The sequence below is a fragment of the Companilactobacillus futsaii JCM 17355 genome (genome assembly GCF_001435505.1).
Taxonomy (GTDB): Bacteria; Bacillota; Bacilli; order Lactobacillales; family Lactobacillaceae; genus Companilactobacillus; species Companilactobacillus futsaii.
The window spans coordinates 1-57,671 of sequence record NZ_AZDO01000003.1 but is presented as its reverse complement, the minus strand read 5'-3'; the positions used below and the strand labels follow the sequence as shown (position 1 = coordinate 57,671).

Here is a 57,671-nt window from a genome sequence, read left to right as displayed (position 1 = left end):
TTTTAGATACACCAGGTATTCACAAACCTCATAACGACTTGGATCAATACATGGATAAGGCTGCCATTTCGGCACTTAAAGAAGTCGATGCCGTGCTTTTCATGACCGAAGCTGGTGAACAAGCAGGCCCTGGGGATAAATTTATCATTGAAGAATTGAAAAAAGTTAAAGCACCGGTTTTCTTGATTTTAAATAAGATTGATTTGATCAATCCTGATGAAATGGCACCACAAATTGATGAATACAAAGATTTGATGGACTTCGCTGAAATCATTCCTATTTCAGCTACAAATGGTAACAATGTTGAAGATTTGATTGATTCTTTAACAAAAGCCTTGCCAGTAGGTCCTCAATATTATGCGGATGACCAAATTACTGACCATCCAGAGTATTTTATTGTTGGCGAATTGATTCGTGAAAAGATTTTGGAAGATACTCGCGATGAAATTCCTCACTCAATTGCGGTAGTAGTTGAATCAATGAATCAGCGTTCAGAAGCTGGTAAACTTCAAATCGAAGCTTATATCTACGTTGAGCGTGACAGTCAAAAACCAATCGTCATCGGTAAAGGTGGCTCAATGCTAAAGAATATCGGTATCGGTTCAAGAATCAAGATTGAACATTTATTAGGTGAAAAAGTCAATTTAAAACTTTGGGTTCGTGTTAAGAAAAATTGGCGTGATGATCCAGCCTTCTTAGCCAGTGCGGGCTATTCATTAAAGGACTTGAACAATTAATGGCTCAAGCTCCAACTAACTTCTTTGGTATCGTCGTTCGTAGGCAACGTTATAAGGAAAGAGATGCTTTAGTTACTATTTTGACTAAAGAATATGGCTTCAAGACTTTTTTAGTTCGAGGAACACAGACTGCTAAATCAAAAATTTCTGGAGCAGTAATTACATTTTCTTATGGGGATTATTTGGGAGTCATTAAAAATGATGGCTTGTCTTATTTGAATTCTGCTAGTAACATCAAACAATTCGATGAAATTGTTCAAGATATTGAGTTGAATGCCTATGCGACTTTTCTTTTTGATTTGTATCATGAGGCCTTTGTCGATGATCCAGTGCCAGATTCTTGGTATCGAATGCTATTTAAGGCTTTGTTGTATATTGAAAATGGCTATGATGCGCAAATTATTGTTAATATCATGCAAATGAAACTATTAAAAGCTTTTGGGGTAGCGCCAAATATGGATAGTTGTGTTGTTGGCGGTGAAACTGAAGGAATTTTTGATTTTTCGGTTTTATTAGGCGGTTTGATTTGTTCAAAACATTTTGACAACGATATTCATCGACTACACATTCCAAAACGAATTATTTATTTCTTACGACTTTTCAGTAAAATTGACCTTTCACAAGTCGGTCGAATTGAAATAAAAGAAAGTAATAAAGATCTGATTCAACATGCAATTGATGCAATTTATTTAGGAACAGTTGGTTATTATCCTAAGAGTAAAACTTTTATTGATAAAATGAAGCGAGTTCGTTTTTAGTCGATTGACAATTTTTACAAAAATGGTTATATTGATAAATGTTGAAACAGCGACGAAGAATAGTGAAAGCTTCGATTGAATTATGGCGTACGATTTAATTTGAATATAAAAGAGCAGGACTTAGTCCTGAATTAGGGTGGAACCGCGAATACTCGTCCCTTGCAGAAGTACCTTAGTGTACCTGCAAGGGATTTTTTTGTATCCATCCGAAGGGAGAAAACATGGTCAAAAAATTAAATATACAAGATATGATTCTTACACTCCAAAAGTTTTGGGGTAGTAAAGGCTGCATGTTGATGCAAGCTTATGATACGGAAAAAGGTGCCGGAACAATGAGCCCTTATACATTCCTTCGTGCAATCGGACCTGAACCTTGGAATGCTGCATACGTTGAACCTTCAAGACGTCCCGCTGATGGTCGTTATGGTGAAAATCCTAACCGTTTATACCAACACCACCAATTCCAAGTAGTTATGAAACCAGCCCCAGAAAACATCCAAGAATACTACTTAGATTCACTTCGTGCTTTGGGAATTGAACCTTTGGAACATGATATTCGTTTCGTTGAAGATAACTGGGAAAACCCATCAATGGGCTGTGCCGGTGTTGGTTGGGAAGTTTGGCTTGACGGTATGGAAGTTACTCAATTTACATACTTCCAACAAGTCGGTGGACTTCAATGTCACCCAACAACTAGTGAAATCACATATGGTGTAGAACGTTTGGCATCATACATCCAAGATGTTAACTCGGTTTATGATCTTGAATGGGGTGACGGCGTATTGTACGGTGATATTTTCAAAGAACCTGAATACGAACACTCAAAATACTCATTTGAAGAAAGCAATCAAGACATGCTTTTCAAGTTCTTCGATGAATATGAAAAAGAAGCAAACCGTTTGATGGACCTAGGTTTGGTTCACCCAGCCTATGATTACATTTTGAAATGTTCACATACATTTAACTTGCTAGATGCCAGAGGCGCTGTTTCTGTTACTGAACGTGCTGCCTTCTTGTCACGTATTAGAAAGATGGCTCACAAGGTTGCTAGGGCCTTTGTTGAAGAAAGAAAGAAACGTGGTTTCCCACTTTTAGCAAATAGTGAAGCAAAGGAGAAAGCAAATGACTAAAAATTACTTATTAGAAATTGGTTTGGAAGAAATGCCAGCTCACGTAGTAACTAAGAGTGTGAACCAATTTGCCCAAAGAGCTGAAAAATTCTTGAAAGAAAATCGTATTTCTTTTGATTCAATCGAAAAGTATTCAACTCCTAGACGTTTAACTATTTTGGTTAAAGGTATCGCTGAAAAACAAACTGATATTGACGTTAAAGCAAAGGGTCCTTCCAAAAAAATTGCTCAAGATGCTGACGGCAACTGGACTAAAGCTGCTCAAGGATTTGCTCGTGGACAAGGGATGACTGCCGACAATATTTTCTTTGAAGATCTCAAAGGTACTGAATATGCCTACATCCAAAAGCATGAAGATGGCCAAAAAGTTGAAGATGTTTTGAGCCACATGGATGAAGTTATCAAAGCTATCACATTCCCTACAAGAATGCGTTGGGGTTCATACGACTTTGAATATATCAGACCAATTCACTGGTTGGTATCACTATTGGATACAAAAGAAGTACCAGTAAAGATTTTGGATGTTGTTTCTGGTCGTATCAGTCGCGGTCACAGATTCTTAGGTCAAGATGTTGAAATCGACGACGCTAAAAACTACGTTGAGAAATTGAAATCACAATTTGTTATCGTTGATGCTAAAGCTCGTAAACAAGTTATTTCTGACCAAATCGAAAAGATTGCTCAAGACAATGACTGGGATATCGATGTAGACCAAGATTTACTTGAAGAAGTAAACAACTTAGTTGAATATCCAACTACTTTCTATGGTTCATTTGACGAGAAGTATCTTGAAATTCCTGACGAAGTTTTGATTACTTCAATGAAAGATAACCAAAGATACTTCTACGTTCGTGACCAAAAAGGCAACTTAGCTCCTTACTTTATTGGGGTTAGAAATGGTAACTCAGAACACATCGAAAACGTTATTCGTGGTAATGAAAAGGTTCTAGTAGCTCGTCTAGAAGATGCTGATTTCTTCTTTAAGGAAGATCAAAAGAGGACAATTGCTGATTATGTTGAAAAGCTCAAATCAGTTAACTTTCACGTTAAGATCGGTACAATGTATGAAAAAATGGCTCGTGTGCACCAAATTGCTGACCATTTAGCTGATATTTTCCAATTCTCGGACACAGAAAGAAAAGATTTACTTCGTGCTAGTGATATTTACAAGTTCGATCTTGTAACTAACATGGTTGATGAATTCTCTGAATTGCAGGGTGTCATGGGTGAGAAATACGCCGAAATCATGGGTGAAACAAAGGCTGTTGCTCAAGCAATTAGAGAACACTACATGCCAATTTCTTCAGAAGGCGATTTGCCAGAAACTAAAGTTGGTGCCGCCCTAGCCATTGCTGACAAGTTAGATTCAATCGAAACATTCTTTGCTGTTGATTTGATTCCTAGTGGTTCAAATGATCCTTATGCATTGCGTCGTCAAGCTTATGGTATCGTTAGAATCCTTGATCAATATCAATGGTCAATGAACTTAAATGACTTACAAGACTACTTGAAGGACAATGTAACCGTTCCTGAAAAACTAGACTTGAATGCTCATAAACAAGACGTGATTGACTTCATGATCGATCGTGTCCGTCAACTATTGAAGCAAAACAAGATTAGAACAGACATCATTGATGCTGTAGCTGGTGGTTCAAATATCGATGCTATTGAAATGATCAACGTTGCTCAAGTGCTACAAAACCACGTTAATGATGATGACTTCAAGGTAGTTATGGAAGCTCTTGGCAGAATCGTTAACTTGTCTAAGAAAGCTAAGTTCGGGTATTCTGATGATTTGGCTGTTGATGACTCTCTATTTGAAAATCCATCTGAATCACAATTGAACCAACAAGTTGCCGCTATTAAAAACGACAACGCTGAAGATTTATTCAAACAATTAGCCGCTTTACGTCCTGTGATTGACTCATACTTTGATGAAAATATGATTATGGCTAAAGATGAAAAAGTTAAGAATAATCGTTTGACTCAATTAGTTATCGCCAATCATTTGATTGCTAACTTGGGTGATTTATCTAAAATTGTTACTAAATAAGCATTTTAAAGAAGCTGCCTTTTGGGCAGTTTTTTATTTTCAAAAAAAATCGGCAAAAAGCAAGTCAATTACGTGACTTTTACATTGGAGCGTGTATAATGAGTAGTTGACAAGTGACTAGTGGTCCCAGTTTGCACTTTTTGTGGGAGCACTTTTTTATTTACTAGTCGCTGGTGGTTAAGGTCGTAAATGATTTTAACATCTATTAAGCAGGAGGTGACGGCCATGGCAACACGGATTCCTCAGGAATTCATTGATGAAGTTACCTCGAAGACTAATATCGTCGATGTTATTAGCAAGTATGTACAATTAAAAAAGTCAGGTAAGAATTTGTTTGGACTTTGCCCGTTTCATGAAGAACGAACTCCTTCGTTTTCAGTTGCAGAGGACAAGCAAATTTTTCACTGCTTTAGTTGTGGTCGCGGGGGTAATGTCTTCAAATTCATTATGGAAATGGAGAGCAAAACCTTTCCGGAGGCTGTAATTGAAGTCGCCCAAATGGGTAACATTCCCGTTCCTGACCAATACGAAGCTAAGAACAACCAATACCAAAATTCTAATAGCCAAACTCTTTTGAAGATGTATGCTGATGCAGCTAAGCTATACAGCCACATTTTATTGAAAACAGAGAATGGTTCCAATGCTTTGAAGTATTTAAGAAATCGTCAGTTAGATGATGACTTGATTCAAACCTTTGGTATCGGCTATGCACCAAATAATAACAAGCTTTTGTTGCAGTTTTTCAAGGACCGAGATATCAGTGAAGATATTTTGAGAAAATCGGGACTGTTTGCACAAAATCAAGAGGGAGAACTATTTGATCGTTTTCGTGATCGGGTCATGATTCCGATTACAGACGAATCAGGCAATATCATTGCTTTTTCGGGACGTATTTTAGATAAGGAAGCTTCAACAGCTAAATATCTCAATAGTCCAGAAACGGAGATCTTTAACAAAGGTAAGACATTGTTCAATTTGAACAATGCTAAAAAAGAGATTCGTGAAAAAGGCAATGTGATTCTGTTTGAAGGTTTTATGGATGTTATTAGTGCATATAAAGCTGGTGTCACTAATGGTGTGGCTTCGATGGGTACTAGTTTGACAGATCAACAGCTATACGTTTTAAGTCGTCTGACTAATCAAATCAATATTTGTTATGATGGCGATGATCCTGGAGTTGAAGCTACTTATCGGGCTTTGACCCAACTGACTGATGAACGTTTCACCTATGGAGTTATCAGCATTCCTGATAAAAAGGATCCTGATGAATTCATTAAGAGTGAAGGTTTTGAGAAGTTTCAAAATTTAGCTAATAGTGTCCAAACACCAATTTCCTTCATTTTGAATTACTTCAAACGTAACTACAATCTCAATAACGAACATGATCAGCTGGAATTTTTGAATCAGTCGTTAAAAGAGGTCGTAAAATTACAATCGCCGGTTGAAGTCGATATGTATGTTGGCAAAATTGCTGATGAAATGAACGTTTCAAAAGATGCTATCAATAAGGAATTAGATGCCTTGCGTCGTCAAATTTCTATTCAAAAGCCAGCCAATAATTATAAAGACGTTCAACAACATGCTTTGGAAAAAGTTACCTCGAGTGTTCGACCAAAATATGATCGCTTAGAGAAATCAGAACGATATTTATTGTATTGGGCAATCAATTTTCCTGAAATCAGAATTAATTTAAAAGGTGATGGTTTCAAGTTTGTTCATCAAAATTACCAACGAATCTTTGATTCATTATTGTCTTATGCTGAGCAAAATGATGCAGCAGAAGAAATCAATGTATCCGATTTTATGAATGTTTTGGATAACGATGATAAGAATTTATTGGCTGAACTTGAAATGATGAATATGCCAATTGAATACAATGATCAAGAGATTGATGATTACGTGAACAATATAAAAAATTCTGGGTTGGTTTCGCAATTAAACGATATCAATCAACAGCTCAAAAAGGCGGCGATGGTCGGTGACAATAAATTACAGTTGGAATTAACGCAGCAATTGATTAAAGTAAGAAGAATCCTTAGCAATTAAGCATACTGGAGGAATAATATATGGCAACTAAGAAACCAGCAGTATCAAAAGAATTAAAAGCAGCAACAAAAAAACTTATCAAAGATCTTAAGAAAACTGGTAAGATCACTGAAGATGACCTTCAAGAAAAAATCATCAAACCTTACAAATTAAAGGGTGATGCTTTAACTAATTTTGTTAGTGAACTTGAAGATGTTGGTATCGGTGTTGTTGATGACAAAGGTAATCCTAGTAAATTAGCTCTTCTAAAAGAAAAGAAAGAAGAGAAAAAATCTAAGAAAAACGATACTACCGCACCAACTGATATCAAAGTAAACGATCCTGTTCGTATGTACTTAAAGGAAATCGGTCGTGTTCCATTGCTTAATGCTCAACAAGAAGTTGATCTTGCTTTGAAGATTGAACAAGGCGATGAAGTTGCTAAACAAAAACTAGCTGAAGCTAATTTGCGTTTGGTTGTTTCTATCGCTAAGAGATACGTTGGTCGTGGGATGCAATTCCTCGATTTGATTCAAGAAGGTAACATGGGTCTAATGAAGGCCGTTGAGAAGTTCGATTATCGTCTAGGTTTCAAGTTCTCAACTTATGCAACTTGGTGGATCAGACAAGCTATTACGCGTGCTATCGCTGACCAAGCTAGAACTATCCGTATTCCGGTTCACATGGTTGAAACTATCAACAAATTGATCAGAATCCAACGTCAATTGCTTCAAGATTTAGGACGTGAACCACTTCCTGAAGAAATTGGTGCCGAAATGGACATGCCAACTGGTAAGGTTCGTGATATTCTGAAGATTGCTCAAGAACCAGTTTCATTGGAAACACCTATTGGTGAAGAGGATGATTCCCACCTTGGTGACTTCATTGAAGATTCAGATGCAACTAGTCCTGAAGATCACGCTTCATATGAATTGTTGAAGGAACAACTAGAAAATGTTTTGGATACTCTAACTGATCGTGAAGAAAATGTTTTACGTTTACGTTTCGGATTGGATGATGGACGTACAAGAACACTTGAAGAAGTAGGTAAGGTCTTCGGTGTTACTCGTGAAAGAATTCGTCAAATCGAAGCCAAAGCTTTGAGAAAATTACGCCACCCTTCAAGATCAAAACAATTGAAGGATTTCTTGGAATAAGTAAATTAGATCACTTGAGGGTGGTCTTTTTTGTTGTCATGATAGATAAAAAAAGACATTTTTATAATTATGTTTCTGAAAATCAAGACTTTCACTTTATATTTTTTCATAATTTGATTTACAATTATAGTATCTATTGTTTTGGAGGAAGTTATGTTAGATAAGAAGATTTACGATGAAATATTCGATCGTTCATTTACTATTCCCATTAAGGTTATTTTTTGGGACGGAAAAGAAAAGAATTATGGACCAGAAGGCAAGTCTGATATAACGATTAAGTTTAACGACAAGGTTCCAATTTCTGAAGTAGTTAAACACGCTACTTTGACACTTGGCGAAGCCTATATGGATAAAAAAATTGAAATTGAAGGTTCAATTCAAAAATTGATCACTTCAGCATATACTCAATCAGACAGTTTTATGTCTAGTTTGAAATTAAAGAAGTACATTCCTAAGTTCAATCATTCTGAAGAAGGAAATAAAAAAGAAATCCAAGAACATTACGATATTGGTAATGATTTTTACAAGTTGTGGTTGGATAAAACTATGACTTATTCTTGTGCTTATTTCAGAACACCTGAAGATACTTTGGAACAAGCTCAAATGAATAAAGTACATCACATTTTGAATAAGTTGAATACTAAACCTGGTGAAACTATTCTTGATATCGGTTGTGGTTGGGGAACAATGATGTTCACTGCTGCTAAAGAATATGGTTTGAAGGCTAAAGGTGTCACACTTAGTCAAGAACAATATGATTACGTAAACCAAAAGATCCAAGATGAAAATCTTTCTGATCAAATGGAAGTTATGTTAGAAGATTACCGTGAAGTTACAGAGAAATTCGACCACGTGGTTTCAGTTGGTATGTTCGAACATGTTGGTAAGGATAATTTGCCTGGTTATTTCGAAACTGTTAAGAAGAACTTAAAGCCAAATGGAAATGCGTTGATCCACGGTATCACAGGTCAACATTATGGTGTCGGTGTCGATGCTTGGTTAGTTAAGTATATTTTCCCAGGTGGCTACATTCCTGATGTTAAAGAAAACGTTGGTCACATCTTAGATGCTGGACTTCAAATTGATGATATGGAACCATTGCGTCGCCATTATCAAAAGACAGTTGAAATTTGGGATCGTAATTTTGATAAGGTCAAAGATCAAGTTAACGAAATGTATGGTGAAAGATTTGTCCGTATGTGGGACTTGTATCTTCAAGCCTGTGCCGCTTCCTTTGAAAGTGGTAATATTGATGTTATCCAATACTTGTTGACAAATGGTCCAAGTGGAACTGCTATGCCAATGACACGTGAATACATGACAGACTTAGATAAAAAGACTGCAGAATAGAGGTTAAAGTGACTTTACTTTCAAAGAGATTACAAGCCGTTTACCAAATGGTTGATAAAAATACTAGAGTGGCCGATATCGGCTCTGATCACGCATATTTACCAGTTGAACTGCTCGAGACTAATATTGCTAGTTTTGCGATTGCTGGTGAAGTTGCCAAAGGACCAATGTCTCGTTCCAAAGAAGACGTTGACAAATTTGGTTTGAGTGCAAAGATCGATGTTCGTTTGGGTGATGGTTTAGCTGTCATTAATGAAAATGACGAAATTGACACCGTAGTAATTGCCGGTATGGGTGGAATTTTGATCAAAGATATTTTAACCCGTGCTACAGAAGAACAATTATCCAATGTAAAAACCCTAATTTTACAACCTAATATTGGTGAACCACTCGTACGTCACTGGTTGGTTGAGAATAATTTTGAAATCATTGATGAGGATATCATTGCTGAAGAACATCACGTTTATGAAATTATTAAAGCCCAGAAAGTGAATAGATCAGTTAGTTTAACTGAAGCGCAGTATTTGATGGGGCCAGTATTAATGCAAAAGAAGACGCCAACTTTTATTGCTAAATGGGAACATAAATTGAACAGTTTTAAAAAAGCAGTAGCCAATATGCACAATGCCAAAGTTATTGATCAAGAAAAGATTGCGGCAATGAACCAAGATATTAAATATATTGAGGAGATACTATAATGGTTAAAGTTCAAGATGTTATCGAAAAAATTGAAGAAATAGCTCCATTATCAATTAAGATGGAAGGCGACCCTACTGGTTTTCAACTAGGCGATAGAAAGCAAGAGATTCACCGAGTTATGACAACCTTGGATGTTCGTCCTAATGTGGTTCAAGAAGCAATCGATAAAAAGATTGATTTGATTGTGGCTCACCATCCGGTAATGTTTCATGCTGCTCATAATTTAGATTTAGCTTCACCTCAAAATAAAATGTACAAGGACTTATTAGCTAATAATATTTCAGTCTATGCCAGCCATACTAATTTGGACAAAGCCCACAATGGGATGAACGATTGGTTGATGGAGGAATTAGATTTAGAAAATGTTCGTTTTTTGGATGAAGACGATGACTATTCGATTGGTCGTATGGGTGAATTAAAGGAGCCCATGTCTTTAATTGATTTTGCTAAAAAAGTTCGTGATGACTTTAATATTCAGAATTTACGTTATGTGAAATCAGAATTAGGACAACTAGTTCAAAAAGTTGCTGTTATTGGTGGCGATGCGGGAAAATTCTACCCTGAAGTTTTAAAAGCTGGTGCTGATACTTTTATCACTGGGGATGTCTATTACCATACAGCTCACGATATGATGGCTAACGGGTTGAATGTAATTGATCCGGGACATCATATTGAAGCAATCTTTATAAAAAAAATGGCTAATATTTTAAATGATTGGAAAAGGTCTAATAAAATCGATTTGGATATAGTACAATCAGATGTAGATACAGAACCATATAATTTTTTATAGGGAGCGTATAAAAATGGCAATAAAGTATGAAAAATTGATTCCTCGTTTTTTGGAATATGTGAAGCAAAATACTCGTTCTGACGAATATTCAGAAACTGTTCCTTCAACTGAAAGACAGACTGAATTTTTGAAGAGATTGGCTGAAGAGTTAATGGAAATTGGAATGAAAGATGTTAAAATTCGAAAAGTTGACTCATATTTGACAGCGGAATTGCCTTCAAATCTTGATAAAGATGTTCCAGTTTTGGGATTGATTTCTCACGTTGATACTGCTGATTTTAATTCAGAAAATATCAAACCAAAGATCGTCGAAAATTACGATGGCAAGAGTGTTATTAAGCTAGATGAGGCTGGTAAATACACACTTGATCCTGCAGTTTTCCCATCATTGAAGAAGTATGGTGGTCAAACATTGATCACTACTAGTGGTGATACTTTATTAGGATCAGATGATAAATCTGGTGTTGCCGAGATTATCACTACAATGGAATATTTGATCAATCATCCAGAAATCAAGCACGGTAAGATCAAGATTGGACTAGGACCAGATGAGGAAATCGGTACTGGTGCTAAGAAGTTCGATGTTAAAGACTTTGGGGCTGACTTTGCATACACAGTAGATGGTGGTCCAGTTGGACAACTTGAATTTGAAACATTCTCAGCTGCTAGTCTAAAAGTTCATATCACTGGTAAAGATGTTCACCCATCTGGTGCTAAAGGTATCATGGTCAATTCAATGTTGATTGCCAATGAATTCCAAAGTATGTTACCAGTTGATGAAGTTCCAGAAAAGACTGAAGGGCGTGAAGGATTCTACTTGCTTTGTGATGAACAAGGAACGATCGACCACACCGACATGTCTTACATCATTCGTGATTTTGAACGTGATGGTTTGGAAAATCGTAAGAGTAAAGTTACTGAAATCGTTAAGAAATTAAACGACAAATACGGTGCTGATACCATTAAAATTGATATGGTTGATCAGTACTACAACATGTATGAAGTTATGAAGGATCATATGGAAGTTGTTCATATCGCTGAACAAGCTATGAAAAACCTAGGTATCGAACCTGATGAAGCTCCGGTACGTGGTGGTACGGATGGTTCAACTATTTCCTTTATGGGCTTGCCAACACCTAATCTCTTTGCTGGTGGCGAGAATATGCACGGACGCTTTGAATATGTGGCTGAAGAGTCAATGGAAAAAGCTTGCGATGTAATTCTTGAAATCATTAAATTGAATAACGAAAAATAATGTTTTAATTAATACCTAGGGCTTTGGTCTTAGGTATTTTTTGTTATAATTAAGTATCAAAAGTTAAGGGAGAAATAACTATGCCATTAGTACATATCGATTTGATTGCTGGCCGTTCAGAAGAACAATTAAGAGGAATAGTCAAAGATGTTACAGAAGCCATTGTAAAGAATACAGGTGCTCCTGCTGAACACGTTCATGTTGTTTTAAATGAAATGGAAAAAGAACATTACGCTGTTGGTGGTGTTTTGAAGAGCGACGAAAAATAAATTTGATACTCTCAAGTGATTGGGGGTATTTTTTTTAATTAAAATAAGTTTTGTACAACTTGTTTTAATTTATCTTATGTAACCTTGACGCGCTTTTTTGACTAGTTCAAAATGGACAAGTCATTAATGGAAGGTGAATCATGTTAGAATCTGTTTTTCCCAATAAAGAATTAACTCAAGAACAACAATCTGTTTTCAATCAAATCATGGAATTCAGTCAAAATAACTTACAATGCGGCAAAAAAGGTGTATTTCAGTTAAATGGTGATGCTGGTACTGGTAAAAGCGTTATTTTAACGAAGTTATTTTTAGAAATTGAAAAGAAACATCAAACTAATAACTACTTCCTGGTAAATCATCCAGAACTGTTGAAGGTTTATCAAGCCAATGCTGGTCAATTTAAAGCCTTGCGCAAGAACCGTTTTGTGCGACCAACTAGTTTTATCAATACGATGCATAAAAAGCAGCAAACGGCCGATATAGTCGTTATTGACGAAGCACATTTGTTATTGAGTGAAAGTGACAACTACAATAATTTTCGTCAAAAAAATCAGCTAGAAGAAATCATTAAATTAAGTAAAATCGTAATTCTAGTTTACGATCAACGCCAAGTTTTGAAATTAAAGAGTTATTGGTCACAGTCGTTGTTAGATCGAATTGTATCTGAACAAAAGGTTCAATTTGGGCAGGCTACTTTGAAAGCACAAATGCGAATGCAAGCACCTGAAAAGGTGGTCAATTGGATCGATAATTTAACAATCAATAATAAGTTATTGCCTCTGGAAGATAATAATGATTATTTAATCATGAATACTGAATACGACTTTCGCGTTTATGATGATGCTCAAAAGATGTATCAAGAACTAAAAAAGAAAAATAATGAACTAGGGGAGTGTCGAATCGTTGCTACAGCTGACTATCCTTCGACCTTGGATGGCAAGAAACATTTTGTCAATGAAGGAGAATTTCATTTACCTTGGGATCAATATAATTACGATCAAACAACGTGGGCTCAAAAACCAGAAACAATCAATGAAATAGGATCGATGTATACCGTACAAGGCTTTGATTTACAGTATGTGGCAGTTATTATTGGACCGACAGTTACTTATGCAGGTAATAGTAAAATCAAGGTAGATCCGAAAAAATACGAGGATCGTGAAGCGTTTAAAAATCGCCATGACCATGATTTAGAGAGCCTTGATCAAATCAAGCAAGAACTGATTCTGAATTCTATCAATATTTTATTAAAACGAGGCATCACGGGTTGTTTTATTTACTTTCACGATGCTAAAATTTTTGAGAATTTAAAAAACCAATAGTTGATATTGGCTTTTTTTATAGCCTTTTAGTAACAATAAATGTTTTACGAAAACATAACACTAAAAAAAACAAAACAAAAAAGCAACCATCATACGACAGTCGCTCAATAGGGTAAACTACAAATATTGCTATTGATGTAGTTTAATGTATTCTTTAACAGTTTTGAGTTCATCCGCAGTAGGTTCGTAATCGCCTGATTTTAAATTATGAACTCGTTCAACTGATAGATGACTTTCAAAAGCAAATTGTGTATCAGTCATATCTTTATCTTTTTCATATTGAATAATCATTTCAGAAATGTTTGGTTTATCCATAAAAATACCTCCAATAATTTATAACTCTGATTTAAAAGACTGTCCATCTAGTTAAGGGCCAATAACGCCATTTGACTTCACCAATAACACTCTTTTTATTGATGAATCCAATAATACGGCTATCCTTAGAAACAGTGCGGTGATCTCCCATTACGAAGTAAGTACCTGCTGGAACTTTATTAGTCTTCTTGACTTTGTTTAGGTAAGAACTACTGTATCGTTCTTGCCATTCAGGGGAGTTCTTAGCTAAAGAACTTAATGTGAAATTATAGGTATAACTATAAGGCTTACCTGCATAAAGACTAGTATCTGGTTCTTTGACCTTCTTACCAGCATCAAGGAAGTCCTCTTTATATAGTTTACCATTAATATAAATCTTATTATTTTTAGAAACGACTGTATCTCCAGGTAAACCAATAATTCTCTTAATATAGAAAGTGTTTGCTTCGTCAGGAGCTTTCAAAACGATCACATCGCCACGCGAAAGCTTAGAATGTCTTGTAGCAATTACTTTATCTCCATTTTCAAAGGTCGGTTGCATGGAGGGACCAGAAACCCTATCATTCGAGAGGATAAACTTAAAACCTAGAAAGAAAACAGCGTAGATAGCAATTGTTAATGCAATGGTTTGCAACCAAAACTTCCAACCGCTCTCTTCGTCTTTTTTAGGCTGCCGTCTTTTATTATTTTCTGCCATATTTCACCTCGTACATGTACTACTTAAGATATTACACTTTTTCTAAATTATTGGAAATAATTGTCTTGTTTTCGTCAATAAAATTTAATCTAATTTGGAATAAGCTACGATATTAGTACATCTCAATTACTTTAAGTTTACCGCCTTTTTTAGTAATATAGTCACAATTAAGTCGCAAATTATTCTGGGGGCAAACAAATATGAATTATATTGAAGGACTAAGACAAGATACGGCACAATTACCGAATGGCATGGTTTTCAATGCTCGAATCAAGTTTATGGAACGCATCTGTCAAGCACTGCAAAACAAACAATTACCACGTTACCATTTTCCTCAATTGCAGTTGTCTGAAAACGAAATTAAAGTATATATGGAAAATAATATTCAATTGGATGAAATAGAGTATCAAGCAATGTCAGCACATTTGGAAGAATTTGACCACGATTTGGGTGAGTTTAGAACTTATTTACAGACGCGCTTTGGTTATTGGGCCACTATAACTCAAGATTTTGTAGAACAATTTCCAGAGTTATTTCCTAATCAAGTTTTCTTAGAATTGATGGCAGGGAATGGTTATCTTTCCAAAGGTTTACGTGATTTAGGCGTGAAATCATATTGTACTGATGATTTAAGTTGGTCAAAACATGATCAGACTGGCAATCAAAGAGTTACTGAAGTTGAATCACTAGATGCTTTACAGGCTTTAGAAAAGTATGGTCAAAATGTTGATACGGTTCTTTTGGCTTGGAGTCCTGATCGAGAGGATGTTGATTATCGCGTGTTGCAAAAGGTTCGTGAATTAGGAGTTAATTTCTTAGTCATTGGTGAAAAATATGGAGCTACTAATAGTAAGGAATTTTGGGACAATGCAGAATTAATTGATGATCCAAAGATTGATGAATTAAATAAATATTATTCCAGATATGATTTAGTGCATGATCAAGTTTATTCAGTTAAATAACCATTCAACGAGGTTGGGGCAAAATTGTTCCAACCTTGCTTGGTTGTTTAGTGTAAAATAAGATACCAGTAAGATTAATTATTTAGGTGGTTTCAAATGAAAAAAATAATTTCTAGTATTGTTATCTTTTTGATAATACTTTTAACCGGGGTCGCTATTTCAAAAAGTGACGCTATCAAGTACAACAATACGATGAACCGATTAGGGATGAGTGATGATGCTCTAGTCTTAAAAACTAAATCAAAGAAAAATTTAAAAACAGTTGTTTCAGAATTGTCTGAGGAAAAAACTTCTAGTTACCAAATGATTTTCTTTGAAAAAAGTAATAGCGACATTGGTTATATTTATGGTCATAATAAATTTAATAAACTTCCTTTAACAAGTGGTCGTTATTTCTCAAAAGAAGATTTTACTTCTCAGATTCCATTTGCGGTTCAAGGTAAAGCGTCAGAAATCGAGGCTTATAAACCACAAAGCCAGGCCTATGTCAAAGTTGATGACCATTATATTTCAGTAATTGGTAATACTGGTTTTGATGGCGCTAATATTTTAAATTCACAAACGTTGATTTCACTATCTCCTAATCAACCTAAGTCTAAATATCACTTGAACCAAGTTACAACGGTTATTGATGGTAACGCTTTGTCCAATAAAGAGAGTTTGTCAAAAATCAAGAAGGTTCTACATGTCAAGTCAACACACAAGTATGTTCCACAAACAGATGATTTTACTAATGTTAATACGACTAACAACGGTGAGCTTTACATGGTCGGAATAGTTTTGCTATTCTTCTTGATCGTAGCAGTTGATTTTTATATTTTAATACCATTAAAATTTGATTTATCTAGATCTCATTTAACTGGTGATTTAAAAAATAATTATCGAAATGGTTTGATGATTAGGTATTTGATTTATACATTGATTCCATATGCACTTGGATTCACAGCGGTTCACTGGAAAATCGTTATCATCAGTCACAATACATTCAATTTGTTCATGACAGTCTCAGTCTTGATTACAGTTCTGATAGGTTTGTCACAAATATTCTTTACTAAACGGAGTGATCAGTAACAATGAAAGTCGATTTAAGCAATGACTTTAAAGAGAAATATCGTAAATTAATGGGGAAGAGAGCTGAAAAATTGCTCTCCGCTATTCAAGAAGATAGCCAAGAGGCTTTTCGTTTGAATCCATTGAAAGATAATTACCAAAATGTCGTCTATTCTTTGGACAAACCGATTGAATACAGTAACATCGGTTATTACGGCGATATCGATGGTAATTCGATCGACCATATTTCGGGATATGTTTATAGTCAAGAACCTAGTGCTATGTATGTAACAGAAATTCTTGATCCTACTAAAAATGACAAAATTTTGGATTTGTGTGCGGCTCCCGGTAGCAAAACAACCTATATAGCCTCAAAAATGGCCTCTCAGGGACTTTTAGTCAGCAATGAGATTAATTCTAAGCGTGCTAAAGTATTGTCTTCTAACATTGAAAGAATGGGGATTACTAATACGGTTGTAACGAATAATTCTCCCAAGGATTTTGAGAAGAAGTTCAACAACTTTTTTAATAAGATTTTGGTTGATGCGCCATGTTCTGGAGAAGGAATGTTTAGAAAAGACCCGAAATCGACTCAATATTGGTCACTGGATTACGTCGAACAATGTGCTAATCGTCAGCAACATATTCTAGACTCAACCTACAAATTATTAGATAACGGCGGTACTTTAGTTTACTCAACTTGTACTTTTTCTCCAGAAGAAAACGAACAAAATATCGACTGGTTTTTGAAAAAGTATCCCGACATGCATTTAGTTGACGTGAAGAAATATGCCGGTATGGAAGATGGACGTCCAGAGTGGGGAAATGACAACCCTGAATTAAAGAAAGCTTTAAGAATGTTTCCTGATCGATTTAATGGTGAAGGTCATTTTATGTGCAAGATGATCAAGGATGGCGAAAAATCACAAGCAAAAGAACGTCAAATCAATACTGGTTTGAAAAAAGATGATTTTAAATTCGTAAATAAATTTGCCAAAGCTAATTTGACCTCATTATCAGAAAACAACTGGCTAAAAATCAATGATTTCTTGTATCAAGCGGCTAGTTTAGACAATCGCTTCAAAGGACTGCATATTTTACGAAATGGTCTAAAGCTTGGCGAGTTCAAAAAAAATAGATTTGAGCCTGATATCGCGTGGGTATTAGCACTCAAACCTAATGAGTTAAAAACAGTATTCGAATTAAATCAAGAACAATATGAGAAGTATTTACATGGCGAATCAGTAATTTTAAGTAAACGTCCAGATTTTGACAACAAGTGGATCGGCCTTTCTTATGAAGGTAAATTATTTAGTTGGGGACGTTACAGTAATCAGCAAATAAAAAACGTCTATCCAAAAGGATTAAGACGTTAGAAGTTAATATGACGTTGTTTCATATAATTAGTTAAGTTCCCGTCGAAAATGATGGGAGCTTTTTTGATATCCTCAATTGACTTAGCACCGATAGCAGCCATGATCAATTTGAGTTGTTTGACAAATTCAGTGAAGAAAATTTCTGTTTCACTAAGAGAGTACTTCTGTAAATGGTGCAAAACTAAACCTGACATACCAATGCTAGTAGCACCCATACGTATGGCTTTGATAACATCCATCGGCGTTCTAATGCCACCAGAAGCAAAAATATTTAAATTGTTTTGATAGCTCCTTGATTCCAAGAGTGATTCAACCGTTGAAAGCGAGAATCGGTCTAAATAAGTTAAATCTAATTCATGATTTCTTTCACTTTCAATTTGAGCAAAGTCAGTTCCACCGAAGCCTGAAATATCAACGTTTTTAACACCAATATTGAATAATTGCGCAAGGTTTTCTTGAGATATCCCAAAACCAACTTCTTTAACAATAACAGGAACAGTTACCGTATCAACAATTTCTTTAATATGATCCATCCAGAAAAACTCTTGATCACCTTCAGGCATAGCTAATTCTTGCAAGACATTAAGATGGATCTGTAAAGCATTAGCTTTTAGAAGGTCGATAGCAGTTTGAGCTTGTTTAGCATTGACCTTGGCTGAAACATTAGCAATTACAAAACCATTAAGATTGTGTTCTCTTAAAGTTGTAAAAGAAGCTTTAGTTTCTTCTGGCAAGCGCAGGTAAACACCCATTGAACCACTGGAAACCGGAATATTTAATTTAGCTGCCAGTTGTGATAACTCGGCATTGAATTTATGCGATGGTCTAGAACCACCAGTGATTGCATTAAAGTATATCGGTAAAGACATTTTTTTACCTAAGAAGTCTGTCGTTAAATCAATGTCATTTACTTTCAATTCTGGCAAAGCATTATGAAGAAGGCGAACCCTGTCGAAGTCGGCAAAAGATTCGTCGGTAAAAAATTTTTCAGCTAAGAAAAGATGTTCAACTTTACGTTGCATTTGTGCATCTTGTTTAGGCATGAGCAATTGTGTCTCCAATTTTTAAAGTAAGTGGGGTAATCCCAACTTGTTGCCATTCTTTTTTTAATTCAGTCACATCAAGGTTCATGTCACTCAAAACGATTCCGCAATCGCCACCACCGGCACCAGAAGTTTTGGCAGAACCTCCAAGTTTTTCAGCAATATCACAAAGTCTTGTTAGGAGTTCTGTTTCAATGTGAACGTCACTGAATTCAGCTAAGTCTGCTAACAAATTGCGGTACTTACTGAATGTTTCTTTGACAAGGCGAGAATTGTTAGTTTTAAATCCGTCGATTAGTTTTTCAACGTTTCTACGACTGGCGTGAAGAAAATTTTGGTACTTTTCAACTTTTTGAGCCTTAGTCAAAGCGATTCGATCAACTAAGATAGATGTTGAAGCAGGAGAGCCTGTCCAACCAACTGTTAGTTCTAGATTGTCAGGAAGATTTAAACTCTGAATTTTTAATTTGGGCCAATCGAGTGACAAAATTTCTGTGATACTGTGATTTCTTACCATATTAAAAATCCAGTTACGATCAGGTGAATAGTAAGCCACGATGCCACCAAAAGCACTAGCAGCGATGTCTCCCAAACTGCCATTGCCTTGAACTGACAAGTGGGAGATAGCGGAAATTTTATAAATATCCATTGCTGACAATCCTAAGTGGTAAAAATCACCTAAAGTTTTCACAACAGCTACAGTAACTGCGGCTGATGAGCCTAAACCAAATTTCTTGCCATCAGAAGAATCTAATTCACTAGTTACTAATAAATCATAATAACTTAATTTAGTTCCACACTCTAAAGCGTATTTCTCAACGAATTTGATAGCAGCCAAGATGTATTGCAATTGGCTTTCTGTATCATCAAAAACTAATTCTGTTCCCTGACGATTCCAATGAATCAACTCTTTATTGAGATTTTTCGATTGGATTGTTCCACCATTTTTAGCTTTGTTGATGGTAACAGTCACATACTTATTGACGGAAGTCAAAACTGCGGGAAATCCCGTTTCAACGACCGCATACTCCCCAGCTAAATATAGTTTTCCAGGTGCTTTTCCTGTAGACAAAAATATCATACCTTTCAATTTATATCAGATGTATTCAATCCCGTGACCAATATTAGCAACGACGGTCGTTACATTTGATAATTGTTGTTTGATGTATGTTTGAACCCTTTGAATTGATTCTTTCGTACATATTATTTTAACATTTGGACCAGCATCAATTGTAGCATACGCGAAAATCCCTTTTTGACGAATTTCCTTAATTAATTGAATAATTTGAATCGTTTCTGGCGCAAAATAAGTGAACGAAGGATTTGCAGACAAGGTCAAAGCATGCATACTCATTGCATTGTGCTCGGAAATCTCTCCGATTTTTTGTAAATCTTTTTGAGCAATCGCTTGCTTAATTTCTTTTATCTCTGAAGACACAAGTGTAACCCAATTTGAATAAAAAGGGGAGCTTTTTACACTATTTTCCATGCCAACAGTTGAAGAAATTTTTTTACTATGTTGATTAATCACAACCGATAGTAAGGTTAAGTCAATGTCTGGGGTTTCGTCAATGGGCACAGCAAAAGAGGACTCATTATCGCGACCAGCAATCCATTCAACAAAACCTCCATAAATTGAACGACTGGCAGAACCTGAGCCATTTCTAGCTAAAATTGAAAGTTGTTTTCTATTAAGATTTAATTTTTTAGTTTCATTGATAGCACCAGCTAAAGCTGCAAAACCGGAAGCAGACGATGCAAAACCAGCTGAAGTTGGAACATGATTTATTGTGGTGATTTGGAAGTGATCATCAAAAGAATACATCTGTCTGACGATATCTAAATAACTGCGGATTCTTTTGCTTTCTGCATCGTTTAATAATTTATCATTCAGTGAAATGATGTCTTTGTCATTGTCAATAGTTGTAGCAAGCGTATCCGTATAAAATCTATCTAAAGTCAGTGACAAACTATTCGTGTAGGGAAGTTTATATTGTTTATTTTTCTTGCCCCAGTATTTAATTAGGGCGATATTTGTATAAGCTCGAGCCATTTTAGTCAAAATCTGAATCCTCCGCATAAATTGATAGTGGTTGAATCCAAGTTTGTTCCGCTCCATTTTTAATGAGCGCCTTTTGAATCATTTGGGCATTCGTTAGGTTGCGAGCCAAACAAATAATACAGCCACCACGACCACCACCAGTGATCTTACTACCTAATGATCCAGCGAGATTTGCTGCATCGATTAATTTGTCAGTTTTGGGAATGGCTAAATTCAACTTGGTTAAAATTTCATTAGCTAGGGAGAAAACTAATCCCAACTGTTTCAAATTACCTTGATTTAAATATTTATTTGCATCAGTAGCGTAATCACCTAATTGTTTTAAGTAGGCACCAATGACTTTAGTATTTTCGTCGTACATTTTTCTAACATCAGCAACAGTTTCTTTCGTCTTACCTTTGACACCAGAATCAGCAATCACGATGAAGCCTTCTGAATTAAACGTAAAGGCTTTTGGAGCTTCGTCTTTACTGAATTTGATAGGATATTCTGAACTCACCGTTAAAGCATCTAAGCCACTAGCCTTACCATGAGTAACGGTTTCCGATTTATTGACGTAGTTTAATAATGTTTGATGATCAAGTTTTTGATCAAAGAAGTCAAAAAATGCTCTCGTGATAGCACAAGCAATCGCAGCTGAAGAACCCATCCCACGTTCAATAGGTAAGCCACTGTCGATACTGATCGTGTAATTAACATGATTATTATTCATTTCTTTATCTAACAGACCAATTAAGAATTTAACTCCAGCTAAAGAGTCTGGAATTTGCTCGATTTTTCCAGCATAGTACTTGGAGATCAAAGAATTGTTCTCACTTTGTTTTATTTTTACGATCACAGGTGTACTTAATAATGGGATAGCAAATGCAGGGTAGCCATAAACTACCGCATGTTCTCCCATAATTATTGTTTTTCCGTGACTTTTTCCTATTCCTTTAAGCACATGCTCACCTCAGTTTCTCTAAGTATTTATTTTATACATCTATTGTGATGATTTCCACTTTATGACAGTTAACTATGATAAAATTTTTGCGGGTGAATAAATATGACATTAAATTTTGTATTAGGTAAGAACCAATTTGACCATCATCAAAAAATGATGGAATTATTTAATGAAGATTTTAAAAAAGATCCAGCGGGACAATTTTTCTTCTTAGTTCCCAATCACATAAAATTCGAATCTGAAGTCAATATCCTCAAATCATTTGGTAATGATGACGATGAATTGATTGCTACAAATAATGTCCAAACTTTTTCGTTCTCACGTTTAGCTTGGTATTTTTTGCGTGACAGTGGTGAGTATAACTTAGAAAGCCTAACGCAAACTAAAGCAGCTATGTTGCTAAAAGAAATCGTTCAAACTCATAAAAAGAATTTGAAGATTTTTTCAGGGATGATCGATAAACCGGGATTTTTGGATCAAATGATTTCCCAATTCAATGAGTTTATGAACGGTCAAGTTCAGCCAGAAGATATCGAATTAGTTTTGAATGACAATGGACAAGATGTTTTTGCCGATAAAATTCAAGAATTGAATTTGATTTATACAGCTTATTTGGAACAAATTAAAAATTATAATACGAATGATTTTCAGTTGAATGCTTTGGCTGATTTTTTGAATACTAAAATTAAAACCGATCAATATCATTTTTATATCGAAGGATTTTCATCATTTACAGCTACCGAGTTAAATTTGGTGAAATCATTGATGATCAATAGTGGCAATCTAGATGTGTCATTAGTTTTAGAAAAATCAAAACAAACTGATCCAGCTGATTTTTATTATCGAGCAGATTCAACATACCAACAATTGAATGATTTTGCCAAAAAACAACAAATTGCTAGTAAAGATTATTTTGCACAAAAGCCAAGAATCAGTTCCGACTTAGCTAAATTGGAAAATTATTGGATTCAATCTAGTGGCGTGGGAAATATCAAACCTTCAATTTTTGATGATAAGCGTTCAGTTCAAGTCTGGAGATGTACGGACAAACAGACCGAGATCTCTGCGGTTAGTTCGTACATTCGACAAATGGTCGCTCGTCAAGATTATCGCTACAATGACTTTTTGATTTTAGCTCGTAATTTATCGGAATATGGCTCTTTCGTTGAATCATTTATGGAAAATAATGAAGTTCCTTATTTCATCGATTTACAAAAGAAAATGGCTAACCATCCTTTCAAGCGATTGATCGATTTATTGTTTGCTGTACACAACAAAGGGATGCAAGAAGACGATGTTATCAGTTTGTTAAGAACCGAGTTATTGATTCCAGATGAATTCAAAGATGATTTAGCAACTTTTAGACAAGCCTTAGATCTCACGGAAAATTATGCTTTAGCCAATGGTACGACTAAAAAGAATTGGCTAGGTGCTGTCTTCAAACCAGTTGTTCAATTGGATGAGAAAGTTGATGCCGAAAAAATCCATGAATATCAATTGATCAATGTCATTAAGAGTTTCATAAAATCAATCTATCAACAATTAGGCAAGTTTTTGGATCAGAAATTGTCTTCATTAGAAAGTGCCTCTGCTTTATATGCTTTTTTGACTAATAATCATGTCTTTGATGTTTTGTTAACTTGGCAAAAGCAAGCAACTGAAGAACAAAATCTAACTTTGGCTAATCAACCTGAACAAATCGTTAATTTATTCAATCAAATTTTGGACGAATATGTCACTGTTTTTGGTGAAAAAGAATTTGAATCAGAAGACTTCATTAGTATTTTGGATGCAGCTTTTGAAAATGCTACTTATTCACAAATTCCTTCAACACTTGATGCTGTAAGTATTTCAGAAATTGGAATGATTCAACCAAATAATCGAAAAATCACTTTTATTTTGGGCTCAACTACCGCCAATATGCCAGGGTCAACAGTTTCTAATAATCTTGTGACTGATGATGAGCGAGGATTTTTGAATAATAATTTTACTGATGGTAAGTATTTGAAAGAATCAGATGAAGTGATCAATAATGCCGAGCCATACTTGCATGATATTTCATTTACAGCCAGTTCACAGCGCTTGATCTTCACTTATCCTAATTTAACTGAAGATAACAAAAAGCAGGAATTATCCAGCTATGTCAAGCGAATCAAGGACCATTTTAATTTGGAAGTTGAAGACAAGCTACTCAACCCAGCGACTGATGACTTAGAAGACAATCATATTTTGCAATACATTGGTTCAAAAGCTTCAACTTTGAATTATTTAATTAGGATTTCCAGAAGCGCTTTGGATAAAAATGCTGATTTACCAGACGCCTGGCAATACGTGCGTAAACAATTGTTAGGACGCGACAAAGAGACCTCTGAGTTTGCTTTGAGTTCCTTGAATTATCAAAATAAGCCGGTTGATTTAACTCCAAAGACGGTCAATGCTTTGTATGGAAAAAATATCAATGTTTCAATTTCTCAATTGGAAACTTTCTACAAAAATGAATACGAATATTTCTTGAGATATGGTTTACGTTTGTATCCACGACAATTATTTGAAATAACACCAGCTCAAACAGGTTCAGTCTTTCATGCCGTCTTAGATAGCTTGGTCAAATATCTTAATCAACATAATCAAAAATTAGTCGATTTTAATGATCAAGAAATAACGAAACTGATCGCTGATTTATTTGAAGAACAGGCCAGTTTGCCGGAAAACAAAATATTCAAATCATCTGCGCGAATGCTTTATATTTCTGACAAATTGCAAAGTACCCTAGTTCAATTAGTTAAAAATATGAGACAACAGTATCAAAGAAATGGCTTTAATCCAAAGCGTTCTGAAGTTACCTTTGGCCGGATCAATAATCAACAAGATCTACCAGGGTTGTCTTATCAATTATCTGGTGATCACAAGATCAACGTCCGTGGAAAAATCGACCGAATCGATGAAATGCTTTTGCCAGAACAAGCGTTAGCTTATTTGACGATTATCGATTATAAGTCAAGCGATAAAGATTTCAATTTCCCACAATTTTTAAATGGTATCACTATGCAGATGCCAACTTACATTCAAAGCTTGAATAACAATTTGGAACTATTTAAAGTAGATAATTCTGACGTAAAAGTTGGAGGAGCTTTATATGAACACATCAGCAATCCCTTCATTCCGCTAAGTAAAAAACAAGTACCGATTGCTGAACAAATATTGTCACAGTTCAAACTGCAAGGGATTTTACTAAATGATGAGGATCTGTTGGATAATTTTGATACTGAAGCTAGAACTGCTAAAAATGCAAGATCATCTAGGTCTCCAGTAGTCAGCTTTGGCAAAGACAATGTAATTTCTGATGAAGATTTGTTCAAGATTCTCAATTATAATCGTCGTTTGATTAAATCTGCTGGGGAGAAGATTTATTCAGGGAAATTAAATCTTAATCCTTATCGTTATAAAAAGATTACCGATTTACAATATAGTGATTTTCGGCCAATTTTTGAATTTGATGCAATGTTACCAGAAAATGAATATCACGATATTATCAACTACAACAAAAAAGATGTACTAGAAAAAATCGGAGAAATTTTGGAGGAAGACAATGCCTGAGTGGACACAAGATCAGAAAAAAGCAATTGAACATCGTGGACATGATATTTTAGTTTCTGCAGCCGCTGGTTCTGGAAAAACGACCATTTTAATCGAACGAATCTTACGTGAATTAAAAAGCGATGAAGATGTTGATAATCTATTGGTAGCAACTTTTACCGAAGCAGCCGCTCAAGAGATGAAAGACCGTTTACTTAAAGCCTTGAAAGATGCCGTTAATCAAACTAATAACGCTGAAGAAAAAAGACGTCTCCAAAAACAGATTTTTCATATTCCGATGGCTAACATTAGTACTTTACACGCCTTTTGTTTAAGTGTGATCAAGAAATTTTATTATGTGATCGACCTAGACCCTAATTTTCGCTTATTGAGTGATGATACTGAAAAATCGATTATTCAAGAACAGGCTTACGATAACATTCGTAATAAGTATTACAGCAAAGGTGATTTAGATTTCATTAAATTGACTGATAATTTTACTAATGACAAAACTGATGATGGTTTAAAAGATATTATTTTTAAACTATACGATTTTGCAATTACAACTAGTGATACTAGAGCTTATTTGGATAATTTAAGCAAGACTTATCAATTTAAAAAGTCATTTAGTCAGAGTGACTTCTATCAAAAAGAATTTTTGCCCCAGATCAAATTACGTCTAGATGAAATTTTATTGACGGTCAAACAAGGCCTAGATTTAGCTTTAGAAGATGAGTTGGCAGGAACATATTTAAATGTCTTTAAAGAAGCTGAAGAAAGATTGCAAAAAATCTATGCTGAGTTATCACAGTATAATTATGATCAATTACAAGAATTTTTTTATAACTTTAAATTTAAGAATAAAAAGCAACGTGTTACCAAAGCTGATAAAGAAGGAAAAGACCTTTCGCTTATGAATGAAACAGGGGAGGTCAAGAAGACTTTAGATGATCAACTGAAGAGTCTCGTCACTGATTATTTCTTGAAACCAGAAGCTGGTGTTGATGAAGCTCTAAGAGTTGCTCAAAGTTTAGTACAAAAATTAGTTGAAGTTGAATACAGCTTTATCAAGGAATTTCAAAAACTCAAAACGAATAGTCACGTCCTAGACTTTAATGATTTAGAACATCGAGCAGTCGATATTTTAGAGGGGGAAGTTGATGGTAGAAGAATTGCTCAAGAGTATTACCAAAATAAATTTCATGAATTAATGATCGATGAATATCAAGATGTTAACGCGATGCAGGATAAGATCATCGATTTATTGTCGTGCGAGAATAATCATCGTTTTATGGTAGGGGATATCAAACAATCGATATATGGTTTTAGACAAGCAGCTCCTAGATTGTTTACCGAAAAATACGAAGCTTTTCAAAAAGAAGATAATGATGATGAATTGATTCAATTATCAATGAATTTCCGTTCCTCAAAAGCTGTCGATGATTTCGTCAATAACATTTTTACTAGGATTTTTGATAAAAAGATTGGTGATATCGACTACGATGAGAAATCTAAACTGATTACGGGGACTAATTTTCCTGATTCTGTCGATACGACTAATGAGTTTGACGTTTATATTGGTGATGAAGATGAAGAAGTCACAAAACGGCAAACTCTGATCAGTGCCGCTGCTAAAAAAATTCAGAGTTTGATCGACCAAGGATTTGAAATTTACGACAGCAAAATAAAGGCTGATACTGAAGCTGAGAAGATTCGCCCACTGAAATATTCTGATATTGCCATACTGTCACGAGTTAGGGATAACAATACCGATATTATTTCTTATTTTTCTAAGGTAAATATCCCCGTCATGGTCAAGGATGCTCAGAACTACTTCCAGACAACGGAATTACAAATTATGATGTCGATGTTGAAACTAGTTGATAATCCATACGAAGATATCCCACTAGTTGCCGTTTTACGGTCACCAATCGTTGGTTTGAATGAAGAAGAATTAGCCAAAATCAGATTGATCGATAAACGTAATGGTTATTTTACGGCCTTAAATGAATATGCAGCTTTTGAAAATGCTGAAGAACGTCTTAAAAATAAAATCAGTACGTTTTTAGTTCAACTGGATAATTATCGTGATTTTGCTAATAAAAATAGTATTGCTCGTTTGATTTGGAAAATTTATCAAGAGACTGGTATTTTGGAATATGTTTCTGGGATGCCAGGTGGCAAACAACGTGCTGCTAATTTACATGCTTTGTACCAGCGGGCTAACGCATATGAAGAAAATAATTATAAAGGTTTGCACCAATTCATTAACTTTATTCAACGGATGCAAAAATTAGACAAAGACCTTTCGCAGCCTAATAGTATTGAAGCTAACGATGATACTGTCAAAGTTATGACAGTCCATGGTTCAAAAGGCTTGGAATTTCCAATCGTGATCTATTTAGATATGGATAAGAAGTTCAATATGATGGATGTTAATTCAGACACGGTCTTTGACGCTCAAAAAGGTATTGGGATAACGGTGGCTGACAACGAAACGAGAATCAAATATCGAACGATCCCACGAGGAATTATTAGTTATCAAAAGAAAATTGCTACCGTTTCTGAAGAAATGCGGCTATTGTATGTAGCTTTGACTAGAGCTAAGCAAAAGTTGATCATGCTAGGCTTTACCAAAGATTCAGATAAATTATTAAAAACTTGGAATAATGTAGCTATGACTAATAATTTAGTCAATGAATCTACTAGGATGAAAGCTAATAATTTTCAGAACTTAGTGGGCATCAGTACTTTACAAGATGCTGTTGCTCCTGATTATTACGATGAAGACAGTCACTTGCAATTCAAATTAATTGCGGCTAAAGCTGAAGATACTAAGGCTCCTAAAAATCAAAAAATCAAATTGCTTCCTAAAGAACCCAGTCAATTATTCAAGGATGCTGTTGCTGATATTTTGGATCTGAATTATCAATATCAAGAATCAGTCGAAACAACCGCTTATCAATCCGTTTCTGAAATCAAAGGTTTGTTTGAAGACCCTGACAACGAAAATATGGCCGAGATGTTGCCAGAAAAATCACGTTATAATCTAGGTTCATTTGCTCAACCGGATTTTTTGACGAAGACCAAAAAAGTTACCAATGCTGAAGTTGGTAGTGCGACTCACTTAGTTCTTCAAAAGATCAATATAGAAAAGACACCAGAGATTGACGATTTTGAAGAATTAGTTACTCAAATGACGAATGAAAAATTATTGACACCGGAACTAGCGAAAAAAATCGATTGCTCTAGTTTGGCTAAGTTTTACCAAAGTGATTTAGGCAAAGAGATTGTCACTAATCATCAAAACGTCAGTCGAGAATTTCCTTGTTCAATTTTGATGCCGGCCAGAAAATTATTTAAAGATACTGCAAAAGATTATTCTATTAACGATAAAATCTTAGTTCATGGTATTATTGATGGAGTGATTGAATTAGATGAAGGCGTAATTATTTTTGACTACAAAACTGATCATGTTACTAGCCAAAATGAAGATGAACTTGTTAAGAAGTATTCAGGACAAGTTAATTTGTACGCAAAAGCGATTGAAGCAATCAAGAAAAAGCCCGTTTTGGGCAAATATCTTTATTTCTTGAAGAAAGACCAAGCAGTTAAACTTTAAGAAAAAAGATGAGAGGTGAATGATTTGAAAAACACTTACGCTGTTGTTGATCTGGAAACGACCAATTCTAATTGGCATGACAACGGGCGTATAATTCAATTCGGCTGTGCCCTTATCGAAAATGGTGAAATCACGCATATTTATGATCAAAAAATCAATCCTAAGGTATCGATTCCTAATCGAATTACTGCCTTAACTGGTTTGAGTGATGAAGATGTTAAAGATTCACCTACATTTGAAGAAGTTGCACCTGATATCTTTAAACTTTTAAAAAATCGAGTTTTTATTGCACATAATGTGAATTTTGATTTGACCTTTTTAAATCGTGAATTTAAACGTATCGGAATGAATCAACTAAATGTCAAAGCTATCGATACCGTTGAATTATCGCAAATTCTCTTTCCAACTATCAGTAGTTATAAGTTACAAGATTTAACACGTTATTTGAGTATCGTCCATAAGAATCCACATAGTGCTAATAGTGATGCTCATGTTACTGCAGAATTGTTTTTAGTTATTTTAAAACGAGTTCAGCAATTACCTTTAGATACTTTGCGATTATTGGCTAAATTTGGTAAGAATACTTTGAGGGAAACAGATTTAGTCTTTAAAACTGTTTTAGAAGAGCGAGAAAAGAATGCTCGAACAGAAGTTTTACCAGCTTACTTGTATGAGCGTGGAGGTCTTATTTTACGAAAAAAAGATTTCCATGTTAGTGAACAAATTGATCATTCGACTAAATATCCACAATCTAAAGAAGCCAAAAAGAAATTACTTGCTGGCATTCTTGATTATCGAGTGAACCAATCCAAGTTGATGGATAATATTTATAAGACTAGTCAACATCGTGACAAATATAAAAAGTGGAATCTAATTGAAGCGCCAACTGGGGCAGGTAAGACTCTAGGTTATTTGTTGCCACTATCTTATTTGATCAACAGTGATCAAAAACTGGTAATTGCAACAACAACAAAGGTTTTGCAACAGCAAATCGTTGAGCAATCGATTCCATTATTGAACCAAGTAACAGGTAATAATTATCATGCTGAAATTGTTAAGAGTAGTTATAATTTCATTGATTTGGATCGTTTCTCTGAAGCTTTAGATAATTATCGTTTGCATAGTCACACAGCTATTTTAAAAATGAAGATTATTGTTTGGTTGACGATGACTACGACCGGTGATTTGAGTGAATTACATTTAACTAATTACAGCAGTCCTTTGTTTAGCATTATTAGACATCGTGGTGAACCCAAAGAAAACTCAATTTATAGCAATGATGATTTTTGGCTTTATCAACAAAATCGTTATTTAGAATCTAAGATTTTAGTCACTAACCAGTCATTCTTAGCTAGACATCTAGATAGTCAATTTTGGGGTGGAAATTCTTACTTAGTAATTGATGAAGCTAATCATTTTGCCGGTAGTTTGCGGGATGCTAGTTCACCAACGATTGATTTTTTGAAATTGAATGAATACGTCAAAAAAATCAGCGATATTCTTTATCAAAATCGTGTAACGCTGCGTTATGCTTTTACTGAAGTAACAACACAGTTATGGAATTACCAAGATCTACAGACGATGGAAACTCACTTTCAAGCGGTTGATGAATTAATGGAACGCATCGAATACAATATTTTTGGTAATTATATTCGGAATAAAGTTAGTTTCAAAGATCGACAAGAATTCGTTTCAATTTTAGACAGTAGCAACGAATTTGGTAAAGATAATGATCAATTAGCTGAATTATTGTCTGATTTGATTGTTGAATTGTCGTTGATTTCCAATCGAGTTGAAACTTTATTTGATCAATATAATTTCCAGAAAAACTTTATTTCAGTGGAATTATCCAAGGTAATCTCTAATTTGACGATTGAAAATGCTAAATTGCGAACAGTTTTGAAAAACCTAGATGAACTGTTGCAAGCTTTAAAGAGTCCTGATAATAAATTTGGTTTACAATTAGAAATGCGTGATTACTACGATCCAAAAACCTTGAAAATCAGTTGGCGACAATACGATATTCGTGATTTGATTGCAGATACGACAGATAGATTTAGCCAGATTTTTGCAATAGGTGCGGCTATTACGATTCAAAAGGATTTTTCACATTTTATTTTGGATACCCAATTGAATCAGAATCAAATTAATCAGATGATTATTTTGCCGGATATGAATAGTATTTCTAAAAATAGTAAAATTTATTTGCCAGCTAACTTACCAGATATCCAATCGCTTAACAGTGAAGAATATTTTGATATGGTTACAGAATATATTGTTGATATTCTGGATAATTTAAACCATCAAACAATGATTTTGTTCAATTCGTTAAACACTTTAGCGAAAGTTTATGAACGGCTGATGGAAACGGACGTTAAAGAAAAATGGGAGATTTTGGCGCAAGGTGTGACCGGCTCTAATGAAAAGATCAAGAAACGTTTTGCAATTGGTCGTCGATCGGTCTTATTGGGAGCAAACTCGTTTTGGGAAGGTGTCGACTTTCCTAAAAAAGTTCTAGAAATCCTAATCGTGACTCGAATTCCATTTGAATCACCTGAACAACCAGATGTTAGAATTAAACAGGATATTTTGAAACAACAAGATTTAAATGTTTTTAAAGTTGATTCTTTGCCAAATGCTATCTTACAATTACGTCAAGGCTTGGGTCGTTTGATTAGAACTCCCAATGATCGGGGCGTGATCTTATTGTTGGATAATCGTATTTTGACGAAGAATTATGGTAAAACTATTTTGGATTCGTTGCCAAAAGGATTACCAGTAATCAATGAGGATATGGATTCTATTAAAAAAGATATAAATGACTTTTTGAATTAAGTAAATTATTGCTATACTATTTTTGTTAGTAAAAAAGGAAGTATTATGAATAAAAGTACAAAAATCTTATTGACCATTTCATTAATTGCATTAGCAATAGTTTCTGCATTAACCTATTTGAATCTTTCGACAGCACCAAACTCGAGTGCTAAATCACAAGCTAACGAAATTGCCAAAGAAAAGGCTGGCATCGTTCAGCCTGATTATTTCGGTAACTATACGCGTAAAAAGCAATATTATGCAGTCGGTGGTTTAACAAAAGGTGAAAAGTATCGATACATCGTTATTGATGCCAAAAGTGGTAAAACTGATATTTTCAACAAAAACAATGCACCAGTTCGTCAAACGATTATTGATGGAGTAGCCCAACGTTATGGTGCTAAGAAGATTTTGCATATAAATTTAGGAATTTATAAAAAGAAACCTACTTGGGAAGTAACTTTCCAAAAGAAAAATGGTAAAATCGGCTACAATTTAGTTGATTTTAAAACTGGTAAAAGTATTCAGATCATTAATAATATTTAAAAAACAAAAAAAGTCGAGATCGTCTTCTCGGGCTTTTTTTATGTATTGGAGTAATTTATATGAATGATGATTTATTCAACTCGTTTGTCGACAGTGGCAGTACGACTATCAACAATTTAATAATTAAAAATTTTCATAAATTGGGTATGACAGAGCGTGATCTCGTTGTTTATTTGGCTCTATCAATGTATGCTCAAAAAGGTAATACTTTTCCAATGGCTCAAGATTTAGCTAAGGATACTGGAATGGACGAAGCTTCAATCTATACGATCATTCAAGGATTAATAAAGTTGGGTATTATTGAATTAAAAACCGTAGTCGACCATCATCAACAACGAGATATTTATTCTTTGACACCAATTTTTTATCGATTGAAGAATCTTTTGGAACAAGAAAAACTGGCTAATAAACAAGACAAATTGATGTCAGATACTGAAGAATTGTTCAAAAAAATCGAAGTGGAGTTTGGTCGTCCAATTTCACCAATTGAGCAGGAACAAATTCACCAGTGGATCGATGACGATCATTACAGTATTGAATTGATTGATCTAGCATTGAAAGAAGCTGTTTTAAATCAAGCCTATTCATTAAAGTACATGGATCGGATTTTAATTAGCTGGGAAAAGAGTAATATTAAGACAGCAGAACAACTCCAAGAACGACGAAAGAAGCTGGGATATTAATGTTAAAAGATGAACAAATCGTCTGGGCTATTCACCAGATGGAAGAAGATATTGGACCGGTTGGTCCGTCACTAGATTCAAGAACGCCATTTCAATATTTAGTGTCGGTTATTTTGAGTGCACAAGCAACTGATGTGTCCGTCAACAAGGTCACACCGATTTTGTTTGCTAAGTACCCAGAACCAAAAGACCTCATGAACGCTAATATAGAAGACGTAGAGCAAATTATCAAAAGCGTGGGCCTATTCCATAATAAAGCAAAAAACATCATTAAAACGGCACGTATAGTCCATGAGGAATTAAACGATGTTGTCCCCGAAACTAGGAAGGGTATCATGGCACTTCCTGGTGCAGGTAGAAAAACAGCCAACGTAGTTTTAAGTGATGTTTTCAATCAATCGACCTTCGCTGTGGATACACATGTTTCAGCTATTTCAAAACGATTGAATTTTGTAGATCAAAAAGCTAATCCTTTGCAAGTTGAAAAGAAGATTGTGAGTGTTTTAAAACCCGAAGAACTTCACCGTGCGCATCATACGATGATTGAGTATGGACGGAAATACTCAATGAAACTGGATCCAACTAAGGAAACTAATCAGCTGATTATTACTTGTGACAAATTAAATGAGGAAAATGAGGGACTACCTCAAAAATAAAATAAAAAGGTTCAAAACAGAAAAAATCTGTCTTGAACCTTTTTTATTTATTGTGCGTTATTGTCTGCAGAACTGTTAGTTGTAGCACCATTGTTAGTCGTAGCGCCACTATTGGTTGTACCACCACCGGTATTGCCAGTCGTGCCACCAGTGGTTCCACCGTTGGAATCAGTTGAACCACTATTATTGCCAGTTGTGCCGCCAGTAGTTCCACCATTGGAATTACCAGTATTCGAAGAATTATTGTTATCAGTAGTGTTGCCATTACTATTAGTACTGTTATTAGTATTCCCAGTCGAATTTGAACTGCCATTGGAATCACTATTTTCATTATTATCCGCATCAGAACCAGTAATTTCTACACGACCATCAGTACCTGTATCATTTTCCTCATCACTAGATTCAGAAGAACTGCTTGAATGGTTGTTTGAAGTTACTTGATTACTACTTGAGCTAGAAGCACTACTTGAAGTGTAATCGGAATCCTTGTATGGATTGGAAGGCGCATGACCTTTAACAAACAATTCTTTAGTATAAGTGGATGAACTCGAACTAGGTGAGGCAACTGTTGGTGTAGTTGAACCGTTGTTCTTGATCATCATAGAAACGACGGAACTAGGTTTCTTCCAATTAGGATTGCTGTCAGTTTGTTTAGCCAAATAACTCATCTCGGCTTTATAAATCTTACCAGCAACACTTTGATAAGTTGAAGAAATTCCGTTTTGATTTTCGGAATCATAACCGGTCCAAACACTCATTGAGTAGTTTCTAGTGTAACCATTGTACCAAGAATCTTTTGCTTTACCATTTAACAATGAGTTAGCAGCGATTGCATCAGAAGAATAGTTAGTAGTACCAGTTTTACCGGCTTGATGTAATCCAGAAATGTTAGCATAAGTGGCATAACTTGAAGGAACGCCCTTTAAGACATCAGTAATCATGTAAGCCGTTGAATCCTTCATTGCACGTTTACCAGACTTACTATAGTTATGAACCATCCCGTCAGCTGTTTCAATTTTAGAAACATAATATGGTTTGTAGTATGTTCCACCATTCGAAAATGCTGCATAAGCAGAAGCTCCTTGAAGTGATGAAACTGAACCACCAATACCAACTGATAAGCCATCGCTTTCTTTGATTGAATCAATTCCTAAACCTTTAGCAAAATCAATCGCATTGGATAATCCTACTGCTGACAAAGTTCTGATAGCAGGGACATTTCTAGAATTGACCAAAGCCTTTCTCAAACTCATTTGACCTTGATATTCTTCATCCCAATCCTTTAGTTGGATATTGGTTCCAGGATAAGTATATTCAGTATCTTCTAATTGATGATAAGTTGACCAATTAAGATTTTCGATAGCTGGAGCATAATCCAAAATAGGTTTCATCGTTGAACCATTACTACGAGTAGTTTGTACAGCTCGGTTGAGCCCAAATTGTACATTTCCTAGATTTCTTCCACCAATCATTGCTACGACCTTACCGTTATTAGGGTTAACGATCGAAGCACCAACTTGCATTTTTGAATCAGGGAATTGAACGTAACTAGATGAGTTAACGATATTGTAAAGACGTTTTTGAGCGCCATAGTCCATATTGATAGTAATTTTTAGATTATCACGATATGGATCAAATCCTTTTTTCTTAACTTCTGAAATTGCTTCTTTAATGTATGGATCAGCAATTATTCGTTTAGTATTGTTACTGTTTGAAACCTTCTTGTAAGGCAAGAGGCCATCAGAAATTGGTGTATTGATAGCTTCTTGAGCCTGTGATTTAGTAATTTTATTGTTATTGTACATAGCTTTAATAACTAAATCACGACGTTGCTTAGATTGAGTAGGGTGGGTGTATGGATCATAATTACTTGGTGCATTAGGTAAGCCAGCTAACATTGCCATTTGAGCCAAGCTCAACTTATTCAATGACTTGCCATAATAGTACTTGGCCCCAGTTTCAATCCCATAGATACCATTGTTCAAATAAACTTTATTAACGTAAAATTCTAGGATCTGCTGCTTAGAGAATTTTTGACTAACACGCATCGCCAGCCAAGCCTCTTGCATTTTTCGTTTAAAAGTTTGATCTTTAGTATCGGTAGAGAAGACTGTTAATTTTACTAATTGTTGCGTTAAGGTACTTCCACCTTGGAGAGTCCCTTTAGTAATATTGTTAAAAGCTGATTTAGCAATTCTTACAGGATCGATTCCAAGTGGTTCATTGTAAAAATTCTTATCCTCAATTGAAATTACGGCATCTTCCATCTGTTGTGGTACTTTATCGATGGTCACATAATTTCTCTTATTGTCCCCAAGTGAAGCGATTTGTTTACCGGTTGAGTCAACAATCGTTGAAGATCCACCGCTTTGTAAGTTTTCCTGACTAATAGACGGTGCACTAAAAGCGTAGTAAACAAAGATGAACAAAAATATTCCTGCCAATACGGCAACAATGGCTAAAAACCATTTGAGAATATTTTTGAAAGTCAATATACTGGTATTTTTTTTCATTCTTTCTCCTTCCCACTTTCTATCAATTGTTGTATAGCATCAATATAAGGTAAAGTAGGATCATAATTAGCTTTGATCTCAATTGAACAATCAACGATATCCTTAAGCTGAATGGATTTAGCACCATCATGCCTTTGGGCATCCCAATGAACAAAGAGGTCATCCGCTGGCATTACAAAATAGCGTTTTAAAGTTACGTATTTTATAATAACAAAACAGATGCCACCTTGTTTTTGACACATTCTAAGATGATCAATTTGATGTTGATGAAAGTTTTTTAAAGGAAAAGTATTTTTATTTTTAGTTTCCTTAGCCTCAAAATCAACATAGTAGCCATTGTATACGCCATTGTAATCAGTCGTAGAAGCCTGTCGAAAGTAAGCTTCTCTAATAACAGCTTTACTTCGCTTTGGATAATCGACCTTGACAATTTGTATTGGCGTAGGTTTTTTGTAAACCACGGCAATATCGTGACTACGGTAATACTTGTTGCTTTCATTAATCTCTTCTTCAAGGGTCATACCACGATCACCAAAAATGAGTTTCTTCTTGGCACTAGTATTTAAAGAAGGTCTTGACGGACGATTATTGTGGAAAACACGACCGTCAGGGTAGTTTATTTTCAAAATATCAACTCCTACTCTGCAAATTATACCATGATGGTAAAAATAATAATTATTGGGAGGATTCTTTATGATTAAAAATCTATGGATCACTGGATACCGTTCTTACGAATTAGGTATTTTTAAAGATGATGACCCAAAAGCCAAAGTAATTCAAGACTTTTTTAGTCAAAGAATTACAGATTACGCTGAAGACGGGATGGAATGGGTCATCACTGGAGCTCAACTAGGTACGGAGCAAATAGTTGGAAAAGCCGTGCAAGAAGTGAAGAAAAAGGGCTATAATATTAGACATGCAGTAATGCTACCGTTTTCAGAATTTGGCAGTCAGTGGAATGAGAAAAAACAGCTATTGTTAAATGTTTTTTTAAGAAATGCAGACTATGTCAATAAAGTCTCCGATATGAGTTATCATAATCCTAGACAATTGAGAGTATGGCAAGAATTTATGCTCAAACATACTGATGGTGCTTTGATTTTTTATGATCCAGATAGCGGTGGCAAACCAAAATATGATTATGAGGCTATCAAAGCTTATCAGGATCGTGGAATCGATTATCAGTTAGAACTAATTGATTTTGATTCTATGCAGGACTTTGCTAATATGTTATATGATAGTTAGGTTATAAGATAAATTGACAATAATTAACACTGGGGTGTTTTAAATGAATAATATGAATGGAATGAATCCACAAACAAATAATAATAATGATCTTTCATTAAATTATCAACCAAACGATATTCTCCAAAAAGAATTCAAAACTAAAATGCGTGGTTATGATCCAACAGAAGTCGACCAATTTTTAGATGGAATTATTAAAGATTACGAAACATTTGCTAACGAAATCGATCAACTTAAGAGTGAAAATGATCGTTTAATGCAAGCACGTAATGCTGGTCCAGGAAATAATAATCCTAATCAAAATTTTCAACAACGTCCACAAAATAATCGAATGAGACCTCAACCAAAGAGCTCTACTGCTGAAGCTTCAACTAATTATGATATTTTGAGACGTATCTCTAATCTTGAAAAGCGTGTCTTTGGCCATGACTTCAGCAATGGTTTGCCTGATGAAAATCACGAAACTAAGCAATTTGCATCAGCAGTCGTACCTAACAATATGAATCACAATGGAGTCGAGAGTGGTCATCAAGAAATCAATCCTAGAATGAATCGTCCTATGAATAATAATTTTAATAATCCTAATGCTAATAATAATTTCCAAAGTAATCGTCCAATGAACAATCCAAATTCTGGACAGAATAATTTTAATGGAAATATGAATAATAACAATAACTTCAATCAATTTTAATTACTGATAAGTTTTTTATAGGTTATCAGTAATATCGGGTTTGAATTTAATTGAATTTAGTGTATACTGTTCAAGTCGGTAAATTACGAGTAATCGCGGTCTAGTTATCTAGGCTGAGGAAGGTCCACGCCCGCGCGAACTGAGATGTTTGCAGTGTTTGTGCTTGGCCCAATAAGCCAAGGTACCTTCGGGTAACGGCAGCGAAAGCACTAAGGTCAGTGAGACTATGTGTTAATAGCTTGAAAGTGCCACAGAGACGTATTACTGTGAGAAATTGCAGTACTGGAACGAGGTAAACCCCGCAAGCGGGCAACCCAAACTTTGGTAGGGGCGCTTCATAACGAGAAATGAATCTACTGTGAAGGCTTAATTGTAGATAGATGATTACTAACTGTATTAGGTTTGCCAACCTAATACATGAACAGAACGTGGCCTATAGGAGTTTATCGAGGCAGAGGGACGACTTGTTCGTCCTTTTTTTATACAAAAAATTAAATAATAATAACAAGAGGGGCAATATGAAATTAATTGCGACTATGTCAAGCGGCTTTGAATCTGTAACCGCAAGAGAATTACAAAATTTGGGATACGATACAAAGACTGAGAACGGTAAGGTCTATTTTGATGGTGAATATGAAGATATTGCTAGGGCTAATCTTTGGTTACGCAGTGCTGATAGAATCAAAATCTTGATCGATAGTTTTAAAGCAGTGACATTTGAAGAACTATTCGATAAGGTTTACGCAATTGATTGGGATAATTGGCTACCTTTGAACGCTGCTTTTCCTATCAAAGCTCGAACGGTTAAATCTCAATTACATTCTGAAAGAGATATTCAAGCAATCACTAAAAAAGCCATTGTTAATAAAATGGCCGATGTTTTCATGCGTCGTGGTAGATTGCCCGAGACTGGTGCAAAATTTCAAATTGAAACTCGAATTCACAAAGATATGGTTGAAGTAACGCTTGATACAACCGGAGATTCTTTGTATAGACGTGGCTATCGCGTTGAACATGGCACTGCTCCATTGAAAGAAAACTTTGCGGCAGCGATGATCCTTTTAACTGTTTGGCATCCAGAAGAGGATCCTTTTATCGATCCAACCACTGGGTCTGGTACGGTTGCAATCGAAGCCGCTCGCTTAGCTAGAAATATTGCTCCCGGAATTCAACGTCATTTCCTATTTGAAAGTTTCGATTGGTTTGATCCTAAAATTTTAGCTAATTTAAAGGAAGAAGCTAAGGCTGGTGAAAAAGATGTTGACTTAAATATCTTCGCCAGTGATATTGACGGTTCAATGATTGATATTGCTAAATTGAATGCACACGATGCTGGCGTTTTGCACGATATCCAATTTAAGCAAATTGCCGTTAAAGACTTAAAGATCGAAGGGGAATACGGAACTATTATTACCAATCCTCCTTATGGTCAACGTATGAGTGATATGGAAAATGTTCGTAAACTCTATAAAGAAATGGGAGAAGTCTTTGCGACCGCTCCCACTTGGAATAAATATATTTTGACTAGTGATACTGAATTTGAAAAATATTATGGTCAACAAGCAACTAAGAAACGTAAATTATACAATGGTTCAATTAGAACTGACCTCTATCAATATTGGGCAAAGCATTAAAGACTGTTTCTGCGATGCAAATCCCAAAGAATTATTAGAATAATAGCTACGGTAATGATCAATGAAAATATCCAAGACCATTTTTGGTCAGCAATAGGTAGTTTCATGTTCATACCGTAAAAACCTGATACGATCGTGGGGATACTGAGAATAATGGTGTAAACCGTTAGTATCTTCATGGTCGTATTTGTTCTATTATTGAGAATATTATTATAGGTATTAGAAATTCGGTCAATAATGTCAGAACTTAAGTCGACTTGATTTTTGAGTTGTTCAGTTTCTACCAACGAGTCATGTAAATGTTCCTTACTGACTTTATCTAAATGGATTACTTGAGAGTTGCCACTAGAGACCATCTGCAACTGTTTTACTACAGCATAGTTGTCATTGATGGCAGTATTCAAATAAGTCGTTAAATCTTCTAAATCAGACAGTTCTAAAATTTGGTTCTCAGACGAACGGTGACGGCGGATCAAAGACTGAATTTTATTTCTTTGAAAATCGATCTCACTGATTTGATCGCTATAATCATTAGAAATTTGGTCAAAAGTATTGAAAATGAATTCCCAAATTTGTTTTTGATATTTCTTGTTCAAGTGATTCTTGGCATTAACTATATAATCTTCGACGTAATGCGTGGCATCATTAGTAAAAAGAAATAATTTTTGATTTTTGATTGCTAATGAAATAGGTAAGACCCTTTGTGATAAATCTTCAATTTGGTCGTTTTCATTTTGAATGTTATAGACGATTAGATAAGTTTGACTTAACTCATCATATTCAAAACGGGCTCTTTCATTTTCATCATCGGCGTAATCTAAAACTTCGTTAGTCAATCGATATTCCTCAATTAGTTTCATACGATCATCATCGTTTAAATTTGTCGTAGAATGAACATCGATCAGATTTATTGAATCATTTAAAACAATTTCATTAATCATCTTTTAACCCCTTATTAAAGATAATCATAACAAAAATAAAAAACGAGTCGAGAATTATTTTTCCCAGCTCGCTTTTTGTTGAAAGAGTAAACAAATCTTATTTTATGGAGTGAAGAGTTTTCCTAAGTCTTGTTCAGGAATTCCCTTAAAATAGTCATCCAAATTAAATTGATCGAGTACTTTTAAAATCTCATCACGGTCAAATTTAACATTTAATAATTTTTGCTTAATATCATTAACATCTTTCATACCGAAAAAGTCACCGTAAATTTCAATATTCTCAACTATACCATTGGCAACATTATAACGAATATCAACTGTTCCCATATCAAAATGCTTTCTTTGCTTAGCAGTAAAAGCAGGGGATTTACCATAGACCCAATCCCAATTGTAATAATATTTTTCCTTGATTTCATCGATTGCCTTTTGATCTTTATCGGTCACGATATATTCGTGATTTCTGATCTCATCAAAACTGTTTGCATGGAACAATTCTAATAATAAACGATCACGGAATTGTTCAGTAGTCAAATTTTGATATTCAGGAGCTAAATATGGACGTAAGTTAGTTACACGGCTCCTGATTGATTTAATACCTTTAGAAGCAATCTTGTCTTTTTGAACGTGCAAAGCCTTAGTGAGAACATCTAAATCAACATCAAGTGACAAGGTACCATGTGAGAAAGTTTTACCGTTTTTAGAGTACATGGCGTTTCCTGAGAACTTTTTGCCGTCGACTAATAAATCGTTGCGACCAGAAACTTCGGCCGTGGTAGCGCCCATTTGATGTAAGGCATCAATAATTGGTTGAGTGAATGATTTAAAATCACCAAAGTTTTTGTCATTGGAATCAACTACGAAACTAAAACACAAATTGCCCAGATCTTGATAAACAGCACCACCACCAGAGATACGACGAGTAACGGTGATATTGTTATCTTTGATGTAATCACTGTTGATTTCTTCAAGCGTATTTTGATTCCGTCCAACGATGATACAAGGCTTTTCAATGTAAAATAGGACTAACGGTTCATCAAATTTCACATTATTCATTAGATATTGCTCGGTAGCTAAATTATCACGAATATCGCGATCTTTCATAACAACGTAGTACATAAGGAAATCCCCCTCAATTATAATTGAAAACGGTTTAATCGTAGCATAGTTTCTGTTTTCTAAAAACTATTTAGACCCATGTTTACGGATGTTTAACATTTTTTGATGAACTTGGGCGTGAGCAGCACTGTTTTCCTTATCTGAGACATGTTTAGCAAAGTAAAATGGAAACGATTCCAGTTCTTTTAAAATATCATTTAATATCGGTTGATAGTGTTTAGAATATTTTTTATTTAGACTATCAATAACTATTTGACTGTCAGAATGAATTTGGAGAATATCATCATTCCAATTTTTTTCTATAATCTTTTTCAAAGCTACTTTTAATGCTAAGAATTCCAAATAGTGATTGTCATTAAAATCTTGTTCAAACGCATCACTATAAAATTTATTATTTTGCTTTATTACATACGCAACGACACCAAGATTTAAATTAGTATTTAATCCGGCATCGGTGTACAATTTAATCATATTATTTAGAACCTTTCAGGAGAAATTATGTCAAAGAAACATTTTGTTCAACCAACTGGCGCATGGGGCGTGATTATGTGGTCTATCGCATTAAGTCTAGCTTGTTTAGGTATTATTTTACAACTAGAGATCATGGCGCTTAGTTTTATTCCATTTATAGTTTGGATCATCGATGGTATTTATGTTTTTTATATTATCGCTAATTCTTGGATCAAAATTTCAAAGGATTCAATCACAATTAAGGAACCATACTATAAGGCACGTGTATTTAAACACGAAGATGTTAACATAAGGGCGGACAATAATTGGACAATGGAGTTCCATTTTAGTAATCGGGATTTCTTTCCATTCAAAATTATTTCTACAAAGGGAATTTTAAATATAATCAAAAAAGAAGCAGGTGAAAGCAATGTCATTTCCAAGTGATATCGAAATTGCTCAAATTAATGAGCATGACAATATGAAAAATATTAACGAAATTGCTAAAAAAGTAGGTTTAACGCCAGATGATATTGAACCATATGGTCACTATAAAGCTAAGTTTTCTGGTCGTAGTATTAAAAAAACTATGGAAGAAAACGACGATGGTAAGTTGATCTTAGTAACTTCTATTAATCCTACTCCAGCTGGCGAAGGTAAGTCGACCGTCGCTATTGGTTTAGCTGATTCTTTACAATCTCTAGGTAAGAAGACTGTTTTGGCACTTCGTGAACCATCTTTAGGCCCTGTTATGGGAATGAAAGGCGGTGCTACTGGTGGTGGATACGCTCAAGTAGTACCAATGGAGGACATCAATCTTCATTTTACAGGTGATATGCACGCTTTAACTAGTGCAGTCAATACATTAGCTGCTTTGATCGATAATCATATTCATCAAGGCAATGCTTTAAATATCGATCCTAGAAGAATCGTTTGGAAACGTGCTTTAGATATCAATGACCGTGCACTTAGAAATATCGTCGTTGGACTTGGTGGCCCATTCAATTCTGTTCCTCGAGAAGAACATTTTGAAATCACCGTCGCTAGTGAACTGATGGCAGTATTGTGTTTGGCACAAGACATCGATGATTTGAAAGAACGTATCTCAAGTATTTTAATTGCTTATACTTTTGACAAGAAACCGATTTTTGTTAGAGACTTGCATGTTGAAGGAGCAATTACTGTTCTTCTAAAAGATGCTCTAAAGCCAAATCTAGTTCAAACATTGGAAAATACACCGGCAATTATTCATGGCGGACCTTTCGCAAACATTGCTCACGGATGCAACAGTATCCTTGCTACGAGGTTAGCTATGAAGTTAGGTGATTACGCTGTTACTGAAGCTGGATTTGGTGCTGACCTTGGTGGCGAAAAATTCTTAGATATCGTTACACCAAGATTGAATCACGCACCAAATGCGATCGTTATTGTCGCTACTGTTCGTGCTTTGAAGTACAATGGTGGTCAAAAATTGGCTGATATTCAAAATGAAGATTTGAACGCTTTAAATCTTGGCTTTAAGAATTTGAAACGTCACATTCATAACATGCGTTATTATCACATCCCAGTTGTCATTGCTATCAATAAATTTGCTACTGACACTGATAACGAGATTAAACTTTTGACTAGTTTATGTGACGAAGTAGGGGTAGACGTTCAATTAGCTGAAATTCATCACAACGGTAGTAAAGGTGGTCAAGCCTTAGCTAAAGCCGTCGTCAAAGCAACTGAAAAAGCTGCTAACTATACACGCTTATATGAAGATGAAGAGACAACTGAAGCTAAGATTGCTACGATTGCTTCAGAAGTTTATGGAGCTAATAACGTTGAATACAGCAAAAAAGCTCGTAATCAACTACAAGTATTAAAAGATAATGCTTGGGATGATCTCCCAGTATGTATCGCCAAAACTCAATATTCACTCAGTGATGATCCTAAGAGACTCGGCTCACCAAGAGACTTTACGCTTCATGTAACTGATATCATTCCAAAATTAGGTGCTGGATTCATTGTTGTTTTGACAGGTAACGTTATGACAATGCCTGGGCTTCCTAAGAAACCAGCAGCTTTGAACATGGATGTTGATAATGAAGGTACCATTGGAGGATTGTTCTAGTGCAGTTAGTTTATTGGCTACTGTTTGCAGTCTTAGTAGTTGGTGATCAAGCTCTAAAATCCTACGTGACAACGAACATAGCTCCTATGAGTGTACATGACTTCATCCCTGGTCTTTTATCAATAACGCATATTACTAATACTGGGGCAGCGTGGAGCATGTTAGAAGGCAAAATGATGTTTTTTTATGTGGTAACAATTGTTGCTGTGGTCGTTTTAGCATATTTATTTATTAAAGCTGATAAAAAAGATTATCTTTATCGCTTTTCTTTGATATTCTTATTAGCAGGCACAGTTGGTAATGCCATTGATCGTTTTACGAGACATTTTGTCGTTGATATGTTCAATTTGGATTTTATCAACTTTCCAATTTTTAATCTGGCTGATACTTATATCACCATTGGAGTGATTTTAATTATCGGTTCACTGATTATCCAACTAGCAGGTGAGAAAAATAATAAATAAGTCTTTTAACTTAGAATATAATGAAACAAAAAAGGGACGTCTAGATGCCTTTATCAATAATGAAATTGAAGAATTAACGCGTTCCCAGATTCAAAAATTCATCAAAGATCAATATATTACCGTCAATGGACAACCCGTATCTAAAAGCGGTTATAAATTGACAAGTGGTGATACGATTTTGGTGAACGTTCCAGAAGAACAATCTATTGAAGCAGTTCCAGAAGATATTCCAATCGACGTTGTTTATGAAGATGAAGACGTTTTAGTTGTCAATAAACCCCAAGGAATGGTAGTTCATCCTGCCGCCGGTCATCCAGACAAGACGTTGGTCAATGCAATTTTATATCATTGTCAAATCAATGATGATGATGTGATTAGACCAGGTATTGTACATCGAATCGATAAGGATACTTCAGGTTTATTAATGATAGCTAAGAATAATCTAGCCAAACAATCATTAATGAAACAACTAAAAGAGAAGAGTAATCTTCGTGAATATGTGGCAATCGTTCACGGTAATTTCAAAGAAAAAACTGGGAAGATCAATGCGCCATTAGGTCGTTCGAAGACTGATCGTAAAAAGCAAGCCGTTGTTGAAAATGGTCGAAATTCGGTTACTCATTTTACGGTTTTGGAACAATTCGAAAACTACTCGCTTCTTAAATTAAAATTAGAAACTGGTCGTACGCACCAAATCAGAGTACATATGCAATACATTGGTCATCCAGTTGCTGGAGATCCTTTGTATGGTCCTAAAAATACTCTAAAAGGTAATGGTCAATTTTTACATGCCGAGACTTTAGGATTTGTTCATCCAAGAACTAATAAATGGATGGAATTCTCAGTTGAACCTCCTAAGATTTTCTTGGACACTTTAATGCAATTACGTCATTGACAGTAATTGTGTCGTGCTATAATGTAAAAATAGAATTGTGTGCGATTATAAATAAACTAAAGCACTCACTTTGTGGGTGTTTTTTTTTTGAAAGTAGGGAAAATTAATGGCAAAAGAAATTATTGATGGTCAAACAATGACTCGTGCATTGACACGTATTACTTATGAAATTATTGAAAGAAATAAAGGAATTGAAGATTTAGTCCTCGTGGGAATCAAAACACGTGGCGTTTTTGTGGCTCATCGAATCGAATCAAGATTAAAACAATTGGAGAATATCTCAATCCCAGTTGCCGAATTGGATATTACCCCATACCGGGATGACCAAACTCATGAAGAAAAAGATATTTCTAAAGTTGATGCTCAACCTTTAGGGATTGATATTAATAACAAGCACGTGATTTTGACTGATGATGTTTTATATACGGGTAGAACGATTCGAGCTGCAATGGATGCTTTAATGAGTGCTGGTCGTCCTAAGAAAATCTCTTTAGCTGTATTAGTGGATCGTGGACACCGTGAATTGCCAATTCGTGCTGACTTTGTTGGCAAGAATATTCCAACTTCTCAAAGAGAAAAAATCAAAGTTTCAATGAAGGAGATCGATGGAGAAGATAAAATCGAAATCGAATAAACATTTGAGGAGTTGCTTTAGATGAAACGTTATTTAATTTTAGAAGATGGAACAGTTTTTCCTGGAGATGGTTTCGGTTCTTCTATTATTACTACTGGTCAATTAGTAATATCAAATAATCGTACAGGGATTGAACAGTCGGTAACTGATCCTAATACTGAGGGTCAAATTATTGCTTTCACAATTCCTTCTGTGGGTAACTCGGGAATTAATCGTGATTTTTATGAATCAATCAATTCGCAATGTAAAGGTGTTGTGATTGGATCCTCCAGTGCATCAACAGTTAATAATTCCATTTCATTTGAAGAATGGATTACTAGTTTGAAAATACCTGGAATTAAAAATGTCGATGTGAGAGCTTTGTCTAAGCACATCGCTGAACATGGTGAAATGAAAGCCAGTATTATGGATACTCACGATGAACATGCTATCGATCAGATCAAGGCTCTAGTTTTGCCACCAGACTTAGTTAAACGAGTTTCGACTCGACAATCGTATCCTAATCCCAATATGGGGTTAAAAATCGTAATTGTTGATCTTGGGCTGAAATATTCAATTTTAAGACAATTATCTTATAGAGATTGTAATTCAATTATCGTGAATTATAATGCGACAATTGAAGAAATCAAAAACCTTCATCCTGATGGAATTATTTTTTCCAATGGTCCAGGGGATCCCAAAGATTTGCCTAAAACAATTGAAAGAATTCAAACTTTGCAAAAAGACTATCCAATCTTAGGAATTGGTTTGGGCAGCTTGCTGATAGCTTTGGCAAATGATTGTCAAATAATTCCATTACCACAACCACATCACGAATCGTCGTTAGCGGTAAAGGAAGTAGCCAGTGGCAAAATTGATTTTGTAAATCACAATCATTCTTATACGCTAGATCAAAAATATATTGGTGGTTCTGATTTTATCGTAACTAATATTTGTGTGGCAGATGGGACTATTGAAGGTATTCGTCATGAATATTTGCCAATTATGGGAGTTCTATTTGAACCTGAAGCTGCTCCTGGTCCAACTGATGGCTATTATGTATTTGATGAATTTATTGATTTGATCGAATCAGTCAAGCAACAGGAGGGAATTAGAAGTCAATGGAATTAGACGATGTACATTCAATCTTAATTATCGGACCTACTAGCAGCGATAAAAACGTTGACTTATCGACTGCACTTTATGATACCGTTGACATCTTGCATCAATTGGGTTACAAACTTTCTATTATCGTTGAAAATCCGACGTCATTATTGTCATCCGGTACTTTTTACGATAAAACCGTGGTGGAAAAAGTGACTGGTGACAATGTTTTAAAGTACGTTCAGAAATATCATCCCGATTCAATTTTACCAACTGTTGGGGATAGAAATGCTTTAGGCATCGTATCTAGTTTGAATGGAAAAATTGGTGAAACTAAGATCCTTGGTCCAAGTTTTGCTGCCTCTTTGGCTACATTTAAACGAGAATTGTTTATCAAAAAATTGACTCATGCAAATTTACCAGTCATCAAATTTGTTTCTTCGGATGATGAAAAAGAAATTTATAGTTTTATTCGGTCAATCGGTTTTCCAATCATCGCTAGAAGACGCTATTCTAATCGTCATTCAAGTGGTTGGACGAACATTAATAATTTATTTGAATTAGATAATTTTATGGCAATGGAAGATATTTCTGACACTAAAATTGAAATCGAACGTAGTATTCGTGGATTTAGTGAATATTCGTTTACGATCTTACGTGATCGCTATGATAATTCTTCTTTAGTAGGAACGATTGAAGATATCGAGCCAATTGGTATTCATCATTTGGACTCGAACTTAATTTCACCAGCGGTGTCTTTGAATGATTCGAAATTACAGCGCTTGAGAAATTTTTCGATTAAATTGGCACGAACGTTTAATATTGTAGGTGTCTGTACCGTTCATTTTGCCTATAACCACGCTACCAATGAATCTTACATTACAGAATTTATTCCTCGCTTGAGTGAGGAGACTAAGTTTTTAGAATATGCAACAAGTTATCCAGTAGCTACCGCTGTAGCACAATTGTGTTTAGGATATCATCTCGATAAATTACAACTAGATGCAGGAAATTACTTCAATGGAGCGACTGAACCATTTGTAGATCACATTACATCGCGCTTTCCACAGTGGTCTACCAACGGTCAGCGCTATTTAGGACCAAGCAAAACTTCAAATTCAAGTATTGTCGTCAATGGTTTTAGCCTTGAAGAGGTCTTAAATAAAGGTGCATTGAATGATAAATTAAATAATAATTTCAATCGTTATAATGAATTACGAAAATTAGACGATGATGAATTGTTTGAAAAAATCATTCACCCTACTAATTGGATGTTGGATGTTTTGTCAGAAGCTATGAGAAGAAACTTTGAAAAGCCTGTCTTGTCAGAAATTACTGGGATAAATATGCCTTATTTAACTGCTTTGCAAAATATTATTGATAACAGTTTGATCATTCGTGAAGGTGAAATTGATGGCAGCAACGTTGAACATATGGTCAATATGGGCGTAAAAGGCGTAGGTCATTCAAAATTACTATTGGATAGCCCAGATATTGTTACAAAGACTGTTGTTAAGAACAAACAAGCTGTTTCTGTAGCTAATAATGACTTTATCAATCATAATTACTTTGTGACGGGTGGTATCAGTAATGAATTGCAGTTAAGTGATCGAATGAAGATCATCGTTCGTACGCCTATTATTACTTCAAAAACTGATATCATGATTCGTCAGTTCGTTTTGTTCCAATTGGCAAAATCAATCGATCAAAATGGGTTGGAACCAATTATTATTGGTCGTGAACCTTGGAATGCTCCATTGTCGATGCGTCGAAAAGTAGTTGAGATCGATGATCCTCATATGGAAATGAAAAACCTAGGTTTGATTAAAAATGACAGCGTATTAAACATCATCGATCTTTCTAAAAATTTGATTGAAACTGACGATAAACGCGTTTTCCAGTTTAGTGCGCAAGAGTTAAAAAACTTGAAATTAACAGGTGGAACATCGGTCCGAGTGATGGTAGTCAGTGATGGGGAGAACTTTTTAGCTCCTTCAGTGATCTATCAGGCAAAGCGAGACGGACATCTGTATGAGATCAGTTCAGTTAATCAATTTATGACCGTAGAAGATCGAGCCAATATTTCTCGACTCATTAAACAAGAATTAGAAGATGATTCAAAAGTCGATATTTATAATTTTGAATTAGTAAAGAGCAACGACCACTGGTTAATGACTAAGAAATATCGTGGAATGACTAACGATATTATTCGTCATGAATTAGCTAGTTCAGTTCATGTGATCGATACCTTAGTAAAATTGTTGCTAGGGAATAAAATCGGTGACGATCTAACTCTGGAAAAAGTCTTTGATAATTTTGATGATAAGTACTTGTTGACGATTGATTCAAAGCGCTATCAATTATTAGATGAGGAAGAAACAAAAATCGAATTATCTAAATTAAGAAAAAATGAAAATTAAAAAAGACAATGATTTCTTTTAATAAAATTGAAATCATTGTCTTTTTTAGTTCTCTTTTAATGCTTCGACTAATTTACGATCAGGATCGACTAAAATAGTTTTTTGTCCTTCAAAGATAACGTAGCCAGGTTTAGCACCATTAGGCTTTCTAATATGCTTGATTTGGACATAATCTACGGGAACTTTACTAGAATCACGAGCTTTTGAGTAATAGGCAGCTATGATTGCAGCTTGAGTAATTGATTCTTCATCCGGAGTGCCAGTCTTTAAGATAACGTGAGAACCAGGGATGTTTTTAACGTGGAACCAATAGTGATTCTTTTGAGCTATTTTCATCGTTAATTGGTCATTTTCTAAATTATTTTTACCGACGGTAATTTCAGTACCATTAGTAGTTTGGAAATTTTCACCAATCTTTTTCTTACGCTTTTTACGGGCATTCTTGCGTTTTTTCTTGATGTAACCAGAAGAGATCAATTCTTCCACGATACCGTCAACATCTTCAATATCAACATACTCTAAAGAGGCTAAAACAGATTCTAAGTAGTTGACCTCATTAGTAGTAATCTCTAACTGTTCATTGATATGCGGAATCGAATTCTGTAATTTACGATACTTTTTATAATAACTTTGTGCATTCATTGAAGGTGAGTATTCAGGATTAAGTTTAATCGTTACTTCTTCATTGTTGTAATAATTAGTCAAAGTTATCGAACTACTACCATGCTTGATTTTTGACATGTAAGTAGTTAACAATTCACCGTAAAGATTATATTTACTCATAACATCAGTTTTTTTCAATTGTTGCTTGAGTTTTTTTATCTTAGATTTATCTTTCTTCAAAATAATATCTAGACGATGCGTAATACTTTTAGTTTGCTGTTCGATTCGATCTAATCTAGCTTTATCTAAATAAAAGTTATCTAGCAATTCACTTAAACTAGAATAGGCTGAAATTTCAGTAGTGGTATTAGTGAAACTGATAGGAAAGAATCCTAATTTGTTTTTTTCGTTAGATTTTGCAGTATTAGGATGGATTTGCTCTTGGTAAAGATCAACGAAATCGCCTAAATTATGCCCAGTTTCAATAAATTTAGCTAATTCCTTTGAAGTGTCCAAACCGATCCCTTCGAATTTAGCTCGTAAATCACTAGCAGTTAGTTCCTCACCAGTTTCTTTACTCTCAAAAGGACTGATTTTATTTTGAGCAGGCGGTAATTTATAATCATCTCCCGGTAATAGTCCACGGTAACTATTATTCTCTGGTGAAACACGTTTGATCAAGTCAACAATTTTACCAGTTTCTTTACTGATTAAGAAAATGTTACTGTGACGAGCCATTATTTCGATAATCAAAGTATAATCATGAATATCACCGAGCTCATTTTTGGCTGATAAATCGATCATAACTACACGGTCATTATTTAATTGATGAAAATCCTCCACGATTGCACTAGTAATGTATTTACGTAAAGACATTACGAAAGTAGAAGGTTTGGCTGGATTAGCAAAAGGTTGGTCAGTAATTTGAACTCGCGCATAACTAGGATGAGCGGATAATAGCAACTGACGATTTTTCCGATTGCTACGTACTGTTAAAATCAATTCATTAGCGAACGGTTGCTGAATCTTACTGATACGCCCGCCACGAAGATTCTGATTTAATTCGTTTACCATTGCATGAGTAAACATTCCGTCAAAAGACATATAAATAATTTCCTTTCTAAAAATACTTGAGAATTTCTGAAACTTTTATGTTGTAACAAATATAAAAGTGAATGAGTATGATATAATCTAATGGTTATACAATCATTATACGTAACCAAACAAGGAATTGATAAATTTATGAAAATAGCCATTGTAACTGATAGTACATCTTATTTGCCACAAGAAATAGTCGATAAATATCATATAACAGTTGTACCAATTGAGGTAGTATTTAATACTAAAACTTATCGAGAAGACATCGATATCACTACATCTCAATTTTATGACTTATTACAAGAATCACCAGAATTACCTTCGACAGCGCAACCTTCTCTTGGTGAAATGATGAACGTATACGATAAATTGGCTAAAGAAGGCTATGATACCGTAATTTCGATTCATTTAGCAAGTACCATTTCTGGATTTGTTAATAATCTAAAAAGTGCCGCCCAAACCATCGACAACATTAATGTTGTGGTTTACGACTCACATATCACCGTTCGCTTAATGGGTTACTTAGCTCAAGAAGCAGCAAGAATGGCTCAAGAAAATAAATCACTAGATGAAATCATCGATCGATTAGATTCATTAAGAGCTTCAATTGGCGAATCATTCGTAGTGGATGATTTAAAGAATTTAGTTAAAGGTGGTAGACTTTCCAATGCTTCTGCAGTAATTGGTACTGTCTTAAATATTAAACCTTTATTGGAATTTGACAACCAAACTCATGCAATCGTAGCTTATGATAAGGTTCGATCCATGAAAAAGGCTAAATTAAAGGCTGAAGAAAAATTAGCTAAAGCCATGCAAGAAGACGATTATCCTTTGAGATTGTTAGTTATTGATGCGGACAATAAAGAAGCTGGCGATGAGTGGGCAAATGAATTAAAAGAAAAATATCCAAATAATACTTTGGAACGTTCATACTTTGGACCTGTCATTGGGGCACATCTTGGTAAGGGTGCGCTTGCAATTGCTTGGATAAAGGATTTTGATAAATCATAATTTAAGGCCGAAAGGCTTTTTTATTTTGTCGAAATAATATAAAATATTTATTATAAGTAATGCTTTATTAATAACTTGATTGAGTTAAAATAAATGTATCCAGTATTAACAGTGAAAAGGGGAGTATCATGTTTTCGAAAACAAAGAAAACGGCTATTCTACTAGCCGCCAGCGCACTTCTTGCAACAAGTTTAGGAGGGAATCTTGCTTATGCAGATACCACCGCTACGACAAATCCCACAGTATCAAATACTACAAAGAATAGCGATAATTCCAGTGTAGCCACTGCCACAAACGACAATGATCAAGAAAATGTCGTTCAAAATAGTACTACTAATAAAGATAATCAGACTACTTCAAATACGGATAGTTCTGATACTACCAGCACTGGGACAGCAACCACTCAAGCTGGGTATCAAAAGATTGATACAGCAGCTGTTAGAGTAGCTATGTTCTCAGAATTAAATCGTCTACGTGCTCAAAATAATTTGCAACCATTGACTTCTGTGAATGTTTTGAACTCATATGCTCAAAGTAGAACTGATAGTTTCATCAATTCTGGTGGAGTTGATAACCATGCCGGTTGGAATTCAGCAAATATGTATCCTTATAATTTGACTGCTGAAGAGAATATTGCTCAAATGCCATATTCAATGCTTGGTACGACAGATCCAACGGTTATTGCACAAAAAATCACCAACGAATTTTATAGTGAAATGTATGATCCTGAACCTAACTATGGTCACAGAAAGAATATGTTGAATCCTTATGTAAACTTTGTTGGAATTGGGGTAAGTATTTCTAATAATGGGATGATTTATTTCTCACAAGAAATGGGAAATAATCAAGAAACTTATAGTAAATATGATGCTAGCGATGTATATGCTTACTATCTAACTAACGATAATGACTACGCCAATGTTTCTCAATATGATATTGCGGATGCTAAAAAGACTGACGCTGATTATCAAAATAGAGACAATTATAAAACAGCTGATTTACGTGGTGGTGTAACTACTAAGAATCAAGTAACTCATTTATATGATCGTTATGGAACTCAAAGAACTGATTTAGCATTGGCTCCAAACAGTGAATGGATTTCTGATATGATTGCTATCATCGATGGAAATTTCTATTACCACGTATGTACTAATGGCTTCGTGGCGGCTGATGATGCATTACCATGGGCAACATTTTTAGCTGGTTCAACTGTTAGAACAACTGCTAATGCTAAGGTTTATGATAATTCTGGTAACTATACTGGTAATACCGTTGGTACTGGAACTGAATGGATCGTTGATCGTCGTGCAGTTAATCCACTAACTAATGTTAAGATGTACCGCATTGGTACTAATGCTTGGATTCAACAAAATCAATTACAACAACTATAAAAAATAAGGAGACCTTAATCGGTTTCCTTATTTTTTTCAACTGTTTATTTGATATTCAAGCCAACCGAATTTAGAAGATCCTGTTTCTACAAAATCATTATTGGTATTGATTTGCCACAAATTTTCTTTAACAGATAAATTATTCCTACGGCAAAAACCCTTTAAAGAAGTTAATCCATGATTAATGCCGGTTCCATTGTTTCGGACTAAAATACAAGCATACAAACCGGCTGGCTTTTCAATTATAGGTAGACCAATTTCTGCGTTGGTGATTTCTTTAATAACTTGAAATGACGCGTCTGGATAATCATTGGGATTATCAATCGAAAGGTCGGTAAAAAAGCCGGATTGCCCCGTTTCCATAATTGCTAGGTTGTCTAAATGCTTGTAAAAGTTGGAGAATAATTGAGCTACTTCATCAGCCGTACACCCTGAAGAACTTATGGAATGCCAGAAAAGTTTCTTTGGCAATTTCTTTATTGAGGGTTCATATAATTTTTCATCATCGGCTAAATTTTTATCTTCAATTTTCTTATTAAGAACTCTTTGAATTTTTACTAATTCAGATATTTTATTATTGATTTTACTTTGCGTATTCGATAATAATTCTCTTGAAGAAGTTGTTGAATTTTGAATGTTTTTAATATCGGATAGGGGAATATCTAGGTTTCTTAAGCCCAGAATGAATAGCAAATCGTACAATTGATCATAGTCGTAGAGACGATAACCATTATTGTTTCGATGATTAGGAGTAAAAATATCCTCTTGATCGTAAAATATTAATGTTCTTCTAGTAGTATTGGCCAAATCAGCCATTTCACTAATTTTTAACATGATAAAAAATTCCTTTTTAAATTTCTTGACTGTAACGCAGCTGTATAGTTTACACTAGCATTATACACGTAAAACCGACGGATTAATATTCATTATAAAGGAAGTCTAGTATGAATAAAAAAATTGAGGTTCGAGGGGGAAAAGTCAACAATCTAAAGAATATCGACGTTGACATTCCTTTGAATAAATTTGTAGCAATTTCTGGGCCATCTGGCTCAGGGAAAAGCTCGTTAGCTATGGGTATCTTGTATGCTGAGGGTTCAAGAAGATACTTAGAAGCTCTATCAACCTATACGAGAAGACGAATTAGTCAAAGCAAGAGTTCTGACGTTCAAGAAGTCAAAAATATTCCTTCAGCAATCGCTTTGCGTCAACGTCCCGGAGTACCATCAGAAAGGTCGACTGTTGGTTCGATGAGTGAAATTTTTAATGTGGTTAGATTGATTTTTTCACGTTTAGGATCGACTGTTTGTCCAAATGGTCACCAAATAAAACCAAGTCTCAAAATTGCTCAAGCGATGGATCTGCCAGGAGATCGTATGGGAGTAATTACTTGTCCCGTCTGTGGTGTTGAATTCATGGCTAAGTCAGCCGAAGATTTCGCCTTCAATTCTGGTGGTGCCTGTGTCCAATGCCATGGTACTGGTAAAATTCGTGAATTGGATGAGAGCAAACTAATTGGCGACGAATCATTAACACTTGATCAAGGAGTAGTAGCTTCTTGGCATCTTCCTGGAAGAAATTTCATGCCAACGGTTGCGGCAACTCTAGGAGTTCGGACTGACGTTCCCTATAAAGATTTGACCGATAAAGAAAAAAATATTGTTTTACATGGTGAAAAGAAACAATATTCAGTTGATTTCAGGACTTCGACTGGACGTGTTTTTCACACTGATAAAACTTTGTATGAGAATGCTTATGAAGCAGTTTATGACTCATTAAAGACTGTTAAAAGTGAACGTTCAATCAACAAAATCAACGAATTCTTCCATTTTTCGGTTTGCCCAACTTGTCATGGAACACGTCTGAATCCTGAATTATTGACACAAATCGTAGGGCAAAAAAATATCGCTGAAGTTTCAGATTTAACGCTTGGCAAGCTTCAAAAATGGGAATCTATGACTAAAGCTGAACTTCCCAAAGAATTACAGGCTATGGCTAGAGTGCTTTTCAAGAATTTACATGACACCTTACAACCATTGCTAGATTTAGGATTGGACTATTTGACCTTGTCTAGAAGTGGTAATACCTTGTCAACTGGTGAATTACAACGGATCCAATTAGCGAAGACTTTGAGGACCGAAACAACTGGAGTCCTTTACGTCTTAGATGAGCCATCGATTGGATTGCACCCTGATAATGTTAAAGGCTTGATCAATATTTTTCATAAATTGATTGACCAGGGAAATTCCTTAGTAGTCGTTGATCACGAAGTCGACATCATCAGTGCTGCCGATTGGGTAATCGAAATTGGCCCTGGTTCTGGGGATGCGGGTGGTCAAGTCATTGCTCAAGGTACACCTGAAGAATTGACACATGATAAGGCATCATTGATTGGACCATTTATCTCTGGAAAAGCTGATATTATGCACGAAAAGATTGCTTCAAAGAAAAATGCTAAGGATCTCACGACTGATTTTGAAGTTGGTAATTACTTTAATTTACATGATGTTTCAGCTTCAATACCAGGAAATAAGATAACTGCTATTACTGGCTTTTCTGGAGCAGGGAAAACTAGTTTGATTTTAGATAGCTTAGTACCAGCTATTGAAGCTAAGAAAAATAAGCAAAGGCTGCCAAAACAAGTAACTAAATTGGACACTAAATTAACCAATGTTGTCAGTATCGATGCTAAGCCAGTTGGTAAAAACACGAGATCTAGCTTGGCAACTTATACAACAATTATGGATAATCTCCGCAGGATGTTTGCTGATTTACCTGAATCTAAAGCCAGAAAATATACGATTTCAAACTTTTCTTACAATAATAAGCAAGGTGCTTGTGAACACTGTGGTGGTATTGGCAAAATCTCCTTAGATATTCAGTATCTACCCGACATGGTAGAAGTTTGTCCATATTGTCACGGCAATCGTTTCAAGGATGAAATTCAACAGATCCGTTGGAACGGCTATTCTATTGTCGATTTACTTAATTTGTCAGTTAAAGACGCACTAAAAGTGTTTGAATCCGTTCCAAAAATTGAAAAGCAATTAAAATTGTTGGACGAGATCGGTCTTAACTACTTACATCTTGGCGAAAGTACTCCGGAATTATCTGGTGGAGAAGCACAACGATTAAAACTAGTTAATCACTTGACTGGTAAGCAAGATAAGACGATGTTTGTTTTTGACGAACCATCTGTTGGTTTACACCCGATCGATGTTCAAACCTTACTTGGCGTCATGAATAAATTAAAATCACAAGGTGCAACGATTATTATCATTACCCATGATTTGGACTTGATGACTAATGCCGATTACTTGATTGATCTCGGTCCTAAAGGTGGTAGTGCTGGGGGTAAATTAATGGCTGCCGGTGATCCCAGTGATTTAGTCAAGAATGCATCAAGTTTAACAATTGATTATTTAACGCAAATTGCAAGAACAAGTTAGCCACTTTGGAAAAATAAAGAAAAGTTAAGA

46 protein-coding genes, 1 other RNA gene and 1 pseudogene (1 of these 48 running past the window's edge) are annotated in these 57,671 nt (G+C 35.1%); 35 read left to right on the top strand and 13 right to left on the bottom strand.

Going from position 1 to position 57,671, the window contains the following annotated elements:
* The 12 genes from era to FC88_RS00385 all read left to right on the top strand — a co-directional run.
* Window positions 1-737: the 3' portion of a GTPase Era gene (era, locus tag FC88_RS00440; protein WP_057811846.1), read on the top strand. It extends 175 nt beyond the left edge of the window; the window shows 737 of its 912 coding nt (coding positions 176-912); the start codon falls outside the window, past its left edge; its stop codon occupies window positions 735-737.
* On the top strand, window positions 737-1,495 hold the full coding sequence (gene recO, locus FC88_RS00435; RefSeq protein WP_057811845.1) for a DNA repair protein RecO: 759 nt from the start codon (window positions 737-739) through the stop codon (window positions 1,493-1,495). Before era ends, recO begins: the two co-directional genes overlap by 1 nt.
* 221 nt (window positions 1,496-1,716) lie before the next feature.
* Window positions 1,717-2,625 (top strand): glycine--tRNA ligase subunit alpha, encoded by a 909-nt coding sequence (gene glyQ, locus FC88_RS00430; RefSeq protein WP_057811844.1) that lies wholly within the window; start codon window positions 1,717-1,719, stop codon window positions 2,623-2,625.
* A complete protein-coding gene (gene glyS, locus FC88_RS00425; protein ID WP_057811843.1) occupies window positions 2,618-4,678 on the top strand; it encodes a glycine--tRNA ligase subunit beta in 2,061 nt (686 codons plus the stop codon). Before glyQ ends, glyS begins: the two co-directional genes overlap by 8 nt.
* A gap of 225 nt (window positions 4,679-4,903) precedes the next feature.
* Complete coding sequence (dnaG, locus tag FC88_RS00420; protein ID WP_057811842.1) at window positions 4,904-6,724, top strand: DNA primase; 1,821 nt, start codon at window positions 4,904-4,906, stop codon at window positions 6,722-6,724.
* 20 nt (window positions 6,725-6,744) lie between these two features.
* On the top strand, window positions 6,745-7,860 hold the full coding sequence (gene rpoD / locus FC88_RS00415; protein WP_057811841.1) for an RNA polymerase sigma factor RpoD: 1,116 nt from the start codon (window positions 6,745-6,747) through the stop codon (window positions 7,858-7,860).
* A 153-nt stretch (window positions 7,861-8,013) separates the two neighbouring features.
* Window positions 8,014-9,210: an SAM-dependent methyltransferase gene (locus FC88_RS00410; RefSeq protein ID WP_057811840.1), complete on the top strand. Its 1,197-nt coding sequence runs from the start codon at window positions 8,014-8,016 to the stop codon at window positions 9,208-9,210.
* 8 nt (window positions 9,211-9,218) lie between these two features.
* Window positions 9,219-9,908 carry a tRNA (adenine(22)-N(1))-methyltransferase gene (locus FC88_RS00405; RefSeq protein ID WP_057811839.1) on the top strand — a complete coding sequence of 230 codons (690 nt, stop codon included), beginning with the start codon at window positions 9,219-9,221 and terminating at the stop codon, window positions 9,906-9,908.
* The gene (locus FC88_RS00400; RefSeq protein ID WP_057811838.1) at window positions 9,908-10,699 is read left to right on the top strand and encodes a Nif3-like dinuclear metal center hexameric protein; all 792 of its coding nucleotides are present in this window, start codon (window positions 9,908-9,910) and stop codon (window positions 10,697-10,699) included. The genes FC88_RS00405 and FC88_RS00400 overlap by 1 nt, the downstream gene beginning before the upstream one ends.
* A 13-nt stretch (window positions 10,700-10,712) precedes the next feature.
* Window positions 10,713-11,954 (top strand): peptidase T, encoded by a 1,242-nt coding sequence (pepT, locus tag FC88_RS00395; protein ID WP_057811837.1) that lies wholly within the window; start codon window positions 10,713-10,715, stop codon window positions 11,952-11,954.
* An 80-nt stretch (window positions 11,955-12,034) separates the two neighbouring features.
* Entirely contained in the window at window positions 12,035-12,223 is a 189-nt protein-coding gene (locus tag FC88_RS00390) for a 2-hydroxymuconate tautomerase (RefSeq protein WP_057811836.1), read from the top strand.
* A 140-nt stretch (window positions 12,224-12,363) separates the two neighbouring features.
* A complete protein-coding gene (locus FC88_RS00385) occupies window positions 12,364-13,545 on the top strand; it encodes a DUF2075 domain-containing protein (protein ID WP_057811835.1) in 1,182 nt (393 codons plus the stop codon).
* 129 nt (window positions 13,546-13,674) lie between these two features.
* Here the strand turns inward: FC88_RS00385 and FC88_RS00380 are convergent, their stop codons facing one another.
* Both FC88_RS00380 and lepB read right to left on the bottom strand, forming a co-directional pair.
* Entirely contained in the window at window positions 13,675-13,860 is a 186-nt protein-coding gene (locus FC88_RS00380) for an LBP_cg2779 family protein (RefSeq protein WP_057811834.1), read from the bottom strand.
* Between the two features lie 31 nt (window positions 13,861-13,891).
* Window positions 13,892-14,557 (bottom strand): signal peptidase I, encoded by a 666-nt coding sequence (gene lepB, locus FC88_RS00375; protein ID WP_057811833.1) that lies wholly within the window; start codon window positions 14,555-14,557, stop codon window positions 13,892-13,894.
* Window positions 14,558-14,757: 200 nt separating this feature from the next.
* Here lepB and FC88_RS00370 point away from each other — a divergent pair, with 200 nt between their 5' ends.
* From FC88_RS00370 to FC88_RS00360, 3 genes are all read left to right on the top strand, one after another.
* Window positions 14,758-15,519, top strand: coding sequence for a hypothetical protein (locus FC88_RS00370; RefSeq protein WP_057811832.1), 762 nt, complete (start codon window positions 14,758-14,760; stop codon window positions 15,517-15,519).
* A 96-nt stretch (window positions 15,520-15,615) separates the two neighbouring features.
* Entirely contained in the window at window positions 15,616-16,590 is a 975-nt protein-coding gene (locus FC88_RS00365) for a hypothetical protein (protein ID WP_057811831.1), read from the top strand.
* Between the two features lie 2 nt (window positions 16,591-16,592).
* Window positions 16,593-17,945, top strand: coding sequence for an RsmF rRNA methyltransferase first C-terminal domain-containing protein (locus tag FC88_RS00360; RefSeq protein WP_057811830.1), 1,353 nt, complete (start codon window positions 16,593-16,595; stop codon window positions 17,943-17,945).
* Here FC88_RS00360 and fni read toward each other — a convergent pair.
* Genes fni through mvk form a run of 4 tightly spaced genes read right to left on the bottom strand, consistent with a single transcriptional unit; the run spans window position 17,942 to window position 21,993 of the window.
* Window positions 17,942-18,988: a type 2 isopentenyl-diphosphate Delta-isomerase gene (fni, locus tag FC88_RS00355; RefSeq protein WP_057811829.1), complete on the bottom strand. Its 1,047-nt coding sequence runs from the start codon at window positions 18,986-18,988 to the stop codon at window positions 17,942-17,944. The two genes, FC88_RS00360 and fni, sit on opposite strands and share 4 nt — an antisense overlap.
* Entirely contained in the window at window positions 18,981-20,060 is a 1,080-nt protein-coding gene (locus tag FC88_RS00350; protein WP_187323374.1) for a phosphomevalonate kinase, read from the bottom strand. Before FC88_RS00350 ends, fni begins: the two co-directional genes overlap by 8 nt.
* A gap of 24 nt (window positions 20,061-20,084) precedes the next feature.
* Window positions 20,085-21,041, bottom strand: coding sequence for a diphosphomevalonate decarboxylase (mvaD, locus tag FC88_RS00345; RefSeq protein ID WP_235526883.1), 957 nt, complete (start codon window positions 21,039-21,041; stop codon window positions 20,085-20,087).
* A gap of 1 nt (window position 21,042) precedes the next feature.
* Window positions 21,043-21,993 (bottom strand): mevalonate kinase, encoded by a 951-nt coding sequence (gene mvk, locus FC88_RS00340; RefSeq protein ID WP_149029839.1) that lies wholly within the window; start codon window positions 21,991-21,993, stop codon window positions 21,043-21,045.
* Between the two features lie 102 nt (window positions 21,994-22,095).
* On the opposite strand from mvk, the gene FC88_RS00335 reads away from it, so the two are divergent.
* Genes FC88_RS00335 through FC88_RS00310 form a run of 6 tightly spaced genes read left to right on the top strand, consistent with a single transcriptional unit; the run spans window position 22,096 to window position 33,890 of the window.
* Window positions 22,096-25,590 carry a PD-(D/E)XK nuclease family protein gene (locus tag FC88_RS00335; RefSeq protein WP_057811825.1) on the top strand — a complete coding sequence of 1,165 codons (3,495 nt, stop codon included), beginning with the start codon at window positions 22,096-22,098 and terminating at the stop codon, window positions 25,588-25,590.
* The gene (gene addA, locus FC88_RS00330; RefSeq protein ID WP_057811824.1) at window positions 25,583-29,191 is read left to right on the top strand and encodes a helicase-exonuclease AddAB subunit AddA; all 3,609 of its coding nucleotides are present in this window, start codon (window positions 25,583-25,585) and stop codon (window positions 29,189-29,191) included. The genes FC88_RS00335 and addA overlap by 8 nt, the downstream gene beginning before the upstream one ends.
* A gap of 24 nt (window positions 29,192-29,215) precedes the next feature.
* Window positions 29,216-32,026 carry a helicase C-terminal domain-containing protein gene (locus FC88_RS00325; RefSeq protein WP_057811823.1) on the top strand — a complete coding sequence of 937 codons (2,811 nt, stop codon included), beginning with the start codon at window positions 29,216-29,218 and terminating at the stop codon, window positions 32,024-32,026.
* Window positions 32,027-32,071: 45 nt separating this feature from the next.
* On the top strand, window positions 32,072-32,551 hold the full coding sequence (locus FC88_RS00320; protein ID WP_057811822.1) for a hypothetical protein: 480 nt from the start codon (window positions 32,072-32,074) through the stop codon (window positions 32,549-32,551).
* A 59-nt stretch (window positions 32,552-32,610) separates the two neighbouring features.
* Complete coding sequence (locus FC88_RS00315; protein WP_057811821.1) at window positions 32,611-33,234, top strand: DnaD domain protein; 624 nt, start codon at window positions 32,611-32,613, stop codon at window positions 33,232-33,234.
* Window positions 33,234-33,890, top strand: coding sequence for an endonuclease III domain-containing protein (locus FC88_RS00310; protein WP_057811820.1), 657 nt, complete (start codon window positions 33,234-33,236; stop codon window positions 33,888-33,890). Before FC88_RS00315 ends, FC88_RS00310 begins: the two co-directional genes overlap by 1 nt.
* Window positions 33,891-33,937: 47 nt before the next feature.
* On the opposite strand, the gene FC88_RS00305 is transcribed toward FC88_RS00310, so the two are convergent.
* Window positions 33,938-36,403 (bottom strand): transglycosylase domain-containing protein, encoded by a 2,466-nt coding sequence (locus FC88_RS00305; RefSeq protein WP_057811819.1) that lies wholly within the window; start codon window positions 36,401-36,403, stop codon window positions 33,938-33,940.
* Window positions 36,400-37,029 carry a Holliday junction resolvase RecU gene (gene recU / locus FC88_RS00300; RefSeq protein WP_057811818.1) on the bottom strand — a complete coding sequence of 210 codons (630 nt, stop codon included), beginning with the start codon at window positions 37,027-37,029 and terminating at the stop codon, window positions 36,400-36,402. The genes FC88_RS00305 and recU overlap by 4 nt, the downstream gene beginning before the upstream one ends.
* A gap of 67 nt (window positions 37,030-37,096) precedes the next feature.
* On the opposite strand from recU, the gene FC88_RS00295 reads away from it, so the two are divergent.
* The 4 genes and pseudogenes from FC88_RS00295 to FC88_RS00285 all read left to right on the top strand — a co-directional run bounded on the left by FC88_RS00295 (window position 37,097) and on the right by FC88_RS00285 (window position 39,973).
* The gene (locus FC88_RS00295; RefSeq protein WP_057811817.1) at window positions 37,097-37,648 is read left to right on the top strand and encodes an SLOG family protein; all 552 of its coding nucleotides are present in this window, start codon (window positions 37,097-37,099) and stop codon (window positions 37,646-37,648) included.
* 61 nt (window positions 37,649-37,709) lie between these two features.
* A pseudogene (gene gpsB, locus FC88_RS13330) lies at window positions 37,710-38,111 on the top strand (cell division regulator GpsB); the annotation flags it as partial.
* A gap of 309 nt (window positions 38,112-38,420) precedes the next feature.
* An RNA gene (gene rnpB, locus FC88_RS12535) (RNase P RNA component class B) lies at window positions 38,421-38,780 on the top strand.
* A gap of 77 nt (window positions 38,781-38,857) precedes the next feature.
* Complete coding sequence (locus tag FC88_RS00285) at window positions 38,858-39,973, top strand: THUMP domain-containing class I SAM-dependent RNA methyltransferase (RefSeq protein WP_057811816.1); 1,116 nt, start codon at window positions 38,858-38,860, stop codon at window positions 39,971-39,973.
* On the opposite strand, the gene FC88_RS00280 is transcribed toward FC88_RS00285, so the two are convergent.
* The 3 genes from FC88_RS00280 to FC88_RS00270 form a co-directional block, all read right to left on the bottom strand.
* Complete coding sequence (locus FC88_RS00280; protein WP_057811815.1) at window positions 39,970-40,914, bottom strand: magnesium transporter CorA family protein; 945 nt, start codon at window positions 40,912-40,914, stop codon at window positions 39,970-39,972. The genes FC88_RS00285 and FC88_RS00280 overlap by 4 nt on opposite strands.
* Before the next feature lie 102 nt (window positions 40,915-41,016).
* Complete coding sequence (locus tag FC88_RS00275) at window positions 41,017-42,030, bottom strand: lipoate--protein ligase (protein WP_057811814.1); 1,014 nt, start codon at window positions 42,028-42,030, stop codon at window positions 41,017-41,019.
* A gap of 66 nt (window positions 42,031-42,096) precedes the next feature.
* Entirely contained in the window at window positions 42,097-42,501 is a 405-nt protein-coding gene (locus FC88_RS00270; protein ID WP_057811813.1) for a reverse transcriptase-like protein, read from the bottom strand.
* A 27-nt stretch (window positions 42,502-42,528) separates the two neighbouring features.
* On the opposite strand from FC88_RS00270, the gene FC88_RS00265 reads away from it, so the two are divergent.
* The 7 genes from FC88_RS00265 (at window position 42,529) to FC88_RS00235 (ending at window position 50,092) form a co-directional block, all read left to right on the top strand.
* Window positions 42,529-42,927 (top strand): EbsA family protein, encoded by a 399-nt coding sequence (locus tag FC88_RS00265; protein ID WP_057811812.1) that lies wholly within the window; start codon window positions 42,529-42,531, stop codon window positions 42,925-42,927.
* Entirely contained in the window at window positions 42,911-44,596 is a 1,686-nt protein-coding gene (locus FC88_RS00260) for a formate--tetrahydrofolate ligase (RefSeq protein ID WP_057811811.1), read from the top strand. Before FC88_RS00265 ends, FC88_RS00260 begins: the two co-directional genes overlap by 17 nt.
* Window positions 44,596-45,060: a signal peptidase II gene (lspA, locus tag FC88_RS00255; protein ID WP_057811810.1), complete on the top strand. Its 465-nt coding sequence runs from the start codon at window positions 44,596-44,598 to the stop codon at window positions 45,058-45,060. The genes FC88_RS00260 and lspA overlap by 1 nt, the downstream gene beginning before the upstream one ends.
* Complete coding sequence (locus FC88_RS00250; RefSeq protein WP_057811865.1) at window positions 45,053-45,955, top strand: RluA family pseudouridine synthase; 903 nt, start codon at window positions 45,053-45,055, stop codon at window positions 45,953-45,955. The genes lspA and FC88_RS00250 overlap by 8 nt, the downstream gene beginning before the upstream one ends.
* Before the next feature lie 106 nt (window positions 45,956-46,061).
* The gene (gene pyrR, locus FC88_RS00245; RefSeq protein WP_057811809.1) at window positions 46,062-46,589 is read left to right on the top strand and encodes a bifunctional pyr operon transcriptional regulator/uracil phosphoribosyltransferase PyrR; all 528 of its coding nucleotides are present in this window, start codon (window positions 46,062-46,064) and stop codon (window positions 46,587-46,589) included.
* Between the two features lie 21 nt (window positions 46,590-46,610).
* Window positions 46,611-47,699, top strand: a complete 1,089-nt coding sequence (locus FC88_RS00240; protein ID WP_057811808.1) for a carbamoyl phosphate synthase small subunit — start codon at window positions 46,611-46,613, stop codon at window positions 47,697-47,699.
* The gene (locus FC88_RS00235; protein ID WP_057811807.1) at window positions 47,690-50,092 is read left to right on the top strand and encodes an ATP-binding protein; all 2,403 of its coding nucleotides are present in this window, start codon (window positions 47,690-47,692) and stop codon (window positions 50,090-50,092) included. Before FC88_RS00240 ends, FC88_RS00235 begins: the two co-directional genes overlap by 10 nt.
* Window positions 50,093-50,137: 45 nt before the next feature.
* Here FC88_RS00235 and FC88_RS00230 read toward each other — a convergent pair whose 3' ends face one another.
* Complete coding sequence (locus FC88_RS00230; RefSeq protein ID WP_057811806.1) at window positions 50,138-51,799, bottom strand: Rqc2 family fibronectin-binding protein; 1,662 nt, start codon at window positions 51,797-51,799, stop codon at window positions 50,138-50,140.
* A gap of 138 nt (window positions 51,800-51,937) precedes the next feature.
* On the opposite strand from FC88_RS00230, the gene FC88_RS00225 reads away from it, so the two are divergent.
* A complete protein-coding gene (locus FC88_RS00225; RefSeq protein WP_057811864.1) occupies window positions 51,938-52,804 on the top strand; it encodes a DegV family protein in 867 nt (288 codons plus the stop codon).
* A gap of 128 nt (window positions 52,805-52,932) precedes the next feature.
* On the top strand, window positions 52,933-54,195 hold the full coding sequence (locus tag FC88_RS00220) for a CAP domain-containing protein (RefSeq protein ID WP_057811805.1): 1,263 nt from the start codon (window positions 52,933-52,935) through the stop codon (window positions 54,193-54,195).
* 36 nt (window positions 54,196-54,231) lie between these two features.
* Here FC88_RS00220 and FC88_RS00215 read toward each other — a convergent pair whose 3' ends face one another.
* The gene (locus FC88_RS00215; protein WP_057811804.1) at window positions 54,232-55,029 is read right to left on the bottom strand and encodes a MerR family transcriptional regulator; all 798 of its coding nucleotides are present in this window, start codon (window positions 55,027-55,029) and stop codon (window positions 54,232-54,234) included.
* A gap of 110 nt (window positions 55,030-55,139) precedes the next feature.
* On the opposite strand from FC88_RS00215, the gene FC88_RS00210 reads away from it, so the two are divergent.
* Window positions 55,140-57,641 carry an excinuclease ABC subunit UvrA gene (locus FC88_RS00210; protein WP_057811803.1) on the top strand — a complete coding sequence of 834 codons (2,502 nt, stop codon included), beginning with the start codon at window positions 55,140-55,142 and terminating at the stop codon, window positions 57,639-57,641.
* The last annotated feature ends 30 nt before the right edge of the window (window positions 57,642-57,671 follow it).

Bases quoted from the DNA above. Each gene is read 5' to 3' on its own strand.
- mvaD (WP_235526883.1), bottom strand. From the start codon at position 21,041: ATGGCTCGAGCTTATACAAATATCGCCCTAATTAAATACTGGGGCAAG.
- FC88_RS00310 (WP_057811820.1), top strand. From the start codon at position 33,234: ATGTTAAAAGATGAACAAATCGTCTGGGCTATTCACCAGATGGAAGAA.
- FC88_RS00365 (WP_057811831.1), top strand. From the start codon at position 15,616: ATGAAAAAAATAATTTCTAGTATTGTTATCTTTTTGATAATACTTTTA.
- FC88_RS00315 (WP_057811821.1), top strand. From the start codon at position 32,611: ATGAATGATGATTTATTCAACTCGTTTGTCGACAGTGGCAGTACGACT.
- FC88_RS00225 (WP_057811864.1), top strand. From the start codon at position 51,938: ATGAAAATAGCCATTGTAACTGATAGTACATCTTATTTGCCACAAGAA.
- FC88_RS00275 (WP_057811814.1), bottom strand. From the start codon at position 42,030: ATGTACTACGTTGTTATGAAAGATCGCGATATTCGTGATAATTTAGCT.
- FC88_RS00410 (WP_057811840.1), top strand. From the start codon at position 8,014: ATGTTAGATAAGAAGATTTACGATGAAATATTCGATCGTTCATTTACT.
- FC88_RS00370 (WP_057811832.1), top strand. From the start codon at position 14,758: ATGAATTATATTGAAGGACTAAGACAAGATACGGCACAATTACCGAAT.
- FC88_RS00280 (WP_057811815.1), bottom strand. From the start codon at position 40,914: ATGATTAATGAAATTGTTTTAAATGATTCAATAAATCTGATCGATGTT.
- FC88_RS00335 (WP_057811825.1), top strand. From the start codon at position 22,096: ATGACATTAAATTTTGTATTAGGTAAGAACCAATTTGACCATCATCAA.
- glyS (WP_057811843.1), top strand. From the start codon at position 2,618: ATGACTAAAAATTACTTATTAGAAATTGGTTTGGAAGAAATGCCAGCT.
- fni (WP_057811829.1), bottom strand. From the start codon at position 18,988: ATGCCTAAACAAGATGCACAAATGCAACGTAAAGTTGAACATCTTTTC.
- pyrR (WP_057811809.1), top strand. From the start codon at position 46,062: ATGGCAAAAGAAATTATTGATGGTCAAACAATGACTCGTGCATTGACA.
- FC88_RS00380 (WP_057811834.1), bottom strand. From the start codon at position 13,860: ATGGATAAACCAAACATTTCTGAAATGATTATTCAATATGAAAAAGAT.
- FC88_RS00210 (WP_057811803.1), top strand. From the start codon at position 55,140: ATGAATAAAAAAATTGAGGTTCGAGGGGGAAAAGTCAACAATCTAAAG.
- FC88_RS00260 (WP_057811811.1), top strand. From the start codon at position 42,911: ATGTCATTTCCAAGTGATATCGAAATTGCTCAAATTAATGAGCATGAC.
- FC88_RS00270 (WP_057811813.1), bottom strand. From the start codon at position 42,501: ATGATTAAATTGTACACCGATGCCGGATTAAATACTAATTTAAATCTT.
- lepB (WP_057811833.1), bottom strand. From the start codon at position 14,557: ATGGCAGAAAATAATAAAAGACGGCAGCCTAAAAAAGACGAAGAGAGC.
- glyQ (WP_057811844.1), top strand. From the start codon at position 1,717: ATGGTCAAAAAATTAAATATACAAGATATGATTCTTACACTCCAAAAG.
- FC88_RS00285 (WP_057811816.1), top strand. From the start codon at position 38,858: ATGAAATTAATTGCGACTATGTCAAGCGGCTTTGAATCTGTAACCGCA.
- pepT (WP_057811837.1), top strand. From the start codon at position 10,713: ATGGCAATAAAGTATGAAAAATTGATTCCTCGTTTTTTGGAATATGTG.
- FC88_RS00235 (WP_057811807.1), top strand. From the start codon at position 47,690: ATGGAATTAGACGATGTACATTCAATCTTAATTATCGGACCTACTAGC.
- FC88_RS00305 (WP_057811819.1), bottom strand. From the start codon at position 36,403: ATGAAAAAAAATACCAGTATATTGACTTTCAAAAATATTCTCAAATGG.
- FC88_RS00320 (WP_057811822.1), top strand. From the start codon at position 32,072: ATGAATAAAAGTACAAAAATCTTATTGACCATTTCATTAATTGCATTA.
- FC88_RS00220 (WP_057811805.1), top strand. From the start codon at position 52,933: ATGTTTTCGAAAACAAAGAAAACGGCTATTCTACTAGCCGCCAGCGCA.
- rpoD (WP_057811841.1), top strand. From the start codon at position 6,745: ATGGCAACTAAGAAACCAGCAGTATCAAAAGAATTAAAAGCAGCAACA.
- FC88_RS00215 (WP_057811804.1), bottom strand. From the start codon at position 55,029: ATGTTAAAAATTAGTGAAATGGCTGATTTGGCCAATACTACTAGAAGA.
- FC88_RS00295 (WP_057811817.1), top strand. From the start codon at position 37,097: ATGATTAAAAATCTATGGATCACTGGATACCGTTCTTACGAATTAGGT.
- addA (WP_057811824.1), top strand. From the start codon at position 25,583: ATGCCTGAGTGGACACAAGATCAGAAAAAAGCAATTGAACATCGTGGA.
- FC88_RS00360 (WP_057811830.1), top strand. From the start codon at position 16,593: ATGAAAGTCGATTTAAGCAATGACTTTAAAGAGAAATATCGTAAATTA.
- dnaG (WP_057811842.1), top strand. From the start codon at position 4,904: ATGGCAACACGGATTCCTCAGGAATTCATTGATGAAGTTACCTCGAAG.
- FC88_RS00240 (WP_057811808.1), top strand. From the start codon at position 46,611: ATGAAACGTTATTTAATTTTAGAAGATGGAACAGTTTTTCCTGGAGAT.
- FC88_RS00230 (WP_057811806.1), bottom strand. From the start codon at position 51,799: ATGTCTTTTGACGGAATGTTTACTCATGCAATGGTAAACGAATTAAAT.
- FC88_RS00400 (WP_057811838.1), top strand. From the start codon at position 9,908: ATGGTTAAAGTTCAAGATGTTATCGAAAAAATTGAAGAAATAGCTCCA.
- recO (WP_057811845.1), top strand. From the start codon at position 737: ATGGCTCAAGCTCCAACTAACTTCTTTGGTATCGTCGTTCGTAGGCAA.
- FC88_RS00390 (WP_057811836.1), top strand. From the start codon at position 12,035: ATGCCATTAGTACATATCGATTTGATTGCTGGCCGTTCAGAAGAACAA.
- FC88_RS00265 (WP_057811812.1), top strand. From the start codon at position 42,529: ATGTCAAAGAAACATTTTGTTCAACCAACTGGCGCATGGGGCGTGATT.
- FC88_RS00385 (WP_057811835.1), top strand. From the start codon at position 12,364: ATGTTAGAATCTGTTTTTCCCAATAAAGAATTAACTCAAGAACAACAA.